Origin of the sequence: Burkholderia sp. MSMB1459WGS (genome assembly GCF_001534535.1) — a bacterium.
Lineage (GTDB): Bacteria > Pseudomonadota > Gammaproteobacteria > Burkholderiales > Burkholderiaceae > Burkholderia.
Genome location: NZ_LPMU01000020.1, coordinates 1 through 57,536 on the forward strand (window position 1 = coordinate 1; position 57,536 = coordinate 57,536).

The following is a 57,536-nucleotide window of genomic DNA, read 5'->3' on the forward strand; positions in this document are numbered from 1 at the left end:
TCGACGGGCCTGTCGACGGCCAACAGCTCGATCACGTCGTTGTCGACCTCGACCTCGACGGGCCTGTCGACGGCTAACAGCTCGATCACGTCGCTGTCGACTTCGACTTCGACCGGTCTGTCCACGGCCAATAGCTCCATCACGTCGCTCTCGACCTCGACTTCGACCGGTCTGTCCACGGCTAACAGCTCGATCACGTCGCTCTCGACCTCGACTTCGACGGGTCTCTCCACGGCTAACAGCTCGATCACGTCGCTCTCGACTTCGACCTCGACGGGTCTCTCCACGGCCAACAGCTCGATCACGTCGCTCTCGACTTCGACCTCGACGGGTCTCTCCACGGCCAACAGCTCGATCACGTCGCTCTCGACTTCGACCTCGACGGGCCTGTCCACGGCTAACAGCTCGATCACGTCGCTCTCGACCTCGACTTCGACGGGTCTCTCCACGGCTAACAGCTCGATCACGTCGCTCTCGACCTCGACCTCGACCGGTCTGTCCACGGCTAACAGCTCGATCACGTCGCTCTCGACCTCGACCTCGACCGGTCTGTCCACGGCTAACAGCTCGATCACGTCGTTGTCGACCTCGACTTCGACGGGCCTGTCCACGGCTAACAGCTCGATAACGTCGCTGTCCACGTCGACTTCGACGGGCCTGTCCACGGCCAACAGCTCGATCACGTCGCTCTCGACCTCGACCTCGACCGGCATCAGCTCCCTGTCCACGGGCCTGAGCAGCACGGACAGCACGATCCTGTCGTTGTCCACGTCGACCTCGACCGGCATCGGCTCGCTGTCCACCGGCCTGAGCAGCACGAACAGCTCGGTGTCGTCGCTGTCCACGTCGACCTCGACCGCGATCAACGCCGCGAAGACGCACTACTACAGCGTCAACGACAACGGCGTGCAGCAAGCCAACTACGCCAACGACGGCGCCACGGGCACCAACGCCCTCGCCGCCGGCGTGAACGCCAGCGCGGCGGGCGCCAGCAGCGTCGCAGTCGGCGACGGCTCGAACGCGCAGACGGCAGGCGCGGTCGCGATCGGCCAGAACGCATCGGCAACGGGCGGCAAGGCGGTATCGATCGGCTCCGGCAACACGGCGTCCGGCGACGGCGCGGTCGCGACGGGCGCAAACAACACGGCGACCGGCGACGGCGCGGTGTCCCTCGGCAACCAGAACACGGCAACCGGCGCCAGCGCGCTCGCCCTCGGCAGCTCGAACCAGGCCACCGCGGACAACACGATCGCGCTGGGCAGCCAGGCCACGGCCAGCGCCACGGGCGCACAGGCCTACGGCTCGGCCGCCAAGGCCACGGCCGCCGACGCGCTCGCCTTCGGCACGAACGCGCAAGCGAACGTCGCGAACTCGATCGCACTCGGCGCGAACTCGGTCACGGCCGCGGCGGTCGGCACCTCGAGCGCCACGATCGGCGGCGTCACGTACCCGTTCGCGGGCGGCTCGCCGGTCGGCGTGGTGAGCGTCGGCGCACAGGGCCAGGAACGCCAGATCACCAACGTCGCCGCGGGCCGGATCTCGGCCACGAGCACGGACGCGATCAACGGCAGCCAGCTGAACGCGACGAACAACGCGATCAACACGCTGTCGACGTCCACCGCATCGAACGTCGCGTCGCTGTCGACCGGCATCAACTCGCTGTCGACCGGCCTGAGCACGACGAACAGCAACGTGGCGTCGCTGTCCACGTCCACGTCGACCGCGATCAATTCGCTGTCGACGGGCCTCAGCACGGTGAACAGCAACGTCAACTCGCTGTCCACGTCGACCTCGACGGGCATCGGCTCGCTGTCCACCGGCCTGAGCACGACGAACAGCAACGTGGCGTCGCTGTCGACCGGCGTGACGAACATCAACAACCAGTTGAACCAGTTGTCGACGACGCTCAACAACAACACGACGCGTGCGGCGAACAACAACGGCATCGCGGCCGACATGAACGGCAAGGGCACCGACGTCCCGACCGTCACCGCCGGCTCGAACTCGGTGGCGATCGGCGCGGGTTCGAACGACGGCGGTCGCTCGAACGTGGTGTCGGTCGGCAGCGACACGCAGCAGCGCCAGATCACGAACGTCGCGCCGGGTACGCAAGGCACCGACGCGGTGAACGTGAACCAGCTGACGCAGGTGCAGACGACGCTGTCGACGGCACTGTCGGGCCAGCAGGCGCAGATCAACTCGTTGGGTTCGCAACTGCAGCAGACCGACCAGATGGCGAAGCAGGGTATCGCGGCCGTCGGCGCGATGGCGTCGATCCCGCAGCTCGATCGCGACGCCAACTTCGGGATGGGCGTGGGCACGTCGACCTTCCTCGGCCAGAAGGCGATGGCGGTCAACATGCAGGCGCGCATCACGGAGAACCTGAAGGCGTCGATCAACGGCGGTTTCAGCGGCGGTCAGAAGGTGATCGGCGCCGGCATGCTGTATCAGTGGAAGTAACGCGTCGCGCCGCCCGGCCGTTCGGCTCGCCGCCGGACGGCCCGCGGCTCCGACGACAGGACGAGCCCGCTGCGCGCCGCGCGGCGGGCCTCGGTCAACCCAAGCTTTAAGGACGTCACCGTGAACAAACTCGCTCTTGCGCTCGCGCTTTCCGCAACGGCCCTCGCCGCGTGCTCGACCGCATCCGGCCCGACCTTCAGCGCCTCAGAACTGCAGCCGCGCGACGGCGTGCGCACGTTCCAGGTGGACTGCCACGGCTTGCTGTCGGGCCCGCAGACCTGCATGAAGGCCGCCCGCAAGATCTGCGGCGACGAGCCCGTGCGCGCCGTCGACTCGGCCCGCGCGCTGCGCGACAAATCCGATCCGGCCACGCTGGTCTTCCAGTGCGGCGCCGCACCGGCCGAAGCGGCCTCGGCCGCCGAGCCGGCCGTCGCCGTGGTCGAACGCGTGAACCTGTCGGGCGACGCGCTGTTCGCCACCGATCACGCGACGCTCGCACCGACCGCGCGCGAATCGCTCGACCGGCTGTTGAGCGAGCGCGCCGATCGCACGTACTCGCAGGTAACGGTCACCGGCTTCACCGATTCGGTGGGCAGCGACGACTACAACCTCGCGCTGTCGAAGCGCCGCGCCGAATCGGTCGCCGCCTATCTGAAGGCGCACGGGCTGAAAACCGACTCGATGACGGTCTCGGGCCGCGGCAAGGCCGATCCGGTCGCGTCCAACGCGACACCGGAAGGCCGCGCCAGCAACCGCCGCGTCGAAATCCGGCTGCAGCACTGAGCCGCCTGCGGCCACCCATGCGGCCGCGCGAGCCGGCGGGCCACCGCACCGCGCCGGCAGGCCGCCGGACGACCGGGCGCCGCTTCGTCGGCGCCCGTTCCCGTTGGCCGGCGGCGATGTCAAAGTTCGTCACGCCCTGCCAAAACCGGCGGTTTCCATGCCACAATCGCCGGCAGACAGTTGCCGGGGCAGCCTGCCCGACGCGCGCCGTGCGAGGCGTGCCGGCGACACGCCGGAATCCGGCTGCCGGCCGCGCGAATCCCGTCGCCCGATTCGCGCACGGCGGCGCACCGGCACGAATCCAACCATGACGATCCACGGCGCGCCGCTGCCGGCCAGACGCTCGACGCGATGCCCGGACGCACGACGCCGCAGAGGAAACAACCGGTGACGGACATCAATGAAACCGCCGCGAGCGGCACCCGCAAGCAACGGCCGGCGGTCGGCATCTCGCTGTTTGCGCGCGACGGCCAGGCGATCTGGGAGAACGGCATTCACCAGAACATCGCGTTCCTCGCGATGATGCTCAAGCGTTCGGATCGCGTCGGCCCCGTCTATTTCCTGAACGGCGGCGACGCCAACGCGCTGCCGGCCGGCCTCGAACTCGACGGCCTCGACGTCCCGCTCGTGAAACCCGCCGACGTCACGTACGAACTCGACGTCGTGATCGAAATGGGCGCGCAGTTGCCGGTCGAATGGCTCAGGCACATGAAGGCGCTCGGCAAGAAGATCGCCGCGTTCTTCTGCGGGCACGTGTATGCGGGCCTGTGCGAAACGCCGATCTTCGGGAAACCGTCGGGGCACGTGTTCAACGGCGCACCGTTCGACGAAGTGTGGCTGCTGCCGCAATACGACAAGACCGCCGCGCCGATGCTGCAGACGATCCTGCGCGCGCCCGTCCACCTGATGCCGCACATCTGGTCGCCGTACTTCCTCGAGCGCCGCGTGGCCACGCTCGCCGACGAAGGCGCGACGTTCGGCTATCGGCCCGGCCAGCGGCCGTGGAAGCTCGCGACGCTCGAGCCTAACATCTCGGTCGCCAAGTCCTGCCATTACCCGATGCTCGCGTGCGACGAGTTCTACCGTGCGCGGCCTGACGCTGTGCAGCACATGTTCGTCGTCAACTCGATGCACATGAAGGAACATCCGACTTTCGTGCACTTCGCGAACAGCCTCGATCTCGTGCGCCAGCACAAGGCGACGTTCGAACCGCGGCTCGATCTGCCGGGTTTCATGGCGCGTCACGCGGATGCGGTCGTGTCGCATCACTGGGAGAACGGGCAGAACTATCTGTATTACGACGTGCTGTACGGCGGCTATCCGCTGATCCACAACTCGACGCTGATCGGCGACGCCGGCTATTACTACCCGGACTTCGACTCGGCGGCCGGCGGCCGTGCGCTGCTCGAAGCGTGGCTGCATCACGACGAACGCCTCGACGACTACCGCGCGAAGGCGGGCCGGCTGCTGCAGTCGGTCTCGATCGACAACCCCGCGAACCTCGACGCGTTCGTCTCGCGTCTGGTCGCCTGAACCGGAGCATACGCATGTCGGACTCCAATGCCCGTCAAGCGCCCGGCGAGGGCAAGCGTCTCGTCGTCGGCGTGTCGCTGTTCGTGCGCGGCGCCGGCCAGTCGCTGTGGGAAAACGGCATTTTCCAGAACTGCCTGCTGCTGATCCTGTTGCTGCGCCAGTCCCCGCTCGTCGCCGAAGCCGTGATGGTGAACGGCGGCGAACACGTTGCCGATCCGCAGATGATGCTCGGCGAGTGGGACGTGCCGCTGCTGTCGATGGACGAAGCGCTCGAGCGCTGCGACGTGCTGATCGAAATGAGCGCGCAGTTCGGCGCGGACTACCTGCGCACGTTCCGCGAGCGCGGCGGCAAGGTGGTCACGATGCGGGTCGGCAACGACTACGTGATCGATATCGAACGCGCGATGTTCGACAAGCCGTCGGGCTTCCTGTTCTCGGGCGCGCCGTACGACGCGGTATGGACGATTCCCGAGTTCGAGCGCTCGTGCCTGCACTACTACCAGACGGGCCTGCGTGCGCCGGTCACGATCGTCCCGCACATCTGGCACCCGATGCTGTTCGACAAGGCGCGCGCGACGCTCGGCGCCGGCTTGACGTTCGGCTATCGGCCCGGCAAGCCGCGCTGGCGCGTGACGATGTTCGAGCCGAACATCTGCATGGTGAAGACCAGCATCATTCCGATGCTGATCACGGAAGAGGCTTACCGCGCGAATCCGGCATTCCTCGAATTCGTGCGCGTGTGCAACACGATTCACCTGAAGGATCACACGACGTTCATCCATTTCGCGAAGAGTCTCGACATCGTCGAGCACGGCATCACGACGTTCGAAAGCCGCTATGCGGTGTACGAGTTCATGGCCGCGTACGGCGATGCGGTGGTGTCGCACACATGGGAGAACGCGCAGAACTACCTGTACTACGAGCTGCTGTACGGCGACTATCCGCTGATCCACAACTCGCCGTTCCTCGGCAAGGCCGGGTATTTCTATCCGGACTTCGACTGCCAGGCGGGCGGCCGCGCGCTGTTGCAGGCGTTTGCCGAGCACGACGCGAATCTCGACGCATACCGCGAGCAAGCGAAGCACGTGCTCGACTCGGTCAGCATCTACAACCCCGAGAACGTCGCGGCCTATACGGACGCGATCGCCGCCCTCTATCGCGACGCGTGACCTGTCCCCGCCCCACGGAGCCGATCCGATGAAACTCAATGTCGCGATAACGATGAACGTGCAGCGCGACGCGACGCAGTCGATCTGGTACAACGGCGCGAACCAGCACTGCGTGTACCTGTACATGCTGCTGAAGCAATCGCCGTTGATCGGCGAGGTCTGGCTCGCGCACGACGACGGCATCACCGAGTATCCGCAGGCGCTGATGATGGACGCGTTCGGCGATGCGCTGCGGCCGCTGTCGGCCGTCATCCACCAGACCGACCTGCTGATCGAGATGAATGCGTTCGTCGACCCGTCGCACACGGACGCCGTGCGCCGGCGCGGCGGCAAGTGCGTGTCGTACCGCTTCGGCAACGACTACGTGATCGCGGTCGAGACGATCAACTTCGAGAAGAACGACTGGCGTCCGAATCCGAACCGCGTGCAGTTCGACGAGATCTGGACGAATCCGCAGCACATGCATACGTGCGCCGCGTATTTCCAGGCCGTGTACCGCGCGCCGGTGATCGAGCTGCCGCACATCTGGTCGCCGTATTTCATCGAACGCAGCCTCGACGCGGATCCCGAACTGAAGGCGCGCTTCGGCTATCGCAATCGCGGCCCGGCCAAGCGCATCGCGTTCTTCGAGCCGAACCTGAACGTCGTGAAGAGCGCGATCGTGCCGATGCTCGCCGCGAATGCGTGCTACGTCGAACATCCGGAGCTGGTCGAGCACGTGTACATGACCAACACGTTCGACAAGAAGGAAAACGTCGCCTTCAAGCATCTCGCGCTCGGGCTCGAGATGGTGCGAGACGGCAAGGCCACTGCCGACGTGCGCGCGCCGTTCGTCGCATGGGCCGCGCATCACACCGACATCGTCGTGTCGCACCACTGGGAAAACGGCCTCAACTACCTGCTGTACGACGCGCTGTACGGCAACTACCCGCTCGTGCACAACTCGCCGTTCCTGCGCGACGTCGGCTACTACTATCCGGACTTCGAGATCTTCGATGCCGCGCGCGCGATCGCGACCGCCGCGCAGACGCACGACGCACGGCTCGACGACTACGCGGCAGCCGCCCGCCGCTGCCTGCATCGGGTCGACACGCTCGCCGAGCACAACGTCCGCGCCTATTCCACGCAGATCCAGCACCTGTTCGCCGGCCGCCCGCTCGGCTGAGTTCCTTCACACGCGCCGGTTGCGTTACGCCAGTACCCGATCGCCGCTTTGCGCGGCGAACGCGCGACCATGTCGCCGCCCCATGCGCGCGAGCACCGCGAAACAACGGGTTACCGACCGGCCTGCCCCGCCCGATTGCCTGACGAGGCTGTCGGATACGCCGCGCGCGATCGCCGACTCGTCGCCGCAGGCGCCGGCGATGACGCCGGCGTAATAGTGCCGCGCCGCGAGTTCGCGGCCGCCCGCGTCGAGCGGGCTCATCCGCTGAATACGGCGCGCGACGATCGTCAGGCCATTCAGACAGGACGCGACGTCGAACGGCGCATCGGTCGATTCGGCGCCGAGTTGCCTCAGCATGTCGACCAGTTCGGCGATCGCGACCAGGTCGCGCGCATCGGCCGCCTGCGTGCCCGTTCCGCCTCCGGCTTTCGTTCCCGCCATGCCCACGCCCCTTTTTCGATTCGTCCCGCTCCCGACGCACACGCCGCGCGCCGCCCTGCCCGTTCCCGCAGTCATGCGGCGGCCGGCGATCGCCATGAAAACCGGATGCCCTGCGCCCACGTGACGCCGGCATCCACGATGATCTGTCGGTCGGTCTCGCTTTCCACGCCTTCGACGACGACGTGCCGCGCACCTTCATGCGCAAACGCGATCAGCCGGCGGAACTGGTAGCGGCCGATCGCGTTGCGCTTGATCAGCGACAGGATCGAGCGGTCGAGCTTCACGATGTCGGGATTGCCGACCACCAGATTGTTCAATGCACTGAAGCCGACGCCGAAATCGTCGATCGCGATCCGGCACCCGGCCCGCTGGAAGCGGGACACGAACGACCGGCCGGCGACCGGGTTCAGCGGCCCCGTCTCCGTGATCTCGACCACCAGCCGCGCCGCCACCGACGGCTCGCGCTCGAGCCGCCTGAAAATCGCCAGCCACGCGTCGTCCACGACCGCGCTTGCCGCCGCGACGTTGCAACCGTATACGGCGCCCGGATCGGCGCGCAGCGCATCGATCGTGCGGCCGACCACCAGCCGGTCGAACCAGCGCATCAGCCCGAGCGCTTCGAGGCGCGGCAGAAAGGCGAGCGGCGGCAGCGCATCGCGCTCGCCCCACCGCAGCCGCGCCAGGCACTCCTCGTACAGCACGCCGCCCGACAGGTCGGCGCGGCACACGGGCTCGCGCGCGAATCCGAGCCGGCTTTCGACGAAACTGCGCACCGACGCAAGATCGGGGTGATCGTCGGGTGCCCCGAACACGAGATCGATTTCGTTGCGATTCGCTTTCCGATTCGCCTCCTGGCGAGCTTCGACCGCATTCATCCGGCGCTCCGGCTAATGGCGAGCCGCCGATCGCGGCTCGACCTCAACACATAGGCGGAACGAGCCGACCTCGACGCGCTCCGCCGCCCACCCGGCCCATCCTGTATGTCGATTTTTTCCGGGGAGCGTACTGTTCGCTTCGGCGCCGTCAAATTCGATATTTTTACGCTATTCGATTATTTGAAATACACCACGCGTGCACGATACCGACAGTGCGACAGGTTACACAACGAGAATTGCAAGAACCCAAAATTCGAATCGTTTATCTTTTTCATCCAAACGGTTTTATCCGGATCGTCTTTTCCCGGATTTTCCCTCGGGCGAATCGGGACACCGCCGATTGTTCAGATAAATGCCGTACCGCGAAGTGCCGCCCGCGCTCGATACGCCACTCGAAACATCGGTGTCCGAACATGCTGCCTCCTGCGCGAAACCTGCGCGAAACGTGCCGCCGCGCGCCATTCGATCATCGCAGCATTCAATTTTCACGTTTCAAACGACATTATTAAAATTCGAAACGGAATCAATCCCCGCCCAACCGATAATACCAATTTCAATTATATGAAGATTGTCGATTGAAACATATTTAACAATCTTTCCGACTTGTTAACCTATAAACTTGTTTTCGACGGACTTCCCTCGGAGCCGTCAATTTCGTGCCTTCGAAAACCGCCGAATCCATCGGGTTCGGCGGTTTCTTTTTTAACGGCACGATTTCGTCAGACATTAGGGCGGGACAAACCCGACGGCGGACGGCGGCGCAACGAACGTGCGCCGGCGGCAACTCGGCGCTAGGCGGCCGGCGCGCCGATCAGGTTCGCGAGCAGCGCGTCGTACTCGGCGACGAGCGCCGGATTCGCCGACGTGTAACGGCCGAGGATCTCGCGCTGGCGCCGCGTATACGCTTGCCAGTCGTCGTCGTGCGTATGCAGCGCGCGCAGCAGCGCGTCGGCGCCCTGCTGCACGTCGTTGTCCGGATAGTAGTAGCCGAGATCGGGCGCGAGGCTCGCGTTGTGCACGAGCGGATAACCCTGCCAGCACACGTCGAAATAGAAATAGTTCAGCGGGTTCGACCATTGGTGCGACACGACGACATCGGTCAGGTCGGCCAGGAACAGTGGCGTATCGAAGCGCCCGACGAAGCTCGCCTTGCCCGCGCGCACGATGTCCAGGTAATTCATCAGCATCACGAACTCGGGGCTGTCGTGCGCGAGGCGATCGGCGTTCGTCACGTGCGCGAAGCAGATCGCGTCGGGATCGCGGCGATACGCTTCGTCGATGATCAGCATCGGATACACGCAGAACTTCACGACGTCGTGGTTCGGCTCCATCACCGTGAGCCGCTTGCCGGGCTCGCTGCGCGGCCGGTATTCGCCGCGCTCGGGCAGCGACTGCGCGCGTTCGGTCAGGAACATCGGATCCCACACGAACGGCACGACGCGCCCCGGGCAGCGGCGCAGCGACTGCAGGAACGGCAGCGACGACGGCGCGATCTGCGGAATCGCCCATACCTCGTCGTAGCCGCGGTTGATGAACAGCGAATCCCACAGCCGACGGCCGAACAGGATCGACTCCATCACGTTGATGTACTCGACGCCGCAGCAATAGCTGACCAGCTTCACGCCGCGCGCTTTCAGATAGGCCGTCTGCTCGCCGTTGATCTGCCCGCCCAGCTCGATCACCACGTCGAGCGCATCCTTCATGTCCGCGAACGCGCGCGTGTCGTACACGTTGCGATCCCACGGCAGCGCGTCGGTGAGCGGCACGTCGGTCGTGTTGATCAGCGTCACGCGGTAGCCGTGCGGCGACGCCATCAGCAGCTTCGCGAGGAACAGCGCGTTCTGCTTGATGCCGTTGATCCACAGGCTTTCGTCGGGGGCACGCAATCCGATCGTGATACCGATGCGCAGGCCGGTCAGGACAGGAGACGTCATCGTCGGCGGGATGGAAGGTTGAACGGGGATGGCATCGCGCAGTGTAGCGCGCGAAGCGCCGCTCGCGTCAAGCGGCGGCAACCCGGCATTTTAGCGGAGGCAGCCGGCCGCACACTGTCAGGGATGGTCAGCGCGTGGCCGGGCCCATCCGTCCGACCGTTATGCGATACTCGTGCCGCCCGGCGGCCGGTTTTCCCGGGACACTCCGGCGGCGGCGCGCTGCGCCGCCGCACCACGATCGAAACCAGGGCACACAGAATGGACCACGATGCCGCGCAAGGCCTCCAGGCCATCCAGAACGAACCGGAGCGGCGCTCGCAGGAAAGCGTATCCGGATGGCGTGCCGAGCCGAAGAACGCCGCGCGCATCGTGTGCGCGCTGCCCCGCGTTCGAAACGCGCGATGATCGTCCTCAGTCATTTCAGCCAGCACGCGCCCGCGAGCCTCGATAACCACCGCTGGTACGCGCAGACGCATGGCTATCGTCACGAGATCGTCGACGCATCCGCCATGCCGCAAGCGCTGCCGTTGCGGCCGCTGCATCGCTACGAGTCGCTGCTCCACGTGCTGCGCGGCGCGCAACCCGGCGAACTCGTGCTGCTGCTCAGCGAAGACGCGGCGATCATCGAACCCGTCGCGCTCGATCGCCTGATGGCCGGACGCGACATGCTGCTCGTCGACGCATTCGCGTCGCCGCTGCCGCAAGTCGACGTGCAGATCTGGCGCAACACACCGGACGTGCGCGCGATCGCGATGCGGCTCGTGCAGCGCTGCAAGCTCGGCAGCGAGCCGAGGCTGACGTCGGAAGCCGCGCTCTTCGCGGAGCTCGATACGCATCGCTACATGACGCCGATCGACGGGCTGTACGCGGTCATGCCGTCCGGCCCCGACCTCGATCCGATGTGGAGCCGCGAACCGACGTTCGCGATCAGCATCGACGACACGCCGCACGATCCCGAACGGAAAGGCTCGACGCCGCGCTTTCGCGACACGCTCGTCGCGTACGTCGATCGCTGCCGCGCTGCCGGCCGGCCGATGTTCGCGTTCGATCACGACGCCGCGGCGCCCGACGAAGCCGCCGAGCGCAGCACGTACAACCCCGGCCGCCCGATTGCGTTGATGATGCTGTACACGCCGAACATCGGCAGCTATGCACGCGTGGCCGAACGGAATGTCCGCCGCTACTGCGACGCGCACGGCTACACGCTCTACGTGCATCGCGACATTCCCGCCGAGATCGGGCTGAACGCCACGGGCAACTGGTTCAAGCCGTGGCTGCTGCACGCCTATCTGCAACATCACGAATGGGTCGTGTGGCTCGATGCCGACGTGCTGATCGCGAACCGGCAGCAACCGCTGGAACCGCTGCTCGAAGGGCGCGACTGGCTGCTCGCGCAGGACCTCGGCCAGTGGGCGTTCAATTCGGGCGTGATGGCGTTCCGCCGCACCGAACGCAACGACGCGATGCTGCGCGACCTGATGACGACGATCGCCGCGCTGCACGACCGCTCGAGCGTCTATGCGAGCGATGGCGACCAGTTGCATTTCATTCGCGCGATGGAGCGCGAGGGACAATTGCAACGCGAAGGCGTGGCCGATCTCGTCAGCCTCAACACGCCCTGGCTGTTTCGCCGTGCAGACAGCTACATCGTGCACTACTACGGCATGTGGTCCACGATGCGGGCGCTGATGATGGCGCACGACGACGGGCTGCTGCCCTGACGCAGCAACGTCGTCGATCGGCAAACCCGACGCGCCGGCCGGATTCAACCGGCCGGCGCGTCGTCGCATCGGTTGCCGTCGTCAGATCGCCGTGATCGTCGGCGCGACGGCCGCAGGGTCGGTGATGCTCGGCTTGCCGGTCTCGACGTGCCCCGCGATGCGGCGCATCCAGCCGGCATTGCCCGCCACCGCGAACTGCAGGTCGTACCAGTGGCTGCTGCACGACAGATCCCAGTGCGCTTCGATGCGCTGGCCGGCCGGAACCGTCAACGTGCGCGCCGCGCCGCCGTACACGACATCGGTCGCCGTGACCGTCAGCGGGCTGGTGCCCGCATTGGCGATCGTCACGTAAACATCGCCATTCGCGGTGTCGTAGCACGGCGTGATTTCAGGCTTGGCCGCCGCATCGGCGGCCGCCGACCCCGCGAAGCGCCGGAAATAACCGTTCGGCCCCCACACGCTCACCAGATAGTTGCCGTTCGCATCGAGCGCCCACGTATCGGTCAACTGCTTGCCGGCCTCGACCGTATAGCGGCGCGGCATCGCAGTGGGGTCTCCCGTATAGACCCAGAAGTGCGCGCCCTGCGTGCCGGTATTCGCGAACGTCAGCGCGTAGCCTTGCGCCTGCAACTGGCCGGTGACATGCAATTCGTACGGCAGCGCACGCGCCGGCCGCGTACCCGGTTCCTGCGCGGTCACGACCTGCTGCGCGGTGCTGGCCGGCGCGGTCTGCGAAGATGCGCGCGAGCATTGCAGGTCGGCCTGCGCGACATAGGCCTGCGTGCTCGGCAGGGTCGGCAGCGTCGCGTCCGATTTCGAGAAGTCGAGCGCCGACGTCAAGTCGCCGCAGATCGCGCGACGCCACGGCGAAATGTTGGTTTCCATCACGCCGAAGCGCTTCTCGATGAATTGCAGCACCGACGTGTGATCGAACACCTGCGAGCACACGAAGCCGCCCTTCGACCACGGCGACACGACGAACATCGGCACGCGCGGGCCGAGACCGTACGGCAGGTTGTCGGCCGTATAAGTGCCGGCTTGCGTCGACGTCACGACGTTGTGCCGCTCGAGCGACACGTCGACGGTGCTCATGCCGGAGCCCGGCAGCGTCGGCGCCGACGGCGGCACGACATGGTCGAAGAAGCCGTCGTTCTCGTCGTACATGATCAGCAGGACCGTCTTGCTCCACACGTCCGGATTGGACGTCAGCGCATCGAGGATCGTCGACAGGTAGTACGCGCCGTACAGCGGCGTGAATTTCGGATGCTCCGAATACGCGGCGGGCGGCAGCAGCCACGACACTTGCGGCAGCGCATTCGCCTGCACGTCGGCCTTCAACTGCGTGATCGGACGCGTGCTCATCCCGCGCGTCTGCAGCGACGAACCGGCCGGCGCATTCACGAAGTTGCTGAAGCACGCCAGCATGTTGGTGCCGTAGTTGCCGGTGAAGTTGTCGAACCCGGTGCCCTGCTGGTAGATCTGCCACGAGATGCCGGCTTTTTCGAGCCGTTCCGGGTAGGTCGTCCAGTTGAAGGGCGGCAGCTGGACCTTGTCGAACTGGTTGTCGATGTAGTCGGTGTTGTCGAGCAACGGGCCGCCGCCCGTGCCGAGCGGATCGACCATGCCCGTCATCAGGTACATGCGGTTCGGGTGCGTGTTGCCCGGGATCGAGCAGAAGTAGTTGTCGCACACCGTGAACGCATCCGCGAGCGCGTAGTGGAACGGGATGTCGTCGCGAACGTGATAGCCCATCGTCATGTTCGACTTCTGCACGGCCCACTGGTCCGCGCGGCCATTGTCAATCGCGCCGTGCGTCGTCGCCCACGTGTGCGGCAGGCCGCCGATACATTGCGCGTTGACGCCCGGATTGGTCGTGTCGTAGCGGAACGGTGCGATCACGCTCGACTTGTCTTCCTGGCGCGGCTGGAACCACACCGGCTTGCCGTTCGGCAGCGTCACCGGGAAACGGTCGTTGTAGCCGCGCACGCCGCTCAGATGACCGAGGTAATGGTCGAACGAGCGGTTCTCCTGCATGAACACGACGATGTGCTGCACATCCTGGATCGTGCCAGTCACGGTGTTCGGCTCGATCGCCAGCGCCTTGCGGATCGATTCCGGAAGCAGTGCGGTGGCGGCGGTCGCGCCGGCGAGGCCGGCCGAGAACTTCAGAAAATCGCGTCGCGAATGGATGGCCATGCTGGTTGCTCTTGATGGGTTTTCTGGAGGGAACGGCCGGTATCAGGAAGCGGGCGACGAAGCAGGTGCGGTGAAACCCGGCGGGCAGCGCATCTGCGCGGTGGCGACCACGGCGCCGCCGCACGCGGCCTTCTGCTGCGCGACGGGCGCGGCGGGTGCGGTCAGGTCGTCGTTGCAGGCGCCGAGCAGGGCGGTCAGCGCGATCAGGCCGGCGACCGCGAAAGGCCGTAGGGCCGACGTTCGCATAACGGTTCTCCGTGAGGATGACGACGTGACGCAGGCGCGAACGCCGCGCCGGTCATATCGACGCCGAGATGCTATGTGCGACTTGTTACACGACGGTGTCGAGTGGCGGGAAGATCGAGGTGCCCGCAACGCGCGGCGCGCGGGGATGTGGCGGGAACAGCGGAGTTCGTAAGTATTTCGAAAGATTTGCGCGAATCACACGTACTGCTTCGTGCGTCCTCGATACCGACGCCGCGCTGTCGCGACGACGGCGAATGACGAAATGCTTTCGTGCGGGCCGGCCGCCGCCGCAGCAACCGGCCCGCGTATGGTCGCAAGACCCGCTCAGCCCTCCGCCATCATCAGCAACTGCGCACCGTCCGCGACCTGATCGCCGACGCCGTACAGCACTTCCGCGACGACGCCCGCGCGCGGCGCGCCGATCGTGTGTTCCATCTTCATCGCTTCCATCACGATCAGCGGCGTGCCGGCTTCGACCTTCTGGCCCGGCTCGACCAGCACCGCGATCACCTTGCCGGGCATCGGCGCGGTCAGGCGGCCGCCGCCCTGCTCCGCGTCGCCTGCATGCGCGAGCAGGTTGCGCCATTCGAACGTCTCGGCCGCGCCCTGCGTGAACACATGGAACGTGTCGCCGTCCGCATAGACGCGGCCGCTGCCGCGCACGCCGCCGAGCGTCACGTCGAAATCGAGCGGCGTGGCGCCGCGCGTCCATACGAACGGTTGCGCGGCCGCGTCGCCGATCGCGATGCGCGTGCCATCGCCATCGTCCTCGTACGCCACCGTCATGTCCGCTTCGCGATCGGGCGCGTGCCATTCGAGCGTGCGGCGATAGCCGCCGTTCAGCCGCCAGTCCGGCAGCGCGCTCCACGGCGATGCGGCCTGCGTTGCCCCGCGTTCGCGGGCAAGCAGCGCCGCGCATGCGAGTGCGAGCGCCGCACGCGGCGGCTGTTGCGGCGCGAACAGCGCATCGTGATTGCGTTCGATCAGGCCCGTGTCGAGATCGGCCGTCGCGAACGGCTCGCATGCGACGATCCGCTGCAGGAACGCGGCGTTCGTATGCAGGCCGACCACCTCGCACGCGCGCAGCGCACGCAGCATCAGGCCCAGCGCTTCCGCGCGGTCCGCGCCGTGGACGATCAGCTTCGCGATCATCGGATCGTAGAACGGCGTGATCGCATCGCCTTCGCGCACGCCGCTGTCGATGCGCACCGCCGCACCGATGTCGAACTCGACGCCGGCCGGCAGCCGCAGGTGCTTCAGCGTGCCCGTCGACGGCAGGAAGCCGCGCGCGGGATTCTCCGCGTAAAGGCGTGCCTCGAGCGCATGGCCCCTTACACGCAGCGCCTCCTGCTTCAGCGGCAGCGGCTCTCCCGCCGCGACGCGCAGTTGCCATTCGACGAGATCGAGCCCCGTGACCATCTCGGTGACCGGATGCTCGACCTGCAGGCGCGTGTTCATCTCCATGAAGTAGAACGCATCGCCCGTCATGATGAATTCGACGGTGCCCGCGCCGACATAGCCGACCGCGCGCGCGGCCGCGACGGCCGCTTCGCCCATCGCCTGGCGCACGTCGTCGTGCAGCCCCGGCGCCGGCGCTTCCTCGAGCACCTTCTGGTGACGGCGCTGCACCGAGCAGTCGCGGTCGAACAGGTACACGGTATTGCCGTGCGTGTCGCCGAACACCTGCACTTCGACGTGGCGCGGACGCGTCAGGTACTTCTCGATCAGCACGCGATCGTTGCCGAAGCTGCTCGCGGCTTCGCGCTGGCACGACGCGAGCGCCGCCGGGAAATCGTCGGAGCGCTCGACCACGCGCATCCCCTTGCCGCCACCGCCCGCGCTCGCCTTCAGCAGCACCGGATAGCCGATCCCGTCGGCCTCGCGATGCAGCCTGGCCGCGTCCTGGTCGTCGCCGTGATAGCCGGGCACGAGCGGCACGGCGGCCGCGTGCATCAGCGCCTTGGCGGCCGCCTTCGATCCCATCGCCGCGATGGCGTCGACCGGCGGCCCGATGAATACGATGCCGGCCGCCTCGCATGCATGCGCGAAATCTTCGTTCTCCGACAGAAATCCATAGCCGGGGTGAATCGCCTGCGCGCCGGTCGCTCGCGCGGCTTCGATGATGCGCTCGATGCGCAGGTAGCTGTCTGCCGCGGCCGCGCCGCCGATGTGCACGGCTTCGTCGCATGCGGCCACGTGTTTCGCATTCGCGTCCGCGTCGGAATAGACGGCGACGCTCGCGATCCCGAGACGTTTGCACGTCGCGGCGACGCGGCACGCGATTTCGCCTCGGTTGGCGATCAGAATCTTGTCGAACATGGCTTCGATGTCGTCCGGAAGGTTGGGGTCACGCGATCATTCACGCCACGACGGCGTGCGCTTTTCGAGGAAAGACGCGATCCCTTCGCGCGCTTCCGCGCCGGCGCGGGTCTGCGCGATCCAGTCGGCGGTCTGCTCGATCAACGTCGCGTCGAGCGCGCGGCCGGCCACGTCGGCGACGAGTCGCTTGCACGCCCTCACCGCGTCGGGGCCGTTCGCGACGAGCGTCGCGGCCAGCTTCGCGACCGTTTCGTCGAGCGCGTCGGCCGGCACCGCATCGTGAATGAAGCCGAGCGACGCGGCACGCGTGCTGTCGAACACCTCGGTCGTCGCGAAGTAGCGGCGCGCCGCGCGCTCGCCCATCGCGCGGACGACGTACGGCGCGATCGTCGCGGGAATCAGCCCGAGCCGCGCTTCCGACAGGCAGAACTTCACGCCGTCGGCGGCGATCGCAATGTCGGCCGCCGCGACGAGGCCCACGCCGCCCGCATACGCATCGCCATGCACGCGCGCGATCACCGGCTTGCCGCAGCGATAAATCGCTTCGAGCATCCGCGCGAGCTTGCGTGCATCGGCGCGGTTCTCGTCGGCCGAGTAACCGGCCATCTTCTTCATCCAGTTCAGATCCGCGCCCGCGCAGAATGCCGCCCCTTCCGCGGCGAGCACGATCGCGCGCACGCCTTGGTGCGCGTCGAGCCATTCGAACGCGGTGGTCAACTCGGCGATCGTCGTCTCGTTGAACGCATTGCGCACGTCGGGCCGCGCGAGCGTGACGGTCGCCACGCGGCCGGCTTCGCTTACCTTGATCGTTTCGTATCGCATCGGTCTGTCCTCCCGGGCGTTACATGCGGAACACGCCGAAGCGCGTGTCGTCGATCGGCGCGTTCATCGACGCGGCAAGGCCGAGCCCGAGCACGTCGCGCGTCTGCGCGGGATCGATCACGCCGTCATCCCACAGCCGCGCGCTCGCATAATACGGATGGCCCTGGCGCTCGTACTGGTCGCGGATCGGCTGCTTGAACGCGTCCTCTTCCTCGGCCGACCACGACCCGCCCTTCGCTTCGATGCCGTCGCGGCGCACGGTCGCGAGCACCGACGCCGCCTGTTCGCCGCCCATCACCGAGATGCGGGCGTTCGGCCACATCCACAGGAAGCGCGGGCCGAACGCGCGGCCGCACATCCCGTAGTTGCCGGCGCCGAACGAGCCGCCGATGATCACCGTGAATTTCGGCACCTTCGCATTCGACACGGCCGTCACCATCTTCGCGCCATGCCGCGCGATGCCTTCGTTCTCGTACTTGCGTCCGACCATGAAGCCCGTGATGTTCTGCAGGAACACGAGCGGAATCTTGCGCTGGCAGCACAGCTCGATGAAATGCGCACCCTTCACGGCCGATTCGGAGAACAGGATGCCGTTGTTCGCGACGATCCCGACCGGATGGCCCCAGATGTGCGCGAAACCGGTGACGAGCGTCGTGCCGAAGCGTGCCTTGAATTCATCGAACTCCGAATCGTCGACGATTCGCGCGATCACTTCGCGCACGTCGAACGGCTTGCGCGTATCGACCGGGATCACGCCGTACAGGCTCTTCGCATCGTAGCGCGGCGGCTTCGGCTCGCGCAGCGCGACCGGCGGCGCGATCTTCGGTGCGAGATGGCCGACGATGTTGCGCGCGATCGACAACGCGTGCGCGTCGTTCTGCGCGAGATGATCGGCCACGCCCGACAGGCGCGTGTGCACGTCGCCGCCGCCAAGATCCTCCGCGCTCACTTCCTCGCCGGTCGCGGCCTTCACGAGCGGCGGCCCGCCGAGGAAAATCGTGCCCTGGTCCTTCACGATGATCGACTCGTCGCTCATCGCCGGCACGTACGCGCCGCCGGCCGTGCACGAGCCCATCACGACCGCGATCTGCGCGATCCCCGCGGCCGACATCGTCGCCTGGTTGAAGAAGATGCGGCCGAAGTGATCGCGATCGGGAAACACGTCGTCCTGGTTCGGCAGGTTCGCGCCGCCCGAATCGACGAGATACACGCACGGCAGCCGGTTTTCCGCGGCGATTTCCTGCGCGCGCACGTGCTTCTTCACGGTGATCGGATAGTAGGTGCCGCCCTTGACCGTCGCGTCGTTGCACACGATCACGCATTCGCGGCCGGCGATGCGGCCGATCCCGGTGATGACGCCCGCGCCCGGCGCGTCGTCGTTGTACATGCCGTTCGCGGCGAGCTGCGACAGCTCGAGAAACGGCGCGCCCGGATCGAGCAGTTGCGCGATGCGCTCGCGCGGCAGCAGCTTGCCGCGCGCCAGGTGCTTGTCGCGCGCGGCCTGGCCGCCGCCCTGCGCGAGCTGTTCGATCTTCGCGCGCAGGTCGGCGACGACCGCCTCGAGCGCCGCGGCGTTCGCGCGGAAGTCTTCCGAACGCGGGTTCAGTTTCGATTCGATGATCGGCATCGACGGGGCTCCGTTCGGGTGGCGTGGGGCGTTACATCGTTTCCGCGAACAGCTCGCGGCCGATCAGCATCCGGCGGATCTCGCTCGTGCCGGCGCCGATCTCGTACAGCTTCGCATCGCGCCACAGGCGCCCGACCGGGTATTCGTTGATGTAGCCGTTGCCGCCGAGGATCTGGATCGCCTCGCCGGCCATCCACGTCGCCTTCTCGGCCGTGTAGAGGATCACGCCCGCGCAGTCCTTGCGCACCTGGCGAATGTGGTCGCTGCCCGCCGAGTCGAGATGGCGGCCCACTGCGTACAGGTACGCGCGGCACGCCTGGAACGTGGTGTACATGTCGGCGACCTTGCCCTGGATCAGCTGGAATTCGCCGATCGACTGGCCGAACTGCTTGCGGTCGTGGATATACGGCACCACCGCGTCGAGACACGCAGCCATGATGCCCGTCGGGCCGCCCGACAATACTGCGCGCTCGTAGTCGAGGCCGCTCATCAGCACCTTCACACCGCCGTTCAGTTGGCCGAGGATGTTCTCTTCCGGCACTTCGACGTCCTGGAACACGAGCTCGCCCGTGTGCGAGCCGCGCATGCCGAGCTTGTCGAGCTTCTGCGCGACCGAGAAACCCTTCATCCCCTTCTCGACGATGAACGCGGTGATGCCGCGTGGGCCGGCTTCGACGTCCGTCTTCGCGTAGACGACGAGCGTGTCGCAATCGGGGCCGTTGGTGATCCACATCTTCGTGCCGTTGAGCACGTAGCGGTCGCCGCGCTTGTCCGCGCGCAGCTTCATGCTGACGACGTCGGAGCCGGCATTAGGCTCGCTCATCGCGAGCGCGCCGACGTGTTCGCCCGACACGAGCTTCGGCAGGTACTTCCGCTTTTGCGCGTCGGTGCCGTTGCGGTGGATCTGGTTCACGCACAGGTTCGAGTGCGCGCCGTACGACAGGCCGATCGACGCCGACGCGCGCGAGATCTCTTCCATCGCGACCATGTGCGCGGTGTAGCCCATGTTCGCTCCGCCGTATTCCTCGGAGACGGTCATGCCGAGCACGCCGAGATCGCCGAACTTCTTCCACAGATCCATCGGGAACTGGTCGGTGCGGTCGACCTCCGCCGCGCGCGGCGCGATTTCCTTCGCCGCAAACGTCGCGACGGCGTCGCGCAGCATCTCGATGTCTTCACCGAGCATGAATTGCACGCCGGGCAGGTTGATCATGTCTCCTCCGTCTCCAGAAAGTGTGTCGCACCCACCGATTTCTGAGTTTTGCTCACATCGAATGAATACGCCGATTCATTGACCTATACAGCGGAAATTTTCCACAGTTTCGCGCCTCGCCGGGTTCGGCGTCAATAGTTTTCTGAGTGATACTCAGCTATCATGCGAGCATGACAGCCGCTCCCGCCGACACCATGACCGCCACCGCCAAAGCCGACCGCGCCGACACGCCGCGCGCACCCGCCGGGCGCAAATCCCAGCAGCGCGTGCAGGACATCCTGCGCGCCGGCCGGGAAGTGTTTGCCGAAAAAGGTTACGAGCATGCGACGGCCGCCGAGATCGCCCAGCGCGTGGGCGTGTCGGAGGCGACGGTGTTCAGCTATTTCCGTGGCAAGCGCGAGCTGTGCGCGCGCGTGATCGCCGACTGGTACGACGAAATCATCGCCGCGTTCGAACACGGGATGCCGCGGGACGCGTCGGTGCAGCAGCAGTTCGCGTTCATCGTGCGCACGCACCTGCGGCTGATGCTCGTGAACGGCACGGGATTGTGCGCGCTGGTGCTGTCGGAAGGCCGCGCGAAGCAGCATGCGCTGAGCGACGAACTCACCGCGCTGCAGCGCCGCTACACGGCGCCGCTGATGGACGTGCTCGCGCGCGGCCAGGCGGCCGGGCAGGTTCGCGCGGATCTGCCGCTCAGCCTGCTGCGCTCGATGGTGTTCGGGCCGATCGAGCACGTGCTGTGGGACGCGATCCTCGGGCACCGCAAGCTCGATACGGAAACGACGGCCACGCAGTTGATCGACATGCTGTGGGCGGCCGTGCAGCCGCCGGCGCCGGAACAGGCGGCGCTCGTGCGCTTCAGGAACGAAGTGGCCGAAGCCGTGCGGCGGCTGGAAGGGCAAGCGTCACGCGCGTGACGCCGTCGGGCAGCGCGGCTGCCGCCCCGCCGCGGCTTTCCGCGCCGTCGGCTCGGCGCCGCTACGAATCCTCGCTCACCCGCAGCGGCGCGCGACTCTGCTCGTTGTTCAAATGGACGAACTTGCGCAACAGGCGCATCAGTTCCTGCGAATCGTCGTCGCCCATCCCGTCGAACAGGCCGGCGCGCAGTTCCTGCACCGACGGAATGAGCTGCGTGAGCAATTCGACGCCCGCCGGCGTCAGCAGCAGGCGACGCTGACGCCGCGGCAGCACTTCGCGGACGATCAATCCTTTCGCTTCGAGCCGGACCGCGAGATCGGCAGTGGTCGACGTGTCGAGCGCCACCCGTTGCGCGAGCGTGACCTGGTCGAGCCCCGGATTCTCGTAGAGCATCCGCAGCACCGCGTACTGCACGGGCGTCACGTCGCGGCCCAGCTTCTCGTAGAACATCGCAACCGCGATCTGGTGCGCGCGCCGGATCAGGTGCCCGGGTTCGTCGTACAGGTCGATCGGGAAAGCCGGCAGGTCGGCGGGATTCGTTTTTTCCATGAATGAGTCGATGACGTAGGCGGCACACGCCGGTTGCGCGCGCCGTCGGCATGGCGCCGCGTCGCGCCATTTTCCCGGGAAAACCAGTATACCGTCCGCCTTGCTCCCGCCAATTTCAATGAGTACACTGAATCTCATTCAGTACACGGAATGAAGATCGGGCCGCATCCCCGGCGGCACCGCCTCGAAGGAGACAAAGATCATGTTTCTCAAGAACGCGTGGTACGTGGCGTGCACGCCTGACGAGATCGACGGCAAGCCGCTGGGCCGCAAGATCTGCAACGAGTCGATGGTGTTCTACCGCGCGGCGGACGGCCAGATCGCCGCGCTCGAGGATTTCTGCCCGCATCGCGGCGCACCGCTGTCGCTGGGATTCGTGCGCGACGGCGTGCTCGTATGCGGCTATCACGGGCTGGAAATGGGCTGCAACGGCAAGACGACCGGCATGCCGGGCCAGCGCGTCGGCGGTTTCCCGCCGATTCGCAGCTTCCCGGCGGTCGAGCGGTACGGCTTCGTGTGGGTCTGGCCGGGGGACGCGTCCGAAGCCGATCCCGCCAAACTGCCCGCGCTGGCGTGGGCCGAGGATCCGGCCTGGGCGCACGGCGGCGGCCTGTATCACATTCGCTGCGACTACCGGCTGATGATCGACAACCTGATGGATCTCACGCACGAGACCTACGTGCATGCGACGAGCATCGGCCAGAAGGAAATCGACGAAGCGCCGCCGAAGACGACCGGTCACGGCGACGAAGTCGTCACGAGCCGCTTCATGGAGAACGTGATGCCGCCGCCGTTCTGGCGGATGGCGCTGCGCGGCAACGGGCTCGCCGACGACGTGCCGGTCGACCGCTGGCAGATCTGCCGCTTCACGCCGCCGAGCCACGTGATGATCGAAGTGGGCGTCGCGCATGCGGGCCACGGCGGCTACGACGCGCCGGCGGACAAGAAGGCGTCGTCGATCGTGGTCGACTTCATCACGCCCGAGACGGACACGTCGATCTGGTACTTCTGGGGGATGGCGCGCAACTTCCGGCCCGACGATCACGCGCTGACCGCCGAGATCCGCGAAGGCCAGGGCAAGATTTTCGCGGAAGATCTCGAGATGCTCGAGCGACAGCAGCGCAATCTCGAGCAGTGGCCCGAGCGCACGCTCCTCAAGCTCAACATCGATGCCGGCGGCGTGCTGTCGCGCAAGGTGATCGACCGGCTGCTCGCCGCCGAAAACGCGGCGAGCCCGCAGCGGCCCGTGATTCCGGTCGCGCACGTCAAGGAGGCGTCATGAGCGGCGCGACATTGACGGTCCGGGTGGCCCGCAGGTGGCAGGAAGCGCGCGACATCTGCGGCTTCGAACTGGTCAGCGACGACGGCTCGCCATTGCCGCGCTTCGACGCCGGCGCCCATATCGACGTGCATCTGCCGGGCGGGCTCGTGCGCCAGTATTCGCTGTGCAACCACCCGGAGCAACGCGATCGTTACCAGATCGCGGTGCTGCGCGAGGCCGAAGGTCGAGGAGGATCGCGGGCGATTCACGACGAAGTCCGGCAAGGCGATACCGTGCGGATCGGCACGCCGCGCAATCAATTCCCGCTCGCCGCCGACGCGCCGCACCATCTGTTGCTCGCCGGCGGGATCGGCGTCACGCCGATTCTCAGCATGGCGGAACGGCTGTTCTCGTCCGGCATGCCGTTCGACATGCATTACTGCGCGCGTTCGGCCGATCGCATGGCCTTCGTCGAGCGGATCAATGCGGCCGGGTTTCGCGATCGCGCGCGCTTGCACGTCGACGACGGCGATCCCGCGCAACGTTTCGATCTGGCTGCCGTGCTCGCCGGCGCGCCCGACGGCACGCATCTGTACGTATGCGGCCCGCGCGGCTTCATGGATGCGGTGCTGAACGCGGCACGCGAGCGCGGCTGGGGCGAAGCGCGGCTGCATTACGAGTTCTTCGGCGGCGCGGTCGCGCCATCTGGCGCGGATCGCGCATTCCAGGTGCGGATCGCGAGCAGCGGCAAGGTGATCGACGTGCCGGTCGGATGCACGGTGATTGCGGCGCTGGCGGCGAACGGCGTCGACGTGCTGACGTCGTGCGAGCAAGGCGTGTGCGGCACCTGCTTGACCCGCGTGCTCGAAGGCGAGCCCGATCATCGCGATGCGTATCTGACCGACGACGAAAAGGCGGCCGGCGACCAGTTCATGCCGTGCTGCTCGCGATCGCGAACCGAGCTGCTGGTACTCGATCTGTAGACCTGTAGATCGGTAGATCGACCGCCCGACACGCGGCGGCCGACCACAATACTGGAACGATCCATGGCGCTTTCCGGCCGGCCATCGATCAATACACCTGAATTCCCGACCGATCAATGGCGCTGCAACCCGAACCCGCTTGACCATCGCACGCCGGCGTGCGCCTGTCGCTCAGCTCAATCGGCGAGCCGGCAATGCGACAGTTTCAACCCCGGCAGCACCGGCGCGTCGATATAGCCTTCGTTCACACAGCTGAACCGGAACGCCGCGGACGTGACGAACGGCTTGATCTCGCCGCCGGGAAATTTCGGCTTCAGCGCGCCCTGGTCGGCCACATCGAAATGCGTGTCGAACTGCTCGCCATCGGCCGTCAGCGCACCGAAATACGTGCCGTCCGGATCGCTGCCCATCCGGATCACGGCGCCGACGAACGTGAGGCGCTTGCCGTCGTACTTCGTCTTCGCGGCAGCCATGTCCTGCGTATAGGCCTCGATCACGGCGCCGTAATGCACGTCGATCGCGGGTTCGGCGTTCGACGCCGCACAGGCGGCCTGGTGAACGCACGACAGCAGCGCGCAGGCCGCAAGCGCGGCCGTCATGAACGGCGCGGAAATCTTCTTCATGGGTGGTCTCCCGTCCAGCGTGGTGGTTGAAGTGATCGAAGCCCGGCGTGGCGCCGGTTGAATTCGCTTCCGTTGCTTGAATCGTTCGGATGGCGGTACACGGCTGCGATCGCTTCGTCGCCCGCGTGGTCGTGCGCCGTGCATGGCGCCGCGCTGAACGCGACGTGACAGGAAGATGACATGGTGCGGCCCCCGGCTCTCTCGTTGAATTTCACTGCGTGTGATTTTGGCCGCTACGGTAGCAGACTGCCGGCAGGCCAGCAATCGAGCGGCAAGCGCTGTCCAGTCATCCCAACAATTGCAAACGATTCTCATTACATATATCATGCGCGTCCTGGCCGCGACGCCGCGGGCCGCGGCCCGCAACGCGATCCTCAGCATTCCTCTTCCTGCATCGATTCATGCCACTCCGCCGAACGCCCCGCCGTGCCCGGACCCTGCGTCCGTGGCGCACACGCCTGCCGGTCCTGCTCACCCTGTGCGCCGCAAGCGGCGCACAAGCGGCCGGCGCCGAACCCGCTGCGTCCGCACCCGCCGCCGCGCCGGCCGCCGAACTCCCGGCGATCAGCGTCAACGCGTCGTCAGTCGTCGATCCGACGATCGGCTATCAGCCGCGCACGACGAGCATCGCGGGCGGCGACGACCGTGCGCTCAAGGAGATCCCGCAATCGGTCGCGGTGGTCAGCAGCAGCGTGATGCAGGATCAGCAGGCGCGCTCGCTCGACGACGTGCTCGGCAACATCAGCGGCGTCACGCAGACGAACACGCTCGGCGGCACGCGCGACGCGTTCATCAAGCGCGGCTTCGGATCGAACAACGACGGCTCGGTGCTCGTCGACGGCGTGCGCACGCCGGTGCTGCACAGCTATCTCGCGACGATCGATCGCGTCGAAGTGCTGAAGGGCCCCGCTTCGCTGCTGTACGGGATGCAGGATCCGGGTGGCGTGATCAACCTCGTCACGCGCAAGCCGGAAGACACGTTCGGCGGCTCGATCTCCGCGTCGCGCACGAACCACGGCGGCAGCAACGCGCAGTTCGATCTCACGGGGCCGCTCGGCAAGCCGGGGCAAGTCGCGGGCGGCACGCTCGCATTCCGGCTGACCGGCGAATACGACACGAGCCGCTACTGGCGCAGCTTCGGCCGCGAACGCAATGCGCTGATCGCGCCCGCGCTGTCGTGGCACGACGCGAACACGTCGATCGACGTCAGCTACCAGTACGTCGACTACACGACGCCGTTCGACCGCGGCACCGTGCTCGTGAACGGCCAGCTCGACGATGCGCTGCGCTATCGCCGCTACGAGGAGGCGTGGTCGCAAAGCAGCGGCATCCAGGAAACGATGCGTACGCGCATCGAGCACCGCTTCTCCGATGCATGGCGCGTGCGCGCGACCTACGGCTGGGGCCGCGACCGTTACGACCAGTTCCTCACGCGCGCCACCGCGTTCAACAGCAGGACCGGCGCGCTGACGCGCTCGTCCGATGCGAACCTCGGACGCAACGATTCCGACCAGATCGCGACGCTCGGCCTGCTCGGCAACGGGACGCTCGCGGGCATGCACCACGCGATCTACGTCGGCGGCGAATACGAACGGCAGCGCAGCTTCCGCGGCGACACGATCCGCGGCAAGGCGACGACGGGCTTCGATCTCTACGATCCCGTGTACGGCCTGCTCGCACCCGGCGGCGTACCCAATACGAAACAAAGCGATTCGCGCTCGGTCGTGCATGCGTATTCGACGATCGTGCAGGACTCGGTGAAGATCACCGAGCGCCTCACCGCGGTAGGCGGGCTGCGCTGGGAAAACTGGCAGCAGGAATCGGGGATGGGCCGGCCGTTCGTGTTCGCCGACCGCTCGCGCGGCAGCGTCTGGCTGCCGCAGTTCGGGCTCGCGTATGCGCTCACGCCGGCGCTGACCGCCTACGCGAACGTGAGCCGCTCGTTCAAGCCGAACGTCGCGTCGAACGTCGCGGCGCCGCTCGCGCCGGAATACGGCCGCGTGCTCGAGGCCGGGCTGAAATTCAGCCTGAAGCCCGCGATCACGGGCACGCTCGCCGTGTACCAGATCGACAAGCGCAACGTCGCGGTCACGGTCGGCGACATCACGTCGACGATCGGCACCGCGCGCTCGCGCGGAATCGAACTCGACGTCGCCGGGCAAATCACGCGCCACCTGAGCGTGATCGGCAGCTATGCGTATACGAACGCGAACGATCGCGACAGCAATACGCCGCTCGTCAACGTCGCGCGCCACACGGGCAGCCTGTTCGCGGTCTACGACACGGCCATCGCGAACCTGCCCGGGCGCTGGCGCTTCGGCGGCGGAGCGCGGCTCGTCGGCGCGCGCTCGGGCGACACGGCGAACAGCTTCACGCTGCCCGGCTACGTGACCGTCGACGCGTTCGCAGCGTACGAAACGACGATCGGCAAATTCCCGACCCGCTTCCAGCTCAACGTGAAGAACCTGCTCGACAAGAACTACTATCCGTCGAGCAACAGCAACCTGATCGTCGCGGTCGGCGAGCCGCGGCTCGTCACGCTGACCACGACGGTATCGTTCTGACGCTGCGGCGCGCTCACGGGCGCCAGCGATACACGACGATGCTCGAGCCGTTGTAGTTGTCCTTCGTGATCACGTATTCGCCGGTCGAGCGCAGATACGCGCGCACGCCGTACATCGAATCGACGTCGTTGCCGACGTCCATCGCCGCCGCGTTCGAGTTCGTCAGCGTCGTGACGAGCGCGCCGGTGTTCAGGTCGAATACGTCGATGTTCGGCACCGTGTGCACATAGCCGACGAACAGGTAGTGGCCGGCCGCCGCGATCGACTTGGGGTTCGCGCTCGTCAGGTTGATCACCGGGTTCGGCGTGCTCGTGTTGCCGTTCTTCCAGCCGCGATAGACCTCGATGTGCCCGTTCATCGCGGTCCAGTCCCAGTTGCCCGCAAGGCCCTGCGCGAGGATCATCGTATCGCTGTCGGCCTGGTAGATGATGCGCGTCACGGGCGCCACGCTGCTCGGCACGGCCGTCGTCACCGGCTTGCCCCATGACGGCTTGCCGGTCGCGTCGAAGCCCGTCATCGGGTAGCGCGTGATCACGTTGGAGCCGTTCAGTCCGGCCCACACGTCGCCGTTGCCGTCGATGTCGAAACCGGCCGTCACCTGCAGCGTCGTGTTGAACGGCTTGCCGGGCAACGAGCCGGCCGGAATCGCGATATAGCCGCTCGCGGGGTTGAAGTAATAGAAGTTGAAGTTGCCCGGGTTCTGGCCCGACGCGACGAGGATCCGGTTGCCGCCGACCGTCACGAGCTGGCCGAAGTGCTGGCCGCGCTGATAGTCGTTCATGTCGAGGCGCGGGTCCTTCGGATAGCTGAACGGATCGACCGTGTTCGCGACGAACGTGCCGCCCGCGGTGCCCGTATAGACGTTGTTGCCGCTGAAGAACAACGTGCCGTCGGTCGCGGGGTCGGGCGCGGCGATGCCCTCGAAGTTCAGCGCCTGCAGCTTCCATTGCAGCGTGCCGATCGGGCTGTACGAATGCAGATCGGTACTGCCGTTGCGGCCGAGATCCCAGCCGCCGCCCCATGCGTTGTTCAGCACGTACAGGTTGCCGGCGGCATCCTTGCCGAGCGCCGCGACGCGCGTGAAGCGCTTGTCGCCCACCTGCCCCTTGATGCCCGTCGTCGTGTCGAGATAGCCGCCCTGCACGCCGAACGTGCCGATCTGCACCGGTAGCCCGGGCAGCCCGCCATACACCTTGATGTTCATGTCGGGCCCTTCGTCGCCCACCATCAGCCTGCCCATCGACGCATCGAAGTACAGCGACGCCGGCCGCGCGCCGGCCGCCATCTGCAGCGTGTTCATCGCCGCGCCGGTCGCGCTGAATTGCGCGACGACGCCCGCGCTCTTGCGCGCGACCCACAGGTTGCCGGCCGCGTCGAGCGCCAGCGCGCCGGGGCCCTGCACGCCGATGTCGCGCTGCCATACGCCGTCGGTCGTATAGACGCGTACGCGGTTGCCGTAGAAGTCGCTTACGTACAGCAGGTTGCCGCCCGTCGCGAGGCCCGTGATCACGTCCGCATACTGGATGCCCGTCCACGTGCTGACCGGAATGCGCAGGTCGCGCTGGTTCGTGCTCCGGTTGTAGCGGCCCACCGAGCCGCTGCCGAACGTGCGGTTGTAGCCGAGCGCGACGAACAGCGACGTCGAATTGCCGGTGATCGCGCCGCCCTGGAATTCGTCGTGGATGCCGATCGTGCCGAGCGGCTGGCCGTTCTGGTAGATCGCGACGCCGCCCGCGTTCTCGTCCCAGCGCGACGCCGTGTAGATCACGCCTTCGGGCGCAACCCACATCGAACGCGCGCCGTTGCCGACGTGCGAGGCCAGCGTGCCGTACGTGTTCGCGAGCCAGTCGGTCGTGTATTGCGCCTGCGCATGGCTTGCCGGCGCCAGCATCGCCATGCACATTCCCAGCAATGCCGCGCGAATTTGTTTCATTGACATGAATAATGCTCCCAGACGAACAATGGTCGACACTGTAAATCGCGGCGCATGAAATATTGGTGATTCCGGCAATGCGCATTCGCCGTTACCCCGAATTATTCACTCCGCGCCTTTTGCCGTCCGGCGCTTTTTCGTCAACGATCGCAAAATCTGCGAACCCGCATCCCGACGGCCTGCCAGCCGTGCGGTTTCGGCGCATTTCCCGGCATTTTCTTCCGGGTCGTCGAATGCAAGCACGTCATTTTTTCTGACATGACTGCATTCCTTTTCATTCGCCGGAAGCCGTTTCGATTATTACAAATCGAAATTTAAATGAAAGAGAAAAAATATTAATCCGGCGCGATCCGCTGTTTTTGCGATTTCGCGCACGGCGGGGAAAGCGGGAGGGAAAGGAGAATGCGGCGGAAAAATGCGCGCCGGCCGTACCGCGCGCGGCGCCGATCGTTCAGTTCGTCGGGTCGAACGTCGGGCCGTCCCAGCCGTCGACGTATTTCGGCAGGGCATCGACGACGTCGATCACGCGTTGCCGGTAGAACAGGTGCATCGTCGGCTGCAGGTCGCCGAGCAATTGCCCGCCATGCGCACGCGCAGTCAGGCTGTTCGGCACGACGCGCATGCCGAGCCGGTTCGTCCCGAACACGATCTCGCCGCACGACGCGCACCACGCGCGCGACATCGACTTCGACGGATGCGGGAACGTCGCGTGGCCGCCGTCGATCGTCACCTGCTCCGGCGGCCATGCGGTTGCGGACAGCATCGGCGTGCCATAGAAATCGCGGCAGGTCGCGCAATGGCAATTCGCACGCGCCGCCGGCTCGCCGCACAGCGTGACGGTCACGGCGCCGCACAGGCAGCGCGCGGAAAACGTTCGGGTTATGTCGTCTCCTCGAAAAGGGAGGCGACAGTACAGGAGCCTGCACACGACGGAGCCCGCAGCGTAGCGGCAGCGGGCCCCGTTGCATGCGCAACGATCGCTGCGTCAGAACTTCTGGCGCAGCCCCAGGCTCACGATTGCCTGCGACCGCGAATCGGACGAATGGCCGTTCGCCTTGTCCGACACCGACGCGGTCGCGGCCACCGGCCGGCCGAGCGCGTCGAGCGTCGTGCCGGACGCATGCTGATACGCGCCGAGCAGGTACACGCTGGTGCGCTTCGACAGGTCGTAGACGGCGCCGAGCGTGACGTTGTGATACTGCGCGCGATTGTCGATGCCGTCGACGTCGCTGCCGCGCGTGTAGCTGTAGCCGGCGAACAGCTGCGTCTGCGGCTGCACGTTCCAGCGCGTGAACACGCCCGCGACGTTGAAGGTCGCGTGGCCGCTGAACAGCGACTGCGCGCCGCCGCGGTACTGCACGTTGCTGTAGTTCACGCCGACGACGGCCGGGCCGAAGTCGTACGTCGCGCCCGTCGCGATCACCTGCTGCGACTGCGCGCTCGCGTAGCCTTCGTTGATCGACGAATTGAACAGGCCGTCGTCGGTGCTCTGCCACTTGCCCGCCGTCGGATCGGTCGCGCCCGTCTTGCTGTTGTCCGAGCGCTCGTAGCCGACGCCCACGCGCAGCGGGCCGGCCGCGTACGCGGCGCCGACGCTCCACGTGTTGCGCTGCTTCATGCTGCCCGGCTGGCCGCCGAAGCCGTACAGCGCGCCGAACGTGAAGCCCGAGTAGTTCGCGCTCGTGTACTTGATCGCGCTGTCGACGCGCGCGGTCTGGTCGAGATCGTCGATGTCGCCCGGGTGCGCGCCGAAGCCGCCGATGAACGACGACGGGCCGACCGGGCTCACGAAATCGTCGAGCGACGTGTACTGGCGGCCGAGCGTGATCGTGCCGTAGCGGTCGCTGCCGACGCCGACGAACGCCTGCCGGCCGAACTGGCGGCCGCCCTGACCCGACGTGCCGTTGGTGATGTCGAAGCCGTTCTCGAGGACGAACAGCGCGCGCATCCCGCCGCCGAGATCCTCGGAACCCTTGATGCCCCAGCGGCTGCCGGACAGGTTGCCGGTCGTGAGCCCGACGCTCGAATGCCCGGTGTATGCGCCCGCGGAGCCGACGCGTTCGTTGCTGCGATAGGTCACGCCCGCATCGACGATGCCGTACAGCGTGACGGAGCTTTGCGCGGCGGCGATACCCGCGAGCGAGAGCAGCAGCGGGGCTGCGATCAGTTGCTTGTTCATGGTTTCATGTCTCCGGGCGGTGAACCCGTTGTTCTGGCTATGGCGAGTAGCGCGCGGGCGCCGACATCCGCCGGCGGTGCGAGGCCGGTGACGTTCGCGCGCGACGAAGCGGCGGGCATGCCCGCTGCGGCCGGTATGGTAGTTGGAACCGGTTCCGTTCCAAAGCGGAATAATGACAACAGTTTCTTGTCAAAATTGAGATAGTCGGATGCGCGGCCGGGCGTGCGGCCGTCGCGCCTGTACAGCGCGGGGCGACGCGGACGAAAATCGGCTGCGCGCCTTCCACCGGGAGCTTCTTCATGCATGAAACGACCCTGCTGATCTTCGCTGCCGTCGCGTTCGTCGGCATCGCGACACCCGGCCCGACCGTGCTACTCGCGCTGACCAACGGCTCGCGCTACGGCGTGCGCCGCGCGGCCTACGGTTTCGCGGGCGCGATGCTGTCGGACTTCGTGCTGATCGTCGCGGTCGCGCTCGGCCTCGGCGCGCTGCTGATGGCGTCGGCGTTCTGGTTCTCGGTCGTGAAATGGCTCGGCGCCGCCTACCTCGCCTATGTCGGCATCCGGCTGCTGATGTCGAAGGGATCGCTCGACGTCGCGGCCGCGCAAGGCGGCACGGCCTCCGGACACCACGCGTCGATCTTCGCGAAAAGCTTCCTGACCGCGGTGACGAACCCGAAGGGCTATCTGTTCTTCTCCGCGTTCCTGCCGCAGTTCCTCGATCCGCAGGCGCCGCTCGCGCCGCAATACGTCGCGCTCGCGGTCACGTTCGCGCTGCTCGACGGCGTCGTGATGTTCGGCTACGCGCTGCTCGGCGCACGCGCGGTGCGGCTGCTGAAGCGCTCGGGCGCGCTGTGGCTCGAACGCACGTGCGGCGCGATGCTCGTCGCGCTCGCCGGGTCGCTGGCGCTGTACCGACGCCATGCCGCGTAGGCGCCCGGTTCGATGAGAATCGCCGCACCGCCCCGCTCCGGATTCCCCGGCCTGTCGCTCCGGCAACTCGAACGCGCGGACCTCGACGCGTGGTACGCGTATCTGTCGAATCCCGACGTCGTCCGCCACACGAGCTGGAACCTGCGCTCGCCCGACGATCTGCTGCCGCTGTTCGACGACATCGAATCGGCCGATCCGGATTCGGTCCGGCGTCTCGCGATCGTCGACACGGCGTCGGACGCGCTCGCCGGGACGATCGGGCTGCATACGGTGTCCACCGTGAACCGCTCGGCGGAGATCGCGTACGACCTCGCGCCGTCGCACTGGGGGCGCGGCATCGCGAGCGCGGTATGCGAAGCCGTCACCGCATGGGCGTTCGCGCACGGCGGCTTCATTCGCATGCAGGCCGTCGTGCTGATCGGCAACGCGGGCTCCGCGCGCGTGCTGCAGAAGTGCGGCTACCGCTACGAAGGGCTGCTGCGCGCCTACAAGATGGTGCGCGGCACGCCGGGCGATTTCGCGATGTACGCACGGCTCGCGACCGACTGACGCGCCGCCCGCGGCCTCGCGCGCCGACGCCGCGACGCGACGCGATTGGACGACCCGCGCCGAATTGCGCGACAATCGCCGCTCTCCTCATCGACGCCCCGCCATGAAAATCGCCGCGCTGTCCGACATCCACGGCAATCTCGCCGCGCTCGACGCGGTGCTCGACGACGTCCGCCGCCGCGGCGCCGACGTGATCGTCAATCTCGGCGACATCGTGTCGGGCGCGCTCCATCCGGCCGAGACGGCCGACCGCCTGATCGCGCTCGGCCTGCCGACCGTCAAGGGCAATCACGAACGGCAGTTGCTCACCTACGATCGCGATGCGATGCGGCTGTCCGATCGCTGGGCGCACGACACACTGCGCGCCGACCAGCTCGACTGGATCGCCGCGCTGCCCGAACGCCTGATGCTCGACGGCGACGTGCTGATGGTGCACGGCACGCCGGCCAGCGATCTCGTCTATTTCCTCGAAACGGTCACGCCCGACGGCTGCCGCGCGGCCACGCCCGACGAGGTCGCGCAGCGCGCGGGCGACACGGCGGCGTCGCTGATCCTGTGCGGCCACACGCACGTGCCGCGTACCGCGAAGCTCGACGACGGCCGGCTGATCGTCAATCCGGGCAGCGTCGGGCTGCAGGCGTACGCGGACGACCTGCCGCATCCGCACCGGATCGAGACCGGCTCGCCCCATGCGCGCTACGCGATGGTGTCGCGCACGGCGGCCGGCTGGACCGTCGAATTCCATGCGGTCGAATACGACTGGCACACGGCCGCCGCCGTCGCGGCTTCGCGCGGCCGCGACGACTGGACCGTCGCGCTGCGCACCGGCCGCTGCTGACGCGCATCCGCAACGCGTACGACGTCGCACATATCGCACCCGTCACACGCATCGGCCCGCGACCGAAACCGCGACGCTCGCGCGCCGCATCGCGTCATCCCGCATTTCTCAGCGTCAGCCTCGCTTCGAGCCCGCCGCCGTCGGGCCGGTTGTTCAGCGTGAGCGTGCCGCCCATCGCAAGCGCGAGTTGCCGCGCGATCGCGAGGCCGAGCCCCGTGCCGCCCGTATCGCGATTGCGCGAGGTCTCCACGCGCCGGAACGGCTCGAACACCGCGTCGAGCTGATCGTCCGGAATGCCGGGCCCGCGATCGAGCACCGCGATCACCGCGCCGCCGTCCGGCGCCGCCTGCACGTCGATCTCGGCCGCGCCCGCGAACTTCAGCGCGTTGTCGACCAGGTTGCCGACGATGCGGCGCAGCGCCTTCGGCCGCGTGACGAGCGCGAGCGGCGCGCGGCTGTGCAGCGCGACGTCCTGCCCGGCATCCGTGTAGTCGTACACGATGCTGTCGAGCAGCGCGTCGAGATCGATGCGGCGCGCGGCTTCCTCGGTACCGTGCAGCGTTCGCGCGTACGCGACGCCCTCCTTCACCAGATGCTCCATCTCCAGCAGGTCCTGGCGCAGCTTGGCACCCTGCGTGTCGTCGTCCATCACGTCGACGCGCAGCCGCATCCGCGTGATCGGCGTCTGCAGATCGTGCGAGATCGACGCGAGGATCTGCATGCGCTCGGCCATGTACTGCGCGATGCGGTCCTGCATCGCGTTGAATGCCCGCGCGGCGCGCGCGACTTCCGACGGCCCCTCTTCGCTCAGCCGCTCGCCTTTCAGATCAGGGCCGAGCGCGTCGGCGGCCTGCGCGAGCTGCTTGAGCGGCCGCGTGGCGAGCCGCACCGCGAGCCAGCAGCACGCGGCCAGCACCGCGAGCTGCACCACGAGCACAGCCGGCAGCCAGCCCGACAGCGGCACCGTCGACATCGGGTGGATGTCGATCGTCAGCGGCGACCCGTCGGTCAGCCGCAGATGCACCTGCAGATGTTCGCGGTCGCCGGGGATCGAATTCGCGGTCAGCGGGTAGTCGCCGCCGATGCCGTCCGAAATCGAGCGCTCGACGCGCGCCGACAGCCGCGCCTCCGGCGGCGTGCCGGTTTGGCCGGGCCCGAGGATGAACGCATAGCTGCGCCGCGCAAGGCGCGGCAGCCACGCGGTGCGCTCGGCCGGCGGCAGATGGTCGAGCAGCGCGACCGAGCTCGCGACCTCGCGCTCGATGTAGCCCATCATCAGGTTCGTGGTCGCCTGGTCGCGCTCGGTCACGGTGAGCCAGAACGACAGCGTCTGCGCGAGCGCGAGGCCCACGCACAGGATCAGCGCGAGCCGCGCGAACAGCGAGCGCGGCCAGCGCCACGGCATGCGCGCGCTCATGGCGTACCGCCGACGGCGGTCACGGCCGACGAGAACACGTAGCCCTCGTTGCGCAGCGTCTTGATGTAGCGCGGTTCGCGCGCGCCGTCGCGCAGGCGCTGGCGCAGCCGGCTCACGAGCAGGTCGATCGAGCGGTCGAACGGGTCGGACTGGCGCCCTTGCGTGAGGTTGAGCAACTGGTCACGCGTCAGCACGCGCTGCGGGTTGTCGAGGAACACGCGCAGCAGCCGGTATTCGGCGCCGCTCAGCGCGACCAGCGTGCCGTCGGCGTCGAGCAGGTGGCGCCCGGTCGTATCGAGCTGCCATTCGCCGAACGCGAGCAGCGCGGCCGTTTCCGTCACCTGCATGCCGGGCGGCAGCATGCGCGCGCGGCGCAGCACCGAGCGGATCCGCGCGAGCAGCTCGCGCACCGCGAACGGCTTGGCCAGGTAATCGTCGGCGCCCATCTCGAGGCCGATGATGCGGTCGGTTTCCTCGCCGCGTGCGGTCAGCATCAGCACCGGCACCGTGCGGAACTTGCCGGCGCGCAGGTCGCGGCACAGCGTCAGGCCGTCCTCGCCGGGCAGCATCAGGTCGAGCACGATCAGGTCGGGCGCGCCGTCGTCCAGCACGTTGCGCATCTCGCGGCCGTTCGCGGCCAGCGACACGCGCATGCCGTTCTTCTCCAGGTAGTCCGCGATCAGTTCGCGGATCGCGCGATCGTCGTCGACGATCAGCACGTGGTCGATCTTTTCCATGAGTCGTTGTCGGTATCGGTGTCGGGTTCGTTCGGGCGGGCGATGTCCGCTTTTATACCGCACGGCGGCCGCGCGTTTGTATCCCAATGTATCGCGCCGCCGCAGCGACACACAACATTGCACATGCGCGGCCGGCCGGACACATCGCAGATACGTCGGCGCCGCCTAATGGGGCCTGTCGAAACCCGTCCCGGCCGCCGCCATCGCGCCGCGGCCCCCAAAGATCAGGAGAACGCCATGCTGCCCCGACTCAAGACCGCCGCCCTCGTCATCGCCCTCGCCGCCACGGCCGGGCTCGCCGCCTTCGCCGGCACCCGCGACGACGCGGGCGTGCAGGCGTCGCCGGCCGGCACGACGGCACCCGGTTTCACCGGCATCGACCGCTGGCACAACAGCCCGCCGCTGACGCTCGACCAGTTGCGCGGCAAGGTCGTGCTCGTCGATTTCTGGACATACTCGTGCATCAACTGCATTCATACGATCCCGTACGTGAACGACTGGTATCGGAAGTATCGCGACCAGGGGCTCGTCGTGGTCGGCGTGCATACGCCGGAATATCCGTTCGAACGCGACGCGAAGAACGTGGCCGATGCGATCAGGCGCTTCGACATCCGGTATCCGGTCGCGCAGGACAACCGCTACGACACGTGGCGCGCGTACGGCAACCAGTACTGGCCCGCGCTATACCTGATCGATGCGAACGGCAAGATCGTCTATACGCGGTATGGCGAAGGCGGGTACGACAAGACGGAGGCCGCGATTCGGGGGGCGCTTGCGCAGGCGGGAGAAGGTCGAGCACGACAGCAATAGACGGTATGCAGCCGCGGGGAAACTAATTCGGAAACGTCAAACCCACCCACCTGGGATGCATGAGTCGCAGTGGGTGTGTTTCCTCCTGACAATTACCGCTTTAAACGTGCGTGGTTCAAGGAACCCTATCAATATCGAGATGCGCTATTGCGCGACACGGCTACGATGACGGCTTTCCGAGAGGGCCGATCAATGAAAAGAAGAATTGCAGTCGTGGGCGATAGTCTTTCAAGCGGTGGGACGGTTAACGCATACGACGGCCCGCCGTTTCTTGTACACGGGCATCAAGCCGCCCTGATCGGGGGTAACGCATTCTGTACCGTGTGCCAAAAAGTCGGCACCATCGCAAAAGCCGGCGGCCCATACCGGATCAAGCTTCGGGGAGAGGTCGCGCTGGATAACGACGTCGTCCTGTGCGACTGCGCTACTCCACCGCACATCGTTGCATTGCTTGCCGGCGAAGCTTGGTGCAATGACGGGATAAAAGGTCTCGGGGAAGTCATTTCGAGCCGCACGCTGACAGGCGGAATCACATCGATCAGGAAAGGCGCTTTCGACGAGCGGGTAAGGGCGACCAAGGAGGTAACGGAAGGATTGCCCTACTATATCGAAACGTCTGACGGTCGTATGCATTTCGGGCGTCTTGATTCAAGCGGAAAACTTCCCCGCATCCATACCGGTAACGAGGCAAGCGATTACACCGTCTACTGGGGTGATGACGCGCTGTCAAAGCGAAACGGGGAGTAACCGATGCCACACACCGAGCCCACGAAAATCCGGACTACCGACACGAAAGATTCTGAGAAAGAGGTGCCATTAGCAGGAGTCGCCTTCAAAGAGCTTTGGGATAACTTCCCGTCCGGCAATCCGTACCGCGATCCGACGTATGCCAATCAATGCGCCATTCGCCTTAGCGTAACTCTGCACCGTGTCGGTATCGGAATGAAGTCGTTCAATGCAAGGAACGTCAAACCGATGTCGGGCGCAAAGACGATCGGCCGTATCTTGCTTGACGGGAAGCCCACCGCAACACGTGCTGATGAGCTGGGTGCATGGTTGCAGCTACAGCCGTTCGCAGGTCTTCCTAAAGCCGAAAACATTACTGGGAAGGATTGGGAGTCGAAGGTCAAAGGCCGCACCGGCATCATCCACTTCTCAAGATACTGGACGCGCAGCGGCGAATCGGCCGAGAACGCGAGTGGTGGCCATATAGATTTATGGAGCGGATCACGACTGACCGTCAGCAGCATACCCGGTGTTGTAGCAACGTTTGGCCGGGCCTTCGGTTTTCAGGCGTTCTTGCCTGGAACAGATTTTGGTTGGTCCGACCTCCGCAACGCTAAACAGATCCATTTTTGGGAAATCAAATGATGCGACGCTTTCTCGCCGCAGTCGCTTTCGCTATCTCTGGCTTTATCAGCGTCGTTGTATGGGCGGCGATAGACGCGCGCATATGCGCCAGTTTTGCACGATTTTGTGCACCTCACCCTGGCGAATGCGGTGGTGGTGTTGACGCATGCGCCCCCACCCTTCATTCGACTCTCTTGCTGTTTATCCATGTGTTCGGACCACCCGCCATCTTTGCAGCATTGGGTTTCGGCCTGTTCGCTCGCCGCCGTCGCCCGGAAGTCATCTTCGGATATTTTGCAATCGCCGTCTCAATACATTGGCTTTTGTCATTCCTGAGCGTACGCATACTGCATATCTGATCTCAGCGACGGCCGCCCTCATCTGGCGGCCGCCCAGTTATTCGTTCTTGTAGTCGGCTTCCGCCAGCATCGCCTTCCCGATCGCGAGATTGCCGTTCGCGACCAGCGCTTCGCCCGCGCCGCGAATATCGGCCTCGGGCTTGTTCTGCCCGAGCTTGCGCTTGCCGATGAGCTGCGTGATCTTGATCTGCAGCCCGACAATCGATTGCAGCATCCCGTCCATGAAGTCCTGCGGCGCGTCGCCCATTTTCCACGGCACCGGCTGCGACGCTTCGTGCGTGCGCGTCAGCCGCGCGACCACGCCGCGCACGAACTTCTCGTCGTCGCGCGCCGTGATGCGGCCGTGCGCATGCACGACCCGGTAGTTCCACGTCGGCACCTCCCGGTGCGTCGCCTGCTTGCTCGGATACCAGCCCGGCGAGATGTATGCGTCGCCGGCACGGAAGATCGCGAGCACCTCGTCGCCGTCCGCGACGTCCTGCCAGACCGGATTCGCACGCGCGACGTGTGCGTGCAGTTCGCCGAGCCCGCCGTCGTCGTCGGGCATCAGCACGAACGGAATATGGATCGCGTCGAGCCCGTTCTTGCCGTGCGTGATCAGGCTGCCGAACGGATGCTGCACGATCAGCTCGCGCAGCGCGTCGGGGTTGGGCTCGTTGTAATCGGCAGGAATGTACATGTCGGCTCCACGGTCGTACGGGGTGGGAAATGGCGCGGGTGCTGGCCCGTCATGGTTCGATTGTGACTGCAAACTGGTTTATCCTGTAGAGCCGGTTTAAAACAATTTCAGCAGACCAGAATCATGGCAAGAACGGCCCGGATCGTCGAAATCCCGTCGCTCGGCGCGCTCGACCGCGCAGCCGGCGACCTGAGCCGCCAGCTCGCGCAGGCGCTGCGCGACGCGGTGCGCCGCGGCGACGTCCGGCCCGGCGACGCGCTGCCTTCCACACGGCTGCTGGCCGCGTCGCTGCAGGTGGCGCGCGGCACCGTCGTCGATGCGTATGCGCAGCTCGTCGCCGAAGGCTTTCTCGAATCGCGCGGCGGCGCGGGCACGCGGGTCGCGAACGCGCTCGCGGAGGCGGCGCCCGGCACCGAGCCCGAGCCGCCCGCCCGGCGTCGGCGCCCGGTGCGCGACGGCCTGCCCGAGCCCGCCGCCACCTTCGCGCGGCTCGCCCACGAATTCAATCCGCTGCCGGCCATGCCGTTCGCGATCTCGGTGCCGGTCGGCCTCACCGCGCCCGACGACATCTGGCGCCGGCTCGGCAATCGCCTGCGCGCCCGCGGCGCCGGCGCGCCGTCCGGCTATGCCGATCCGCAAGGCGCGCTGCCGCTGCGCGAGGCGATCGCCGACTACGTGCGCCGGTCGCGCTCGGTGCGCTGCGATGCCGGCCAGGTCGTGATCACGAGCGGCACGCAGCAGGGGCTGCATCTCGCGAGCCAGGTGCTGCTCGGCGAGAACGATCGTGCGTGGGTCGAGAATCCGGCCTATCGCGGCATCACCGCGCTGCTCGAAAGCACCGGGCGGCGCGACGCGATGGTGCGCGTGCCGGTCGACGCCGACGGCCTCGACGTCGACGCGGGCGTGCGTCTCGCGCCCGATGCGCGCGCCGCGTTCGTCACGCCGTCGCACCAGTACCCGCTCGGCATGCCGCTGAGCATGGCGCGGCGCAATGCGCTGCTCGCGTGGGCGGGCGCGCACCGCGCATGGGTCGTCGAAGACGACTACGACAGCGAATTGCGCTACGAAGGCTATCCGTTCCCATCGCTGCAGGGCCTCGCGCCCGACCGCGTGATCTATCTCGGCACCTTCAGCAAGATCCTGTTTCCGTCGCTGCGGCTCGGCTACGTGATCGCACCCGACGATCTCGTGCCCGCGTTCTGCGGCGCGCGCGCGCTGATGGACCGCCACGCGCCGACCGCCGACCAGCACGTGCTCGCCGCGTTCATCGCCGAAGGCCATCTCGATCGCCACATCCGCCGCGTGCGCGGCGTCTATGCGGAACAGCGCGCGCTGCTGATCGACACGCTCGGCGCGCGGCTACCGCGCGAGCGCGCGTGGGTACAGCCGGGCGACCAGGGGATGCACGTCGTGCTGTGGCTCGCGGCGGGCATCGACGATCTCGACGTGGTCGCGCGCGCCGCCCGGGCCGGTGTCGCGGTGCGTGCGGTGTCGCCGATGTTCGCGCCCGGCACGGCGCGCCCCGGGCTCGTACTCGGCTTCGGCGGATTCGGCCGCGCGCAGATGGAAGCGGCCGCGCAGCGGCTCGCGGACGTGGTTTCGTCGGTGGAATCGCGGCCCCGCGCGCGATAAAAGGTTGGCGGCGGGCAACAAACGTAATCGTCTGTAAATCCTGCAAGCAAACGGCCGTTTCGGCGGCCGGCGCGCGGGTTCCGTTTGCTAGGATCGCGCGTCTTCGTTCCGCGCCCCTGCCGCCTTGAATCGCTTCGTGCCGTTTCTCCGAGATGCGTGGCTCCGTTGCCGCGCCCGTGTCGCGCCGCTCGCCGCCGCGTGCCGCACGCGCGTGCGCGCACTGTGCGCCGGCGCGCTGCATCGCCTGCGCCATCCGACCCGGCGCGGCGTGACGCTGACGCTCGCCGCGATTCCCGTGCTGGGCCTGCTGGTCCTGCTCGCGTTCGTTCCGTTCACGCCGAGCATCGGCGACATCCGCAAGGCGCGCATCGACCGCCCCGCGCGTGTGCTGTCGGCCGACGGCCAGCTGATCGCCGAATTCCGGCCCGTGAACCGCGAATGGGTGCCGCTCAAGCAGATCTCGCCGCACATGGTCGACGCGCTGATCGCGACCGAGGATCACCGCTTCTATGCGCATCACGGCATCGACTGGCGCCGCACGCTCGCGGCCGGGCTGCAGACGTTCTCGGGCAGCCGCCAGGGCGGCTCGACGATCACGCAGCAGCTCGCACGCAACCTGTATCCCGACGAAGTCGGCCGCGCGCCGACGCTCACGCGCAAGATGAAGGAGCTGATCACCGCGTTCAAGATCGAATCGGTGTACAGCAAGGACGAGATTCTCGAAACCTACCTGAATACCGTGCCGTTCCTGTACAACGCTTACGGCGTCGAAATGGCCGCGCGCACCTACTTCGGCAAGTCGGCGGACCAGCTCGACATCGCGGAAAGCGCGACGCTCGTCGGGATGCTGAAGGGCAACAGTTACTACAATCCGGTGCTGAATCCGGAACGCGCGGTCCAGCGGCGCAACATCGTGCTCGGCCGGATGGCGCAGATGGGCATGCTGTCGCCGCGGCAACTCGCGAAACTGCAGCACCAGCCGCTGCGCGTCGACTTCGAGCCGCAGACGGCGCAGCCGGGCCTCGCGCCGCATTTCGCGGTGCAACTGCGCAAGTGGCTGATCGCGTGGGCCGACCGCAACGACCACGATCTCTACTCGGACGGCCTCGTCGTGCGCACGACGCTCGACGCGCGACTGCAGGACATGGCCACGCAGGCGCTGACGCGGCAGACCGAACGGCTGCAGGCGATCGCCGACGGCGCGTGGCGCGGGCCGTCCGGCTGCGGGCTGCGCAACGATCTGTTCCGCGGCTTCATGCGCCAGACGCCCGAGTATCGGCAGGCACGCGACACCGGGCTCGCCGACGGAGTTGCGCTGCAGCAGCTCGGCGCGAATCGCGCATTCATGCGGGCGCTGTGCGAGCGCAAGACGCTGGTGCAAGCCGGCTTCGTCGCGATCGATCCGCGCAACGGCGCGATCCGCGCATGGGTCGGCAGCCCCGATTTCGGCAGCGCGCCGTTCGATCACGTCGCGCAGGCGCGGCGCCAGCCGGGTTCGACCTTCAAGCCGTTCGTCTATGCGGCCGCGTTCGCGGACGGGATGCGGCCGGGCGATACGTTCGTCGACCGCCCCGTCGCGATCCCGATCGACGCGCACTCGGTGTGGCGTCCGACCGATGCGGAGCCGCCGACCGGCGAGCCGATGACGCTGCGCGACGGGCTGGCGCTGTCGCGCAACCGCATCACCGCGCAGGTCATGCAGCACGAAGGCGCCGCGAAAGTCGCGCAGCTCGCGCGCGCGATGGGTGTGCGCGACAGCCCGCTCGACGCGGTGCCGTCGCTCGCGCTCGGCACGAGCCCTGTCACGCTGAAGGAAATGGTGTCCGCGTACGGCACGATCGCGAACCGCGGCGTGTACGTCGCGCCGCAGATGATCACGCGCATCGAGGATCGCGACGGCAAGGTGCTCGCCGCGTTCGGCAGTGCGCCGCCCGAGCGTGCGTTACCGGTGGCCGCGGCACAGACGCTCGTCGACGCGATGCGCGGCGTCGTGGATTACGGCACCGGCGCCGACATCCGCTCGCGCTACGGAATTCGGATCGACGTCGCGGGCAAGACCGGCACGACGCAGGACAACACGGATGGCTGGTTCATCCTGATGCATCCGCAACTGGTGGCCGGCGCGTGGGTCGGCTTCGACGACGGCAACGTGACGCTGCGCAGCGACTACTGGGGCGCGGGCGCGCACAGCGCGCTGCCGATCGTCGGATCGTTCTACGATGCGGCGCTGCGCGCGCATGCGATCGATCCGCACGTGCAGTTCTCGCCGGACTTCCGGCCGCGCAGCGCACCGGCGCCGAGGCGGCGTGCGCAGCATTCGGGTTGGTTCGACTGGCTGAGGTTCTTTCGCTGACGTGCCGGCGACGCTCCGGGCTACCGGGGCGTCGTCGTCGCGTGTCCGTCCGCGTATAGCCACACGGGCACGCCGTCGTCGCGCAGTGCGGCGACCGGTTCGTCCATGCTCCAGCGCTGCGCGATCTCGACACGGCGAACGAACCACGGCATCGGCGTCGCATGCGCGGCATCGTCGTCGCGGTCGTCGTCGAACAGCATGTCGTCGCCAAGCCGCGTGTAATGCGCCGGATGGAGCACGGTGCCGTCCGCGCGCAACACCGTCGCGCGCACGTCGTTGCCGTCGTCATCCTGCACGCAGGCCAGCCAGCCGTGATCGGCGCCCCAGAATAGCCCGGCCACGTCGTCGTAGCGTCCCTGCGCGATCGTCGCGCCCGTCTCGAGATCGCAGATCGCCATTTGCACCGGCTCGCCCGGCAGGACGCCGATCGCGTAACGCGTGAACAGCTCGCCCGGCACCGCTTCGTCGTCGGGCAACCACGACAGCGCGCCCATGTTGACGAAGTCGAACGGCGTCAGCACACGACCCTGCCCGTCGACGATCGCGCAACGTCCGTCGTCGCGCCGCACGATATGGCGGATCGCGCCGAGTTCGTCGAACATTTCCGCGCGGTCGCCGTCGGTCAGCGGGACCACTTCCGCGTAATGCGGTCCGACGGTCACCCGGCCTTTCGCATCGACGAGACCGACGTGACCGTTGCGCCGCGCGACGAATGCGCCGCACTCCGACGACCATTCGAGCGCGGCCCACTCGGGCTGCGCGCGCCATTGACCGTCGCGCCCGATCAGCCCCCACTGCTCCCCTTCGGCTACCGCCGCGACGGCGCCGTTCACGAATTCGTGCGCGTCGTCGAAACGCGGCGGAATCACCCACGCGCCATGCGTGTCGACGAAGCCCCAACGGCCGCCCAGGCTCGCGGACGCAACGCCGTCGGTGAACTCGCCGAAATCATCGAGCGTCGGCTCGATCACCCACGCACCATCCGTGCGCACGAGCCCGAACCGCTCGCCTACGCGCACGCACGCGACGTCGCCGCTGAAATTCCACACCGCGTCGAACGCCGGTTCGCGCACGATCCGCGTCCCGTCGCCGTCGGCCAGCAACAGCCCGACCTTGCCGTCGCGCGCGGCCCACAGCAGCCGGCCGTTACGCGCGCCGCTGGCCCACAGGTTCGCCCATTCGGGCGGTACGATCACGCGCCATGCATCGTCGGTTTCGCGCCGTACGCCCCACTGCCCGTTGCGCGAGCGAAAGCTGAACGTGCCGTCGCCGAGATAGTCGCCATGCAGTTCGCCGCCGCCGAACAGATCGTCGTAGGTCGCGCTGCGCGGCGGCTCCTGATGCCAGAAGTAGTAGTGCGACAGCCCCCCGAACCCGAAGCCCCATGCCCAGTCGCGCCAGTCGGCGGGCGTGTCGATCTCGAGCACGTCGCGCACGCCGCGCACGTCGCGAAAGTCCATGCAGTTCGCGACGCGCCACCACAGGCGCGTGCACGCATCGCGCTCCTCGGCGATGTAGTCGTTCGGATCGCCGTCGTCGAACCATGACAGTTCGTCGAGGTTCGCGGACAGCCGCGGCGCGCCATGCGCGTCGCCGAGCGCATCGATCGATTCGCCTAGATGATGCACGAGCGCATCGAACTGGCGTGCGAGCGCCGGATCGTCGCCCGGCAGCGGATACGCGATGACGAACGATGCGAGCCGGCTAACGCGCACATGCGCGGCACGGGCGTCGCTCACGAGATTCGGCGTGCCGGCGTCGAACACGCGCTGATCGGTAATCGCGTCGCCTGCGCCGCCGTCGGCAAGCAGCACGCGCCACAGCAAGGGGAAGTGGTTATTGGATTCCGCGAACGGGATCGTTCGCGCGTCGTCGCCGTCACCGGCCTGGAGGTACAGATATGCTCGATTGCCCATCGGAAGGAGCCGCCTCGTTGTTGTGTCGCCGTATGCCGCAACCTGCTGGTCCGCTCGCCGTCAGCGCGCGGCAACCGCCCTCACGGCGCCGACGGTGAACCGCCGCTGCGCGCGACCCGATACAGTTCGATGCCATCGACCTGGAAGCCTTGCGTCCTCAGCAGCAGGACGCCGGTGGTCGAATGCTTCGTCGTGAAGCCGTTGCCCGCGATGGACGTGACCTGATACGGCGTCCCGATCGGCATCCTGACCAGCTGGCCGCCCGGCACCTCGAGCACGCATGCGTCGGCAGGCGGTTTCTCCGGACCGTCCGTATCGAGTTCGGCCTCGTGCGCCGGAGCCGTATCGAGGCTCCAGCGGCCGCCATCACGCGCACGCAGCACGATGTCGCTCCCCACCTTCTCGACCCGCATGGTCGCAGGCTTGCCGGCGGCCGGCGCGTAATCGCCGAGCAGCCCATCGCAGGCACTGCCGGCTCGCGCGGACAGCGAGACGCACAACATCAGACAGAAAACCGGAATGCGCACGGTGGAGCCTCTCAGGTTCGAATTGCTGTTGGAATGCCGGCGCGGGCGCGCACGGCGGCGACATCACGACCGGATGCCGCCGGACGCCAATATAGCGAACGCAAGCGGCGGATGCCAGCCTGAAAGGGAGCCTGCTGCGGCCAACGGTGCGCAGCGATGACGCTACGGATGCGGGACATCCGGCCCGAACGACTCGTACGCCCCCGGGCCCGCCTGAACGAAGTGGGCCGGGCACGCATCACCGCCGGCTTCGTCGTCCATCGACGTTGAACGCCGCACGACGTCAGGCACCACCGAAATCGCGAGCCTGGTGCCCCGCTACGCCGGGTTGCGCGATGCCGGCGGCTCGCTCAACCCGCCGCAAGCGCTGCAGCGAGCGCATCGAACTCCGGGGACCATGCGGCACGCCACGCAGCCTTCGTTGCATCGTCGACCCACGCGCCGTCGATCCCGTTCAGCATGAACTGCTTCAAGTCGGCCACTGTGAAGCCGAAATGACTGAACATCAGTTCCCACGCCTCGCTCGGATCGACCTTGTGCAACGTCGGATCGTCGGTGTTCGGATGAATCTTCAACCCGAGGCCGGGCATCTTGCGCATCGGATGCCGCTCGGCCCATTGCTCCGGCGGCAGCGTGCGCAGATAGTACGAATTCGTCGGCACAACGGTAAACACGATCCCGCGCTCCGCGTAGCGCGCGCACAGCTCGGGATTGTCGACGATCGTATAGCCGTGATCGACACGGTCGACCTGCAGCAGATCGACGGCCGTCTCGACGTTACGCCACGGCATCCCGAATTCGCCCGCATGCGCGGTCGTGCGAAAGCCGGCCGCGCGTGCATTGCGGTACGCCTTCCAGAACAGCTCGGGCGGCCGGTCGTTCTCGCGATAGTCGATGCCGAGCCCCGCGACTTCGTCCGCGCGATTCGCCTTCATCCACTCGACGACCGCAACCGCTTCGTCGGGATCCTGCTCGCGATCGATGCTCGGAATCAGGCGCGCGCCGATTCGAAAATCGCGCGCGGCATCGCGGATCGCGGTCACGATCGCGGCCTGCGCGTCCGCATACGCGATGCCCGATACCCGCACCGTTCCCGTCGGATTCCAGAAGAACTCCGCGTGCCGCACGTTGTGCGCGGCCGCGTCTTCCAGATACTCGTATGCGATTCGTCGCAGGTCGTCGGGTTGCGTCAGCAGATACCGGTCGAGCGCGCGCAGCACGTGCAGCACGCCGACCGGCTTCTCGCCGCGCGCGTAGAACGCGTCGATCTCCGCACGCTCGATCGGCGCGCCGCTGCGTTCGGCCAGTGCGACGAACGTATCGTGCCGCACCGCGCCGAGCAGGTGGCAATGCAGCTCGACCTTCGGCAACGCGTGGAAGAAGGCCCGATGGGCCGGCGTGATCTCGATGCCCGTGCGCGCGGCCGGGACGTTGCCTGGTGTTCCCTTCATGTCAGTCTCTTTTGCGGTAGTGCGATGCGTCGCGCAAGCCGTCTCTCAGTGCGGCTTCACGACGGTCCAGAAGTAATAGCCGAGCGGGATCGCGAGTACGACGAGCCCCCACGACACGTCGCGCCAGCGGCCGGCCAGCAGCTTGACGAGCACGTAGCACAGCAGCCCGCCGGCAATGCCGGTGCCGAAGCTGTTCGACATCAGCGTGAGCAGTACCATCGACATCACGGGCAGCGCATCGGTGAAGTCGTCGAAATGCGTATGACGGATCGTCGCGAACATCGACAGCCCGATCAGGATCAGCGCCGGCGCGGTCGCCTCCTTCGGGATCGCGAGCGCGACCGGCACGAACAGCAACATCGCGGCGAACAGCACGGCCGCCGCCAGCGACGACAGCCCGCTGCGGCCGCCGGCTTCGACGCCTGCAGCCGATTCGATCAGCGCGGTCAGCGCCGGAATGCCGAACACGGGCCCGAGCGTCGCGGCGAGCGAATCGACGAGGAACGGCCGGTTGATGTTCGGCAGGTTGCCCTGTTCGTCGAGCAGGTTCGCCTTCGCGCCGACCGCGAGCGCGGTGCCGAGCGTCGAGAAGAATTCCGCCGCGAAGAACGCGAACAGGTACGGCGCGGCGGCCAGGCTCAACGCGCTGCCGATATCGAGCTTGAACGCGATCGGCGCGATGCTGTGCGGCAGCGACACGAACGACGCCGGCAGATGCGTGACGCCGAGCGGCACGCCGGCCGCGGCCGCGACGAGGATCGCGATCAGGATCGCACCGGGCACCTTGCGCGCCTGCAGCACGATCGCCGTCGCGAGACCGATCAGCGCGACGAGCGCGCCCGGCCGCGAGAAGTCGCCGAGCGCGAACGCGTTGGTCGTCGCGTTCGCGACGACCATCCCCGCATTGCGCAGCCCGAGCATCGTGACGAACAGCCCGATTGACGCGCCGAGGCCGAGCTTGATCTGCACCGGAATCAGCCGCACCACGACGCCGCGCGCGCCGAGGATCGTCAGCAGGAAGAACAGCACGCCCGACACGCACGCGATGCCAAGGCCCGTCTGCCAGCCGACGTGCTCGGTCGTCGCGAGCGTCACGCCGATGATCACCGAGCCGCCGATGCCGGGGCCGACGAGGAACGGCAGGTTCGCGTACAGCCCCATCAGCGTGGTGAACAGCACGAACACGACGATCGTCGCGGTCGTCGCCGCGCCGCGCTCCATCCCGCCCGTCGCCAGCAGCGACGGGATCACGACGAGCAGGTACGCGGCCGCGAGGAACGACGTGACGCCCGCGATCGTCTCGGTGCGCACGCTCGTGCCGCGCGCGGCGAGCGCGAAGCGGCGTTCGAGCCAGTTGGCCGGCGCGCGCGCCGGCATCGTGTCAGTCGCTGACATGGTGGTTCTCCTGTGATTCCGAATATTGTCCCGTGTCGGTTCGTGCAGCGCGGCCTTATACTGCCGCGTACCGCATCCCGACCGTTATTGCCCGATGTCCGACCGCTCGTCGCTGCTCCCCGCGCTCACGCTGCGGCAGGTCCAGCACTTCGTCGTCCTTGCGCATGCACGCAGCTTCACTCAAGCCGCGCAGGCGCTGTCGCTCACGCAGCCGGCGCTCACCGCGTCGATCCGCCAGATCGAGTTCCTGCTCGGCGGCCGCCTGTTCGCACGCACCGCCCATCGACTCACGCTGACCACTGCCGGCGAAGCCGTGCTACCGCTCGCCGAACGCCTGCTCAATCAGGCGCGCGGCACCTTCGACGACATGACGCGCCTCATCGGCGAACGCATCCAGACCGTGCGCATCGCGTTCATTCCGTCGGTCGCGGGCCGCCTGCTGCCCGCGCTCAACGCATTGCGCGGCACGCATCCGACGTTGCGCTTCACGCTCACCGATTTGCCGAACAGCGCACTCGTCGAAGCGGTGCGCGACGGCGTCGCGGATCTCGGCATCGGCGTACGCGAACCGGACACCGACGACGGCACGCTGCGCTACCGGCAGCTGTTCGAGGACGAGATCGTGATCGTCGTGCGGCACGACGATCCGCTCGCCCGCGCGAAGAGCGTCACGTGGGCGAAGCTCGTCGATCGCGAACTCGCGGTGTTCGTGCGCGGCAGCGTCAGCGAATCGCTGCATCGCACCGGCGGCGCCGGGAAGCTGCGCCTGAACGTCACGTACCGGATGGAATACACCGAGCCGCTCTACGCGCTCGCGCGCAACGGCCTCGCGATCGCCGTGCTGCCGAGCCTCTACACGATGCATCTGCACGATCCCGAACTCGTCGCACTACGCGTCGACAAACCGCGCGTCACGCGCGCGATCTCGCTGATCTCGCTCGCTGCCGACGATCGCGGCCCGCACGTGCGCGCGTGCCGCGAATGGATTGCGAAGCACATCTGATGCCGCGTTCGCCGCGCTTGCCGAGCGCGCTCAGGGCAGCTTCGCGATGCGCTCGACGAGCGTCGCGTAGAAGCGGTCCGCGTCGACCTCGTTGATCCACGTCGCGTTCGCCGCACGGCCGCTGCGCCCGTTCCAGTCGACGATCGTCTCGCCGAGCGTCCACTGCCCGGTCGTCTCGACCACCACATTCACCTTGCGTCCGCCGAACAGCGTCGGATCGACGAGATAGCCGACGGCCGTCGGGTCGTACATCGGCGCGTCGTCGATCCCGCGCCGCTTCCTGTTGTATGCGAGCTCCGCCTCCATGATGTCCGCGACGATCGCGCCGCAGCGGTTGCCGAGCGCGCGGAACGGTGCGACGCGCGCCGGCGTGATCGGCGCCTTCACCGCGACGTCGCGCGGCAGCACGACGATCGGCACGCCGCTGCCGAACACGACGTCGGCCGCCTGCGGATCGACGTAGACGTTGAACTCGGCGGCCGGCGTGATGTTGCCGCGCTCGAAGAACGCGCCGCCCATCAGCACGATATCGCGCAGCGCGGCGCGAATCTGCGGCGCTTCGACCAGCGCGGTCGCGATGTTCGTCAGCGGGCCGAGCGCGCACAGCGTCACGCTGTTGGGCGTCGCGCGGCTCAGCGTATCGACGAGGTACGACACCGCGTGACCGGCGGCGAGCGGTGCGCGCGGCGCGTGCAGTTCGACGCCTTCGAGCCCCGTCTTGCCGTGCACGTTCGCGGCCGTCACGAGCTCGCGAACGAGCGGGCGCGGGCAGCCCGCATACACCGGCAGCGTCGTCGTGCGGCCGGCCCAGTCGCGGACGATCCGCGCATTGCGTTCGGTCAGGTCGAGCGGCACGTTGCCCGCCACGGCCGTCAGCGCGCGCACGTCGAGCCGGTCCTGCGCGCCGAGCGCGAACAGGATCGCGATGGCGTCGTCCTGCCCCGGATCGGTATCGATGATCACCGTGCGGCGCGCGGCAGCGTCGCCTGCCGCGAATGCGCCCGTTTCGGGCAGCAGCGCGGTGCCGGCCAGCGCGGCGGACAGTTTCAGGAAGGTGCGACGGGATGCGATCGGATGGCTCATGGTCGGGTGCTCAGAAGACGTGCCGGACGCCGAGCGTCGCCATCATCTGGCGCGTGCCGGTCGAACGCGCATACGCGAAGATCTGCGCATGATCCGCGTCGCCGGCCGCCTGTTGCGCGATCACCGTCAGCGCGACGTCGGTGCGTTTGGACAGGAAGTAGTCGGCCTGCAGGTTCACCTGATGCCATTTCGGACGCTTGTCGATCACGTCGTACTTGCCGTTCGTGAACGCATACGCGGCGCCCAGAAAGAGCTGCGGCGTCATCGTGTAGACGACGTTCACGCCGAGGTTCTGCAGGTGCAGGTGCGAATTGTCGAGGTAATCGTAGCGCACGTCGGTGAACATCGCGGCGAACTGCGCGCGGCCGATCGTGTAGAAGCCGCCCGTGCCCGCGATCCGCTGCCGGCTCGCATACGCGGCCGGCGTCATCGCGCTCTTGCTGAAGATCAGCAGCGGCGACGCGTAGTCGTTCGCGATCGCGCCGTCCTGGTTCGTCGCGCTGTAAGGATGGTTGTACTGCGCATAGACCGCGCTCCAGTGCAGCGGGCCGCGTTCGTAGCCGAGCCCGAAGCTGTACGCGCTGTTGTTCGCGAAACCGGTCGCATTGCTGAAGCCGTACAGCGCGGTGAACTTCAGCCCGTAGTAGACGGGGCTCACGTACTTCACCGAGTTCTGCACGCGAATGTCGTTGTAGCCGTTGTCGTTGTCGCCGATGTTCACGCCGTTGCTCGCGATGATCACGGGCCCGATGTAGTCGTGGATCGCGTCGTACTGGCGACCGAACGTCAGCGAGCCGTAAGTGCGATCGGCCAGGCCGACGTACGCCATGCGCCCGAACTCGCGGCCGTTCTGCGCGGCCGTGCCCGTCATCACGTTGAAGCCGTTCTCGAGTTGGAACACCGCGGACAGCCCTTGCCCGAGATCCTCCTTGCCCTTCAGCCCCCAGCGCGGGTTCTGGTTCGTGCCGGACAGCGCCTGCCACGCGTTCTTGCCGCCCTGGTTCGTCGCGAACCCGACACCGGCCGAGATGAGACCGTACAGTGTGATGCTGCTTTGCGCACAGGCATGGGTCGCGAAGGCGCCGAGCATCGCGAGCGGAGCGAGCTTGTAGAGAGTTTTCATGCGGGTCGTGTGGTCGGTGGTGGTCCAGGCGCGGCAGGGTTCCGCGAAACTGGACTCGACTATACGAACCCGGATCGGATAATAAAAGTTTGCTTTCTTTATATCTCGATAAAACGGATTTATTCTCATCCTCGCGCCGCCTGTGTTCGGCGCACCGGCGCTCAGTCCGCCGTGTCGCCACCCTTCGGCAGCTTCGACCATGCGCCGCGCCCCGGCATCGGCGACCACGCCGGGCGGGTCTTGCGGGCGCTGTCGATCACGACCAGATAGCGGCCCGCGATCGGCGTGACGTCGCGATCGCGACGCAGGACCCACAGCGACTTGCCGGCCTCCACGCGAGCCTGGTAATCGTCGTCGAGCAGGCCGTGCCGGTCGAGGAACGTGTTCAGCGACGCGGGAATCCGCACGCACCCCTTCGAGTGCCGGATGCCGAGCAGCGCCTCGAGCCGGTCGGGATCGGTCGCATGCATCTGGAAGCGCATCGGCGACACGCCGCCCTTGCCCCAGCCGCGCTCGCCGTCCACCCAGCCGAAGTCGTAGATGCGCATGTCGCGGCGCCCGTAGCCGCGAATGCCGTTCTCGTTCGTCGTCCCTTCCGCGCGAAAATCCATCGTGTCGGGCGAGTGATGAAACACGCCGAGCGGCGTCAGGAAATGGTCGTACTGGCCCGGCAACCCGGTGCCGACCGGCGATGCGCCGATCATCAGCCACGCATTGGCCGGCGTCGCGCGGAAATAGATGAACAGCGCCTGCACGTTCGGCGCGCGGTCGACCATCGCGACGTATTCGCCGGCGAGATCGCCGAGATCCGCATCGGCGAGCGCTTGCTGGAGCCGCTCGCCATACGCGCGCTGCTCGCTCGCCGGCACGTTCAGGCGTCGCGTGACTTCCTGCGTGAAACGCTTGCGCATGTCGAGCGCGCGCGTCGTCGCGTTCTGCGCCTCCTCGGCCGACAGCGGCGGATGCCGGCGCGGCGGAGTGGGGGGAGGCGGCTCGGCCTCGCTGGCAGGCGTGCCGGAGGCAGCCGATGCTGGCGCGCTGGCCGACGCGGCGGAAGCGGCCGACGCACCCGATGCCGCGCTCGCGGGTTCCGCGTGATTCACGTGATTCGCTTGTGACGCGGCGGATGTCGGCGCGGCGGCCGATGCGCCCGACGCTGCCTGCGCGGACGAAGCGGGATGCGTGAGAGAGGCCACCGATGCAGGCGACGCACCGGATGACGATTGCACGGCCGACGACGGCGCGTCGGGCGCGGCAAAGGCAGGCCGTTCGGCGAGAACGGAAATCGACATCGTCGCAGCGAGCCACACGTATGCGGCGACTGCGCGGTGACGGCAACGCGGCTTTGCAAATTGCCGCGCCAGGTGGGCAAGAATCATACGTTCGAAGCCATCGGCCGATCCGGCCGCCGCAGCGTGCTGTTGCGAGCGGCGCATCTTCCGCGCAAGCCATCGACACGTCCGGCGCATCGCGTGCGCCCGGCGCCGACGCCTCTTCGCGGCGGAGCCGTTCGCCGATGCAACGCGGGCGCTCCGATGGCGGCTAATGAGTCGTCAGGCCCTTCATTTTACTCGTCCATATGCGAATCGGCTGCGATGGAAATCGCGATTTCACGGCGAAATTGCGCTTCGTCACGCTTTGTTTCAACTCGTTGCCGCTTGCGTATTCGTAGCGTGGCAAGCTCGTGTGTTGACGTTTCGTCTGCGGCCGAGCGCGTGCGAGATCGAGCCGGTTCGATCGCACTTCCCGGTTGATTCGCACAACAAAGTAACTTGGCGACCGGACGGCCCAAACCGGAAACCTGTGACCGCCTCGCACGCATGCCGCAACGAACCGTGCGACACGCGTGCGCACCTGCCCGCTACTTCGAGATGGTTTCGAGCGCGATGCCCTTCGTGCGCGGCCCCATCCAACCGATTGCCGCCATCACGATCACCATCGCGCCCGCGATGAACGCGAACACGCCGAACGTGCCGAAACCGCGCAGCACGGCCGCGATCACGAACGACGAGAAGATCGCCGAGAAGCGGCTCCACGAATAGACGAAGCCGACGGCGCGCGCGCGAATCGACGTCGGGAACAACTCGGCCTGGTACGCGTGGAAGCTGTACGACATGATGTTGCTCGCCAGCGTGAGGCCGATGCCGAGCACGATCAGGAAAGCACCCACCTTCGTCTGGCTGAACAGCAGCCCGCAGACAACGATCGCCGCCGCCATCGCAACGATCACCGACTTGCGCTCGAAGCGGTCGGCGATCGCGAGACCGATCAGCGGGCCGATCGGCGCCGCGAGCGCGATCACGCTCGAATACATCAGGCTCGACGTGATCGTGATGCCCTGCTTGATCAGCAGCGTCGGCACCCAGTTCGCGAAGCCGTAGAAGCCGACAGTCTGGAACACGTTGAAGATCGTCATCATGATCGTGCGGCTGCGATACGGCGGCACCCACATGTCGCGGAAGCTGCCGCGCGGCGGGACGGGTTCGGCCGGTGCCGGCGGCGGCAGCGGCCGGCCGTATTCGGCTTCTACCTTCGCCTCGAGCACGCGCATGATGCGGTCGGCTTCGTCGACCCGGCCCTGCTGCGCGAGCCAGCGCGGGCTTTCCGGCAGTTCGCGGCGAATCCACCACACGAACAGCGCGCCATGCGCGCAGATCAGCACGACCCAGCGCCAGCCGTCGAGGCCCAACGGTGCGTGCGGCACGAGCAGGTAAGCGAGGAACGCGACCACCGGCACCGCGACGAACCCCACCGCCTGCTCGCACGCGAACGCGCGGCCGCGAATCTGCTTCGGCACGAGTTCGGAGATGTACGTGCCGATCGTCACCATCTCGACGCCGAGGCCGAGACCGACGACGAAGCGCCAGAAGTTCAGCCCCGCCGCGGTGTCCTGGAACGCCATCACGATGTTGGCGGCCGTATACCACAGCAGCGACCACGTGAAGATCGCGCGGCGGCCGAAGCGGTCGGCGAGAAAGCCGCACGCGATCGTGCCGATGAAGAGCCCGGAAAACAGCGCGGCGATGAAGCTCGCGACGCCGGTGGTGCCGAACAGGCCGTGCGTGGTCGCGGAAAGGATGCCGCTTTTCACGAGGCCCGGCGCGATGTAGCCGCTGTACAGCAGGTCGTAGAGTTCGAAGAAGAAGCCGAGGCTCAGCAGCACCACGAGCTTCCAGACGCTGCGCGTCGCCGGCAGGCGGTCGAGGCGGGCCGAAATGGAACCGGGGTCGATGGAGGGGGATTGGGCAGGTGCCTGGTAAAGGCTGTCCGTTGAGGCCATCTTGGGCGCGTCTCCTGATCGTGTCGTGTTGTGCGTCGTCCGCCGAACCGCCGCCGGGCGGATCGCTGCATTGTACCGGCACGCCCGTTTGACGCATGGGCAAGGCAGCCGGCCGGACGCGTTCTAGGCGCCGAAACAATCCGATGCCCCATTTTCCCGCCTGATAATGTGTAACTTGCGTAACCGTGTGTCGGGCACGGAAAGCGCGTCCGCGCGGCGCTCCGGTGCCATCGGCCGCGCGCGCAGGCCGGTAACGACGGGGTTGCCGCGCTGTTTCGCGCAGGCACGCGCCGCCGATATCGCCGCGGACGACGAGACGCAATCGGTACAACCACGCGTTCCGCGCCCCGGTAACATGCTAGCGGGCCAACTACCGGCTTCCGGCTGCCTTTCGGCAACCGGCATTGTCGGCAAATCGTAAGCATTCCATGTCCATACAACGACTATCCACGTACGCCCGCCGGATCGCGCTGATCGCGCTGCTGCAGTTCGCGGCCATTGCGACCGCGTCGGCATTCCCGGCCGCCGCTTCCGCTCCCGTCGCGAGCGGCGTCGGCGCATCCGTGCCGGCCATCTCGCTGCCCGACGCCGTCGCCCAGCTCAAACAGATGCAGGCGGAACTGGACCGCATCAAGCAGCAGACCTCGACCACGTCCAACAGCAAGGAGCTGGACGCGCTCGACGATTCGGCGCAGGAACTGAGCACCGATGTCGCGAAACTGCAGAGCGATCTCACGCCGCAACGCGCGCAGGTCCAGGCGCAACTCGACGTGCTCGGCCCGCCGCCGGCCGAGGGCGCCGCACCGGAAACGCCTGCCGTCGCGAAGCAGCGGGCCGCGCTCGACGCGCGCAAGACGCAGATCGATGCCGCGCTGAAGCAGGCCGCCGACCAGAAGGCGAGTCTCGCGAACCTGACCGAGCAGTTCGCGAAGCTGCACCGCAGCTTGCTGAAGAACCAGCTCGCGTTCCGTTCGGGCAGCATCTTCAGCGCGCAGTTCTGGCTGCCGCTGTTCCACCTGGCGCCGGACGATCGCCAGCGGCTCGATGATTTCAACGGCGAACTGTTCGACATGCTGCATTCGTCGTGGGTCCCCGGGCAACGGGCGATCACCACGCTGCTGCTGATCGCCGCATTCGCCGCATGGCTCGGCGGCCGCCGGCTCATCGAGCGCGGGCTCGCGTGGATCGCGCTGAACCGTCTGCCGCCCACCCGCTTGCGCCGCAGTGCGCTCGCGCTGTCGACCGCGCTGTCGACCTTCCTCGCGACGGCCATCGCGATTCAGATTTTCTACCTCGCCGTCGCGCGCCACTACGAACTCACGCCGTCGCTGACCGATCTGTGGGACCAGTTCGCGAAACTCGCCGCAACCTGCGCGTTGATCGCCGGGCTCGGCCGCGCCCTGCTCTGCACGAAGCATCCGTCGTGGCGACTGCCTGCGCTCGCCGACCCGGTCGCGCTCGCGATGAAGCCGTTCCCCAGCATCCTGGCCGCGCTGCTGCTGGTGTCGGGCACGCTCGAATCGATCAACCGGATCGTCGATACCAGCCTGTCGGTCACGCTGCTCGGCCGCGGCATCGTATCGCTCGTCGTCGCGCTGACGGTCGGCGCATCGCTGCTGCGCGCGAACCGCGCGCGCAGCGCACTCGCGGCGGCAGGCGAGGCACCCGAGCAACGCTCGACGCTCGCCGGCCTGATCCATGCCGGCGTCACGCTCGCCATCGTCGCTTCGTTGATCGCGCTCCTGATCGGTTACATCACGGTCGCGCGCTTCATCACGTACGAGCTCGTGTGGTTCGAGATCGTGCTGTGCGCGACCTACATCCTGATCCAGTTGACGCGCGACGCGAGCGAAAGCCTGTTCTCGTCGAGCCTGTCGTCGGGCCAGCAGATCAAGCATCTGTTCGCGCTCGAAGACCGCCACCTCGACCAGGCGCGCACGGTCCTGTCCGGCTTCGGCACGAGCCTGCTGATGCTGATCGCGGCGATCGCGCTGCTGACCGGCGGCTTCGGCACCACGCCGAGCGACCTGCTCGACAGCGCGGTCGCGATGATCGGCAGCCAGCGGCTGCAGAGCCTGAACATCATGCCCGACCGGATCATGAACGCCGTGATCGGCTTCGCGATCGGCTTGTACCTGCTGCGCTCGCTGCGCCGCTGGCTCGACGGCGAGTTCATGCCCGCGCTCGGCATGGATACGGGCATGCGCGTGTCGCTGATCACGCTGTTCACCAACGTCGGCTACGTGTTGCTCGTGCTGATGACGCTCGGGCTGCTCGGCGTCAGGTGGAACAATCTCGCGTGGATCGTCAGCGCGTTGTCGGTGGGGATCGGCTTCGGCCTGCAGGAAATCGTGAAGAACTTCGTGTCGGGGCTGATCCTGCTGACCGAGCGCCCTGTGAAGGTAGGCGACATGGTCAGCATCGCGGGCGTCGAGGGCGATATTCGCCGCATCAACGTGCGCGCGACCGAGATCCAGCTGAGCGACCGCTCGACCGTGATCGTGCCGAACTCGCAACTGATCTCGCAGAACGTGCGCAACGTGACGATGGGCAACAGCACGCAGGGCGTCGCGACGCTGGTGCTGACG

Annotated in this window: 49 protein-coding genes (1 of these 49 running past the window's edge); 23 read left to right on the forward strand and 26 right to left on the reverse strand. The window is 67.0% G+C overall.

Going from position 1 to position 57,536, the window contains the following annotated elements:
- The 5 genes from WT97_RS07195 to WT97_RS07215 all read left to right on the forward strand — a co-directional run.
- On the forward strand, window positions 1-2,460 hold a 2,460-nt coding region (locus WT97_RS07195), incomplete at its 5' end, for a YadA family autotransporter adhesin (RefSeq protein ID WP_179949753.1).
- Between the two features lie 120 nt (window positions 2,461-2,580).
- On the forward strand, window positions 2,581-3,243 hold the full coding sequence (locus tag WT97_RS07200; RefSeq protein WP_060353223.1) for an OmpA family protein: 663 nt from the start codon (window positions 2,581-2,583) through the stop codon (window positions 3,241-3,243).
- A 387-nt stretch (window positions 3,244-3,630) separates the two neighbouring features.
- Window positions 3,631-4,776: a DUF2827 domain-containing protein gene (locus tag WT97_RS07205; RefSeq protein ID WP_060353255.1), complete on the forward strand. Its 1,146-nt coding sequence runs from the start codon at window positions 3,631-3,633 to the stop codon at window positions 4,774-4,776.
- 14 nt (window positions 4,777-4,790) lie between these two features.
- Window positions 4,791-5,945 carry a DUF2827 domain-containing protein gene (locus WT97_RS07210; RefSeq protein WP_059789244.1) on the forward strand — a complete coding sequence of 385 codons (1,155 nt, stop codon included), beginning with the start codon at window positions 4,791-4,793 and terminating at the stop codon, window positions 5,943-5,945.
- 28 nt (window positions 5,946-5,973) lie between these two features.
- Window positions 5,974-7,110, forward strand: coding sequence for a DUF2827 family protein (locus WT97_RS07215; protein ID WP_060353224.1), 1,137 nt, complete (start codon window positions 5,974-5,976; stop codon window positions 7,108-7,110).
- Window positions 7,111-7,134: 24 nt separating this feature from the next.
- Here the strand turns inward: WT97_RS07215 and WT97_RS07220 are convergent, their stop codons facing one another.
- The gene (locus tag WT97_RS07220) at window positions 7,135-7,551 is read right to left on the reverse strand and encodes a hypothetical protein (protein WP_060353225.1); all 417 of its coding nucleotides are present in this window, start codon (window positions 7,549-7,551) and stop codon (window positions 7,135-7,137) included.
- A gap of 71 nt (window positions 7,552-7,622) precedes the next feature.
- On the reverse strand, window positions 7,623-8,426 hold the full coding sequence (locus WT97_RS07225) for an EAL domain-containing protein (protein WP_034204160.1): 804 nt from the start codon (window positions 8,424-8,426) through the stop codon (window positions 7,623-7,625).
- Between the two features lie 105 nt (window positions 8,427-8,531).
- Between WT97_RS07225 and WT97_RS32320 the strand changes: the two genes are divergently transcribed.
- Window positions 8,532-9,005 (forward strand): hypothetical protein, encoded by a 474-nt coding sequence (locus WT97_RS32320; RefSeq protein WP_257128465.1) that lies wholly within the window; start codon window positions 8,532-8,534, stop codon window positions 9,003-9,005.
- Between the two features lie 212 nt (window positions 9,006-9,217).
- On the opposite strand, the gene WT97_RS07230 is transcribed toward WT97_RS32320, so the two are convergent.
- Window positions 9,218-10,360, reverse strand: a complete 1,143-nt coding sequence (locus tag WT97_RS07230; protein ID WP_059789247.1) for a DUF2827 domain-containing protein — start codon at window positions 10,358-10,360, stop codon at window positions 9,218-9,220.
- A gap of 258 nt (window positions 10,361-10,618) precedes the next feature.
- Between WT97_RS07230 and WT97_RS34510 the strand changes: the two genes are divergently transcribed.
- A complete protein-coding gene (locus WT97_RS34510) occupies window positions 10,619-10,765 on the forward strand; it encodes a hypothetical protein (protein ID WP_179949754.1) in 147 nt (48 codons plus the stop codon).
- Window positions 10,762-12,081 (forward strand): galactosyl transferase GMA12/MNN10 domain protein, encoded by a 1,320-nt coding sequence (locus WT97_RS07235; protein WP_179949755.1) that lies wholly within the window; start codon window positions 10,762-10,764, stop codon window positions 12,079-12,081. Before WT97_RS34510 ends, WT97_RS07235 begins: the two co-directional genes overlap by 4 nt.
- Window positions 12,082-12,162: 81 nt before the next feature.
- Here WT97_RS07235 and WT97_RS07240 read toward each other — a convergent pair whose 3' ends face one another.
- The 6 genes from WT97_RS07240 to WT97_RS07265 form a co-directional block, all read right to left on the reverse strand.
- On the reverse strand, window positions 12,163-14,277 hold the full coding sequence (locus WT97_RS07240; RefSeq protein WP_060353227.1) for a phosphocholine-specific phospholipase C: 2,115 nt from the start codon (window positions 14,275-14,277) through the stop codon (window positions 12,163-12,165).
- Between the two features lie 42 nt (window positions 14,278-14,319).
- Entirely contained in the window at window positions 14,320-14,523 is a 204-nt protein-coding gene (locus WT97_RS07245; protein WP_034204156.1) for a hypothetical protein, read from the reverse strand.
- A 324-nt stretch (window positions 14,524-14,847) separates the two neighbouring features.
- Window positions 14,848-16,842 carry an acetyl/propionyl/methylcrotonyl-CoA carboxylase subunit alpha gene (locus tag WT97_RS07250; protein WP_060353228.1) on the reverse strand — a complete coding sequence of 665 codons (1,995 nt, stop codon included), beginning with the start codon at window positions 16,840-16,842 and terminating at the stop codon, window positions 14,848-14,850.
- A 36-nt stretch (window positions 16,843-16,878) separates the two neighbouring features.
- Window positions 16,879-17,664, reverse strand: coding sequence for an enoyl-CoA hydratase/isomerase family protein (locus tag WT97_RS07255; RefSeq protein WP_060353229.1), 786 nt, complete (start codon window positions 17,662-17,664; stop codon window positions 16,879-16,881).
- Between the two features lie 19 nt (window positions 17,665-17,683).
- Window positions 17,684-19,291: a carboxyl transferase domain-containing protein gene (locus WT97_RS07260; protein WP_034204153.1), complete on the reverse strand. Its 1,608-nt coding sequence runs from the start codon at window positions 19,289-19,291 to the stop codon at window positions 17,684-17,686.
- 31 nt (window positions 19,292-19,322) lie between these two features.
- On the reverse strand, window positions 19,323-20,504 hold the full coding sequence (locus WT97_RS07265; protein WP_059500569.1) for an isovaleryl-CoA dehydrogenase: 1,182 nt from the start codon (window positions 20,502-20,504) through the stop codon (window positions 19,323-19,325).
- Between the two features lie 170 nt (window positions 20,505-20,674).
- Between WT97_RS07265 and WT97_RS07270 the strand changes: the two genes are divergently transcribed.
- A complete protein-coding gene (locus WT97_RS07270; RefSeq protein ID WP_059782859.1) occupies window positions 20,675-21,421 on the forward strand; it encodes a TetR/AcrR family transcriptional regulator in 747 nt (248 codons plus the stop codon).
- Window positions 21,422-21,482: 61 nt separating this feature from the next.
- Here WT97_RS07270 and WT97_RS07275 read toward each other — a convergent pair whose 3' ends face one another.
- Window positions 21,483-21,971, reverse strand: a complete 489-nt coding sequence (locus tag WT97_RS07275) for a MarR family winged helix-turn-helix transcriptional regulator (protein ID WP_060034585.1) — start codon at window positions 21,969-21,971, stop codon at window positions 21,483-21,485.
- Between the two features lie 202 nt (window positions 21,972-22,173).
- Between WT97_RS07275 and WT97_RS07280 the strand changes: the two genes are divergently transcribed.
- Window positions 22,174-23,253 (forward strand): aromatic ring-hydroxylating dioxygenase subunit alpha, encoded by a 1,080-nt coding sequence (locus WT97_RS07280; protein ID WP_060353230.1) that lies wholly within the window; start codon window positions 22,174-22,176, stop codon window positions 23,251-23,253.
- Window positions 23,250-24,215 carry a PDR/VanB family oxidoreductase gene (locus WT97_RS07285; protein WP_060353231.1) on the forward strand — a complete coding sequence of 322 codons (966 nt, stop codon included), beginning with the start codon at window positions 23,250-23,252 and terminating at the stop codon, window positions 24,213-24,215. Before WT97_RS07280 ends, WT97_RS07285 begins: the two co-directional genes overlap by 4 nt.
- A gap of 176 nt (window positions 24,216-24,391) precedes the next feature.
- Here WT97_RS07285 and WT97_RS07290 read toward each other — a convergent pair whose 3' ends face one another.
- Window positions 24,392-24,838: a hypothetical protein gene (locus tag WT97_RS07290; RefSeq protein ID WP_059500564.1), complete on the reverse strand. Its 447-nt coding sequence runs from the start codon at window positions 24,836-24,838 to the stop codon at window positions 24,392-24,394.
- 401 nt (window positions 24,839-25,239) lie between these two features.
- Between WT97_RS07290 and WT97_RS07295 the strand changes: the two genes are divergently transcribed.
- Window positions 25,240-27,402, forward strand: coding sequence for a TonB-dependent siderophore receptor (locus tag WT97_RS07295; RefSeq protein ID WP_060353232.1), 2,163 nt, complete (start codon window positions 25,240-25,242; stop codon window positions 27,400-27,402).
- A gap of 13 nt (window positions 27,403-27,415) precedes the next feature.
- On the opposite strand, the gene WT97_RS07300 is transcribed toward WT97_RS07295, so the two are convergent.
- The 4 genes from WT97_RS07300 to WT97_RS07310 form a co-directional block, all read right to left on the reverse strand.
- Window positions 27,416-29,341, reverse strand: a complete 1,926-nt coding sequence (locus WT97_RS07300; RefSeq protein WP_059500562.1) for a hypothetical protein — start codon at window positions 29,339-29,341, stop codon at window positions 27,416-27,418.
- A 99-nt stretch (window positions 29,342-29,440) separates the two neighbouring features.
- On the reverse strand, window positions 29,441-29,578 hold the full coding sequence (locus tag WT97_RS34515; RefSeq protein ID WP_179949756.1) for a hypothetical protein: 138 nt from the start codon (window positions 29,576-29,578) through the stop codon (window positions 29,441-29,443).
- 208 nt (window positions 29,579-29,786) lie between these two features.
- A complete protein-coding gene (locus WT97_RS07305; RefSeq protein ID WP_060353256.1) occupies window positions 29,787-30,218 on the reverse strand; it encodes a GFA family protein in 432 nt (143 codons plus the stop codon).
- 102 nt (window positions 30,219-30,320) lie between these two features.
- A complete protein-coding gene (locus WT97_RS07310) occupies window positions 30,321-31,514 on the reverse strand; it encodes a porin (protein WP_059500560.1) in 1,194 nt (397 codons plus the stop codon).
- A 299-nt stretch (window positions 31,515-31,813) separates the two neighbouring features.
- On the opposite strand from WT97_RS07310, the gene WT97_RS07315 reads away from it, so the two are divergent.
- The 3 genes from WT97_RS07315 to WT97_RS07325 all read left to right on the forward strand — a co-directional run bounded on the left by WT97_RS07315 (window position 31,814) and on the right by WT97_RS07325 (window position 33,833).
- Window positions 31,814-32,446 (forward strand): LysE family translocator, encoded by a 633-nt coding sequence (locus WT97_RS07315; protein WP_059789259.1) that lies wholly within the window; start codon window positions 31,814-31,816, stop codon window positions 32,444-32,446.
- 12 nt (window positions 32,447-32,458) lie between these two features.
- The gene (locus WT97_RS07320; protein ID WP_060353233.1) at window positions 32,459-32,995 is read left to right on the forward strand and encodes a GNAT family N-acetyltransferase; all 537 of its coding nucleotides are present in this window, start codon (window positions 32,459-32,461) and stop codon (window positions 32,993-32,995) included.
- A 103-nt stretch (window positions 32,996-33,098) separates the two neighbouring features.
- Entirely contained in the window at window positions 33,099-33,833 is a 735-nt protein-coding gene (locus WT97_RS07325) for a metallophosphoesterase (RefSeq protein ID WP_059500557.1), read from the forward strand.
- Window positions 33,834-33,927: 94 nt separating this feature from the next.
- Here WT97_RS07325 and WT97_RS07330 read toward each other — a convergent pair whose 3' ends face one another.
- Both WT97_RS07330 and WT97_RS07335 read right to left on the reverse strand, forming a co-directional pair.
- Complete coding sequence (locus WT97_RS07330) at window positions 33,928-35,250, reverse strand: ATP-binding protein (protein WP_060034606.1); 1,323 nt, start codon at window positions 35,248-35,250, stop codon at window positions 33,928-33,930.
- Window positions 35,247-35,987 (reverse strand): response regulator, encoded by a 741-nt coding sequence (locus tag WT97_RS07335; protein ID WP_059500555.1) that lies wholly within the window; start codon window positions 35,985-35,987, stop codon window positions 35,247-35,249. The genes WT97_RS07330 and WT97_RS07335 overlap by 4 nt, the downstream gene beginning before the upstream one ends.
- 237 nt (window positions 35,988-36,224) lie before the next feature.
- Between WT97_RS07335 and WT97_RS07340 the strand changes: the two genes are divergently transcribed.
- The 4 genes from WT97_RS07340 to WT97_RS32355 all read left to right on the forward strand — a co-directional run bounded on the left by WT97_RS07340 (window position 36,225) and on the right by WT97_RS32355 (window position 38,506).
- A complete protein-coding gene (locus tag WT97_RS07340; RefSeq protein WP_060353234.1) occupies window positions 36,225-36,797 on the forward strand; it encodes a thioredoxin family protein in 573 nt (190 codons plus the stop codon).
- Window positions 36,798-36,866: 69 nt separating this feature from the next.
- Complete coding sequence (locus tag WT97_RS32345) at window positions 36,867-37,544, forward strand: PAAR domain-containing protein (protein WP_373558377.1); 678 nt, start codon at window positions 36,867-36,869, stop codon at window positions 37,542-37,544.
- A gap of 3 nt (window positions 37,545-37,547) precedes the next feature.
- Window positions 37,548-38,168, forward strand: a complete 621-nt coding sequence (locus tag WT97_RS32350) for a type VI secretion system amidase effector protein Tae4 (protein ID WP_082741753.1) — start codon at window positions 37,548-37,550, stop codon at window positions 38,166-38,168.
- On the forward strand, window positions 38,165-38,506 hold the full coding sequence (locus tag WT97_RS32355) for a hypothetical protein (protein WP_257128466.1): 342 nt from the start codon (window positions 38,165-38,167) through the stop codon (window positions 38,504-38,506). Before WT97_RS32350 ends, WT97_RS32355 begins: the two co-directional genes overlap by 4 nt.
- A 37-nt stretch (window positions 38,507-38,543) precedes the next feature.
- On the opposite strand, the gene WT97_RS07345 is transcribed toward WT97_RS32355, so the two are convergent.
- Entirely contained in the window at window positions 38,544-39,185 is a 642-nt protein-coding gene (locus WT97_RS07345; RefSeq protein WP_060353235.1) for an FMN-binding negative transcriptional regulator, read from the reverse strand.
- Window positions 39,186-39,308: 123 nt separating this feature from the next.
- On the opposite strand from WT97_RS07345, the gene WT97_RS07350 reads away from it, so the two are divergent.
- Together WT97_RS07350 and WT97_RS07355 are read left to right on the forward strand one after the other, a co-directional pair.
- Window positions 39,309-40,817: a PLP-dependent aminotransferase family protein gene (locus WT97_RS07350; RefSeq protein WP_060353236.1), complete on the forward strand. Its 1,509-nt coding sequence runs from the start codon at window positions 39,309-39,311 to the stop codon at window positions 40,815-40,817.
- Window positions 40,818-40,941: 124 nt separating this feature from the next.
- On the forward strand, window positions 40,942-43,170 hold the full coding sequence (locus WT97_RS07355) for a penicillin-binding protein 1A (RefSeq protein ID WP_060353237.1): 2,229 nt from the start codon (window positions 40,942-40,944) through the stop codon (window positions 43,168-43,170).
- Between the two features lie 20 nt (window positions 43,171-43,190).
- On the opposite strand, the gene WT97_RS07360 is transcribed toward WT97_RS07355, so the two are convergent.
- From WT97_RS07360 to WT97_RS07375, 4 genes are all read right to left on the reverse strand, one after another.
- Window positions 43,191-45,086 carry a WG repeat-containing protein gene (locus tag WT97_RS07360; protein ID WP_060353238.1) on the reverse strand — a complete coding sequence of 632 codons (1,896 nt, stop codon included), beginning with the start codon at window positions 45,084-45,086 and terminating at the stop codon, window positions 43,191-43,193.
- Window positions 45,087-45,166: 80 nt separating this feature from the next.
- Entirely contained in the window at window positions 45,167-45,589 is a 423-nt protein-coding gene (locus WT97_RS07365) for a hypothetical protein (RefSeq protein ID WP_060353257.1), read from the reverse strand.
- A 374-nt stretch (window positions 45,590-45,963) separates the two neighbouring features.
- Complete coding sequence (gene add / locus WT97_RS07370) at window positions 45,964-47,064, reverse strand: adenosine deaminase (protein WP_059500550.1); 1,101 nt, start codon at window positions 47,062-47,064, stop codon at window positions 45,964-45,966.
- Between the two features lie 45 nt (window positions 47,065-47,109).
- Window positions 47,110-48,459 (reverse strand): NCS2 family permease, encoded by a 1,350-nt coding sequence (locus tag WT97_RS07375; protein WP_060353239.1) that lies wholly within the window; start codon window positions 48,457-48,459, stop codon window positions 47,110-47,112.
- A gap of 94 nt (window positions 48,460-48,553) precedes the next feature.
- Here WT97_RS07375 and WT97_RS07380 point away from each other — a divergent pair, with 94 nt between their 5' ends.
- On the forward strand, window positions 48,554-49,462 hold the full coding sequence (locus WT97_RS07380) for a LysR family transcriptional regulator (protein ID WP_059500548.1): 909 nt from the start codon (window positions 48,554-48,556) through the stop codon (window positions 49,460-49,462).
- 30 nt (window positions 49,463-49,492) lie between these two features.
- Here WT97_RS07380 and WT97_RS07385 read toward each other — a convergent pair whose 3' ends face one another.
- The 4 genes from WT97_RS07385 to WT97_RS07400 all read right to left on the reverse strand — a co-directional run bounded on the left by WT97_RS07385 (window position 49,493) and on the right by WT97_RS07400 (window position 54,948).
- Entirely contained in the window at window positions 49,493-50,545 is a 1,053-nt protein-coding gene (locus WT97_RS07385) for a nucleoside hydrolase (RefSeq protein WP_060353240.1), read from the reverse strand.
- Between the two features lie 10 nt (window positions 50,546-50,555).
- Complete coding sequence (locus WT97_RS07390; protein ID WP_060353241.1) at window positions 50,556-51,668, reverse strand: porin; 1,113 nt, start codon at window positions 51,666-51,668, stop codon at window positions 50,556-50,558.
- Window positions 51,669-51,829: 161 nt separating this feature from the next.
- A complete protein-coding gene (locus WT97_RS07395; protein ID WP_082751352.1) occupies window positions 51,830-53,137 on the reverse strand; it encodes a hypothetical protein in 1,308 nt (435 codons plus the stop codon).
- A 392-nt stretch (window positions 53,138-53,529) separates the two neighbouring features.
- On the reverse strand, window positions 53,530-54,948 hold the full coding sequence (locus WT97_RS07400) for an MFS transporter (RefSeq protein WP_060353243.1): 1,419 nt from the start codon (window positions 54,946-54,948) through the stop codon (window positions 53,530-53,532).
- A gap of 428 nt (window positions 54,949-55,376) precedes the next feature.
- On the opposite strand from WT97_RS07400, the gene WT97_RS07405 reads away from it, so the two are divergent.
- On the forward strand, window positions 55,377-57,536 hold the 5' portion of the coding sequence (locus tag WT97_RS07405) for a DUF3772 domain-containing protein (RefSeq protein WP_060353244.1). 303 nt of this gene lie beyond the right edge of the window; only the first 2,160 of its 2,463 coding nucleotides appear in the window; it begins with the start codon at window positions 55,377-55,379; its stop codon lies beyond the right edge, outside the window.

Excerpts from the sequence above, each read along its gene's own strand:
- WT97_RS07210 (WP_059789244.1), top strand. The coding sequence starts at position 4,791 with ATGTCGGACTCCAATGCCCGTCAAGCGCCCGGCGAGGGCAAGCGTCTC.
- WT97_RS07215 (WP_060353224.1), top strand. The coding sequence starts at position 5,974 with ATGAAACTCAATGTCGCGATAACGATGAACGTGCAGCGCGACGCGACG.
- WT97_RS07220 (WP_060353225.1), bottom strand. The coding sequence starts at position 7,551 with ATGGCGGGAACGAAAGCCGGAGGCGGAACGGGCACGCAGGCGGCCGAT.
- WT97_RS07225 (WP_034204160.1), bottom strand. The coding sequence starts at position 8,426 with ATGAATGCGGTCGAAGCTCGCCAGGAGGCGAATCGGAAAGCGAATCGC.
- WT97_RS32320 (WP_257128465.1), top strand. The coding sequence starts at position 8,532 with ATGTCGATTTTTTCCGGGGAGCGTACTGTTCGCTTCGGCGCCGTCAAA.
- WT97_RS07230 (WP_059789247.1), bottom strand. The coding sequence starts at position 10,360 with ATGACGTCTCCTGTCCTGACCGGCCTGCGCATCGGTATCACGATCGGA.
- WT97_RS34510 (WP_179949754.1), top strand. The coding sequence starts at position 10,619 with ATGGACCACGATGCCGCGCAAGGCCTCCAGGCCATCCAGAACGAACCG.
- WT97_RS07235 (WP_179949755.1), top strand. The coding sequence starts at position 10,762 with ATGATCGTCCTCAGTCATTTCAGCCAGCACGCGCCCGCGAGCCTCGAT.
- WT97_RS07240 (WP_060353227.1), bottom strand. The coding sequence starts at position 14,277 with ATGGCCATCCATTCGCGACGCGATTTTCTGAAGTTCTCGGCCGGCCTC.
- WT97_RS07245 (WP_034204156.1), bottom strand. The coding sequence starts at position 14,523 with ATGCGAACGTCGGCCCTACGGCCTTTCGCGGTCGCCGGCCTGATCGCG.
- WT97_RS07250 (WP_060353228.1), bottom strand. The coding sequence starts at position 16,842 with ATGTTCGACAAGATTCTGATCGCCAACCGAGGCGAAATCGCGTGCCGC.
- WT97_RS07255 (WP_060353229.1), bottom strand. The coding sequence starts at position 17,664 with ATGCGATACGAAACGATCAAGGTAAGCGAAGCCGGCCGCGTGGCGACC.
- WT97_RS07260 (WP_034204153.1), bottom strand. The coding sequence starts at position 19,291 with ATGCCGATCATCGAATCGAAACTGAACCCGCGTTCGGAAGACTTCCGC.
- WT97_RS07265 (WP_059500569.1), bottom strand. The coding sequence starts at position 20,504 with ATGATCAACCTGCCCGGCGTGCAATTCATGCTCGGTGAAGACATCGAG.
- WT97_RS07270 (WP_059782859.1), top strand. The coding sequence starts at position 20,675 with ATGACAGCCGCTCCCGCCGACACCATGACCGCCACCGCCAAAGCCGAC.
- WT97_RS07275 (WP_060034585.1), bottom strand. The coding sequence starts at position 21,971 with ATGGAAAAAACGAATCCCGCCGACCTGCCGGCTTTCCCGATCGACCTG.
- WT97_RS07280 (WP_060353230.1), top strand. The coding sequence starts at position 22,174 with ATGTTTCTCAAGAACGCGTGGTACGTGGCGTGCACGCCTGACGAGATC.
- WT97_RS07285 (WP_060353231.1), top strand. The coding sequence starts at position 23,250 with ATGAGCGGCGCGACATTGACGGTCCGGGTGGCCCGCAGGTGGCAGGAA.
- WT97_RS07290 (WP_059500564.1), bottom strand. The coding sequence starts at position 24,838 with ATGAAGAAGATTTCCGCGCCGTTCATGACGGCCGCGCTTGCGGCCTGC.
- WT97_RS07295 (WP_060353232.1), top strand. The coding sequence starts at position 25,240 with ATGCCACTCCGCCGAACGCCCCGCCGTGCCCGGACCCTGCGTCCGTGG.
- WT97_RS07300 (WP_059500562.1), bottom strand. The coding sequence starts at position 29,341 with ATGTCAATGAAACAAATTCGCGCGGCATTGCTGGGAATGTGCATGGCG.
- WT97_RS07310 (WP_059500560.1), bottom strand. The coding sequence starts at position 31,514 with ATGAACAAGCAACTGATCGCAGCCCCGCTGCTGCTCTCGCTCGCGGGT.
- WT97_RS07315 (WP_059789259.1), top strand. The coding sequence starts at position 31,814 with ATGCATGAAACGACCCTGCTGATCTTCGCTGCCGTCGCGTTCGTCGGC.
- WT97_RS07320 (WP_060353233.1), top strand. The coding sequence starts at position 32,459 with ATGAGAATCGCCGCACCGCCCCGCTCCGGATTCCCCGGCCTGTCGCTC.
- WT97_RS07325 (WP_059500557.1), top strand. The coding sequence starts at position 33,099 with ATGAAAATCGCCGCGCTGTCCGACATCCACGGCAATCTCGCCGCGCTC.
- WT97_RS07330 (WP_060034606.1), bottom strand. The coding sequence starts at position 35,250 with ATGAGCGCGCGCATGCCGTGGCGCTGGCCGCGCTCGCTGTTCGCGCGG.
- WT97_RS07335 (WP_059500555.1), bottom strand. The coding sequence starts at position 35,987 with ATGGAAAAGATCGACCACGTGCTGATCGTCGACGACGATCGCGCGATC.
- WT97_RS07340 (WP_060353234.1), top strand. The coding sequence starts at position 36,225 with ATGCTGCCCCGACTCAAGACCGCCGCCCTCGTCATCGCCCTCGCCGCC.
- WT97_RS32350 (WP_082741753.1), top strand. The coding sequence starts at position 37,548 with ATGCCACACACCGAGCCCACGAAAATCCGGACTACCGACACGAAAGAT.
- WT97_RS32355 (WP_257128466.1), top strand. The coding sequence starts at position 38,165 with ATGATGCGACGCTTTCTCGCCGCAGTCGCTTTCGCTATCTCTGGCTTT.
- WT97_RS07345 (WP_060353235.1), bottom strand. The coding sequence starts at position 39,185 with ATGTACATTCCTGCCGATTACAACGAGCCCAACCCCGACGCGCTGCGC.
- WT97_RS07350 (WP_060353236.1), top strand. The coding sequence starts at position 39,309 with ATGGCAAGAACGGCCCGGATCGTCGAAATCCCGTCGCTCGGCGCGCTC.
- WT97_RS07360 (WP_060353238.1), bottom strand. The coding sequence starts at position 45,086 with ATGGGCAATCGAGCATATCTGTACCTCCAGGCCGGTGACGGCGACGAC.
- WT97_RS07365 (WP_060353257.1), bottom strand. The coding sequence starts at position 45,589 with ATGTTGTGCGTCTCGCTGTCCGCGCGAGCCGGCAGTGCCTGCGATGGG.
- add (WP_059500550.1), bottom strand. The coding sequence starts at position 47,064 with ATGAAGGGAACACCAGGCAACGTCCCGGCCGCGCGCACGGGCATCGAG.
- WT97_RS07375 (WP_060353239.1), bottom strand. The coding sequence starts at position 48,459 with ATGTCAGCGACTGACACGATGCCGGCGCGCGCGCCGGCCAACTGGCTC.
- WT97_RS07380 (WP_059500548.1), top strand. The coding sequence starts at position 48,554 with ATGTCCGACCGCTCGTCGCTGCTCCCCGCGCTCACGCTGCGGCAGGTC.
- WT97_RS07385 (WP_060353240.1), bottom strand. The coding sequence starts at position 50,545 with ATGAGCCATCCGATCGCATCCCGTCGCACCTTCCTGAAACTGTCCGCC.
- WT97_RS07390 (WP_060353241.1), bottom strand. The coding sequence starts at position 51,668 with ATGAAAACTCTCTACAAGCTCGCTCCGCTCGCGATGCTCGGCGCCTTC.
- WT97_RS07395 (WP_082751352.1), bottom strand. The coding sequence starts at position 53,137 with ATGCGCCGGACGTGTCGATGGCTTGCGCGGAAGATGCGCCGCTCGCAA.
- WT97_RS07400 (WP_060353243.1), bottom strand. The coding sequence starts at position 54,948 with ATGGCCTCAACGGACAGCCTTTACCAGGCACCTGCCCAATCCCCCTCC.